Consider the following 56,852-nt stretch of genomic DNA (forward strand, 5'->3'; position numbering starts at 1 on the left):
CCTCGGGTCCGACGGCGTTGATGAGGATGTTCAGCTCGCCGCGCCAGCGTTTCCTGATCTCGTCGAAGGCGCGCTGCACCTGCTCGGCGTCGGTGGTGTCGGCGGTCAACGCCAGTGTGTCGGGGCTGCCGATTTCGCCGAGGGCGTTGGCTGCCTCCTCGAGGACGGCCGGCGTGCGACCGACGACCGCGACCCGGGCACCGTCTTCGGCAAGGCAGCGCGCCGTCGCGAAACCCATCCCCCGCCCACCGCCCACCACCACGGCGGTGGCGTCCTTCAACCCGAGGTCCATATGGCCTTTCGGTATCCGATTGCGTGGAGAACCTTACTATTGGACTTACAGTAGAACAGCGAGAGCGGCTGACGGTACATTCAGGTCCAACCAATCCCGTTCGCTGAGGCTGCGCGCGCGGCTTATTCGATGGAGGTGCCCCACGTGGCAAGGCAGGCGACCGCGGAGAAGCGTCAGCGACGCGAACGCGGATCGATCAATCCCGACGACATCATCAATGGCGCGTTCGAACTCGCCGAGCAGGTGGGTATCGACAACTTGTCGATGCCCCTGCTGGGCAAGCACCTCGGCGTCGGCGTGACGAGCATCTACTGGTATTTCCGCAAGAAGGACGACCTGCTCAACGCGATGACCGACCGCGCGCTGCGCCAGTACGTATTCGCGACCCCATACGTCGAGGCCAAGGATTGGCGCGAGACGCTGGCCAACCACGCGCGCACCATGCGAAAGACGTTCATGGGCAACCCGATTCTGTGCGACCTGATCCTGATTCGGTCGGCGCTGAGTCCCCGGACGGCCAAACTCGGCGTGCAGGAGGTCGAGAAGGCGATCGCCGGTCTGGTGGAGGCGGGTCTGTCGGCCGACGACGCGTTCGACACCTACTCCGCGGTGTCGGTGCACGTTCGCGGATCGGTGGTGCTGCACCGGTTACGCGAAAAGAACCGAGCGGCGACCGAGGGTCCGAGCGACCTCGAGGAGACGTTGACCATCGACGCTGACAGCACGCCACTGTTGGCTCTGGTCACCGAGAAGGGCCATCACATCGGTGCGGCCGATGACAAGAACTTCGAGTTCGGCCTCGAGTGCATCCTCGATCGTGCGGGCCGGTTGATCGAGGAAGCCAAGCCCGCGAGGAAAGCGGCCCGCAAACGCTGACCCGTTTTCGTTTGTGCATCTGACGACGTTTGACGGCGAATATCGTCGTCGGATGCACAATCGAGCGCTGGTGGACTCAGACCTCGATCACGACGGCGCCGCCCTGGCCGCCGCCGGCGCACATGCCCGCGACGCCGATGCCACCGCCGCGCCGCTGCAACTCGTACACCAGCGTGGTGACCATCCGCGCGCCCGACGCAGAGATGGGATGACCAAGGCTGCAACCACTTCCGGAGAAGTTCACCAACTCCTCGTCGATGCCGAACTCACGGCAGGCCGCGATCGGGACCGACGCGAACGCTTCGTTGATCTCCCAGAGTGCGACGTCGGATGCCTTGAGACCGGCGCGATCGAGCACCTTGCCGATCGCCTTCACCGCACCCAACCCGCAGTCGCGCGGCGGCACGCCCGCGGCGGCCCAGGCCTTCACGGTGGCCATCTTGGAAAGGCCCTTCGCGTCGGCGTAGTCGCTGTCCACGAGCGCCACCGCGGCCGCGGCGTCGTTGGTGCCGCTGCTGTTGCCTGCGGTGATCGAGAACCCTTCGATCTCCGGGTGGAGCGGCTTGAGCGCCGCCAGCTTCTCGACGGTGGTGCCGCGGCGCGGATGCTCGTCGACGCTGAACTCGATGACCGAGCCGTCGAACTGCTGCACCTTCAACGGCACGATCTCGTCGACGAACTTGCCCGCGTCGATCGCGGCGATCGCCCGCTGATGCGACCGCGCCGCCCACGCGTCCATCTCCTCGCGGGTGATGCCCACGGCCTGCGCGGTGTTCCAGCCGACAGTGATGGACATGTCACGCGTCGGCGCGTCCGGGGTCTCGACGTGGGTCGGCGTCATCCACTTCTCTTCGAACTTCAGCTCCGGCCCGGGAATGCGCCAGTTCGTCAGGGGCGTCATCGACAGCGACTGCACACCACCGGCGATCAGCACGCGCTCCATGCCCGAGCCGATCTGCGCGGCCGCATTGCCGATCGCGGTGAGGCTGCCCGCGCAGTGCCGGTTGACCGATTGTCCCGGCACGTCCTGCAATCCGATGGCGTCGGCCGCATAGCGCGCGAGATCGCCACCGCCGTAGTTGGATTCGGCGAATATGAGGTCGTCGATGTCCTTCGGGTCGATCCCCGACCGGCGGATCACCTCGGGCAGCACGGTGGTGATCAGCTCTTCGGGCGGAGTGTTGACCAGCGTCCCCTTGAAGGAGCGGCCGATCGCGGTCCTGGCGGCACCGACGATGACGGGTGTGCGCATGTTCTCCACCTCGGATTTCGACGTCAACGACGTTACAAATCTAGCAGATAGTGTAGTGGCCGCCGCTACTCGGGCTCGGGAACGTGAAAATGCTCGTCACGCAGCCGGAACGCCTCCTTGGTGCCGTGCTGCGCGCGAGTCTTGACGAAGTTGAACTCTCCCTCGGAGAACTGCAGGTTCGTCCCGTAGGCGTGGAACAGGTAGCTGGCCACTTCCTCGCCCTGATAGGCCTGGCTCTGCTCGACGAGCCGGAACGCCTCCTTGGCGATCACGACGCCGTCGGCGGGCATCTTGGCCGCCTTCTCGGCCCAGTACCGCGCCCTGACCGTGACCGATTCGGCGTCGCAGGTCTCGGTGAAAACACCGAGATGCTCAACGGCGCCCGCCTCGATGATGTCGCCGGTGAGCAGCAGTCGACGCGCCAGCACCGGACCCAACCGGTGGAAGAACATGTGCAGGCTGCCCAGGGCGGGACCAAGGAACCGGGTGGCCGGCATGCCGATCCTGGTGGTCCGCGCGATCACGGAGATGTCGGTCATCAACGCCATCTCGAACCCGCCGCCCAGGGCGTAGCCGCTGATCTCGCCGACGGTGACTTTCGGGAAGCCCATGAAGTTGTGGTAGAAGCCGAACGACTTGCGGTCCACCGCCAGCCTCCTGCGCTGACTCGGCCGTCTCTTCGCTTGCGCCGACTCCTTCTCGCCGTACCAGCCGTACGCGTTGTTCATGTCCGCGCCGGTGCTGAACACCCCGTCGGCGCCACGCAGCAGCACCACGGTGATGTCGTCGTCGTCGGCGACCTGGTCGAGGTAACGGCCGACGGCGCCTCGCATCGCCGCGTCGTAGGAGTTGCGCTGTGCCGGGTTGTTGAAGGTGATCGTCGCGATCCGCTTCTCGCGGTCGACGTCGAACAGCACGTGGTCATCGGCCGTGGTCGTCATCGGGTGTCCTCACTGAACGTTGGAAATGAGCTTGGCCTCAATGGTTTTGTCTGCGCCGACGGCGAGCGTGTTGCGGCGCGCGGCGGCCAGATGATCGGTGGCCAGTCGCACGGCGCGCGCCTCGTTGCCGTCGCGGATCGCGTCGAGCAGGCGATGGTGATCGCGCAGCGCCGCCCGCATCGTTTTCGCGTTCATCTCGCCACCGGTGCCGGTTTCGTCTCCCCACACCGACGATTCATGGGCTGACCAGATCAGCTCCAACGAGCCGATCAGCAGGATCATCGGCTCGTTGCCGCAGCGCGATACGACGGTCTCGTGAAAGCGTCTGGCATTGGGAACGTACTGCGCAGGATCGTCGAATTGTGCCGTCTGCCTGTCGATCTCCGCTTCGAGATACGGCACGACCTCGGCCATGCGGTCCTCACGGGCCGCGCACATGCCCGCGCAGACCGGCTCCAGGTGCAGAAGGGCACCGCTGACGTCGGCCGGCGTCGCCGACCGCGCCTGCAGCACCATGCTGATCATGTGGGCGGTTCGATCGGCGGACGGCTGGTGTACGACCGCACCGCCCATGTTGCCGCGGCGCACCGAGATCAGCCCGTCGACCTCGAGGATGTGGATGGCCTCGCGCAGTGCGGGCGGGCTGACACCGAATTCGGCGAGCAGCCCGTCCTGCGACGGCAGGACGTCGCCCTCCTTGAGCCGCCCCGACAGGATGTCGTCGCGCAGCCGCGCGGCGATGATCTCGGCCACCCGCGGCTGTCGGATCCGCTGCCCGTTGGTCATCTGGGGCGGCGTTTCCCGTACTCGAATACCGACAGCTTGTCGGGCGACGACGCCGCGGTCTGGAATTCGCCGATGCACAGCACCTCGTCGTCGCGTAGTAGCCGGGCCGTCGAGGTCACCCGGCCGTCGGCCTCCACGCGGGTCACGTCGAACGTCAACTCGGTCAGGATCGGCGTCGGCCTGCGGAACGTGACCGTGAGCGACCGCGTCTTGCCGGTTCGTCCCGTCGCGCAACTCTGGTGCTGGGTCACGCAGTCGAAGAACACCGCGAGAAATCCGCCGTTGACCAGACCCGGCGGACCTTCGAAGAGCACGGGAAAAGTGACGCGTCCTCGAGCCGAATCTTCACCGAGTTCGTCGAAGGTGTACTCCGGAAACGCGGGGTTGTACGCGCCGACGTCGAACGCGTGGTCGAGATAGACGCGCTGAGAGTCGTTGGCCGCCGGGCCGATCCGCGGAGTCAGGTCCCCCGGTCCGATGGCCCCCAGTTCGCGTTCCCATTCTTCGAGCTGTTCGAGCATGGCGTCGACGGTCGGGTGGTAGTGCTCCAATGACAGCAGCAGGCCGCCGATACGGCGGAGTGCGCCCGCGGCCGCGACGGTCTGCGCCAGGGGCCGCTCGCCGAAGCTCGGCGTCTGATCCGCCATGTCTGTCCGCCGTGTCCTCACTATCTGTCCTTGCTAACTTGTACAAGATAGCAATACTGTAGGTCTAACCGTATAGCTGGAGATGGGCGGATTCAACAGTGACCAGTGCGGCCGACGACGGCGTGGTGACGGCATCACGTGCCGGCGCGATCCTGCGGATCACCCTCGATCGGCCTGCCCGCCGTAACTCGCTGAGCCACAGCATGATCGACAGGCTCGTCACCACTTTGACCACGGCCGCCAGCGATGACTCCCTGCGCGCAGTCCACCTCAGCGGTGGCGGATCGGACTTCTGCACCGGCGCAGACTGGGTGGCCACCAACTCCGGCGGGCCGCGCCCCCGCTCCGGCGATCTCGTCCGCCGCATTCCGCACACCGCCAACCGTGTCGTCGAACTGGTGCAGACCATCCAGTTGCCCGTCGTATGCTCCGTGCGCGGATGGGCCGTCGGACTCGGCTGCAATCTCGCTCTGGCCGCCGACTTCACCGTCGCAGCGGACGACTCGTTGTTCTGGGAGCCGTTCGTGGACCGCGGTTTTTCCCCCGACTCCGGCTCGACCTGGTTGTTGCCCCGCCTGGTGGGGCTGGCGCGAGCCAGGCGGATGCTGTTGCTCGGCGAGAAGGTCAGCGGCATCGACGCCGCCGACTGGGGACTGATCCACCGCGCGGTTCCCGAAGCCGAGCTGGCTTCTGCCAGTGACGAGCTCCTCGCGCAGCTGGCGTCCGGTCCCACCGTGGCCATCGGCATGGCCAAGCAGGCCATCGGGTACAGCCAGCACGCCACACTTCCACAGGCCATGAGCCAGGAGCTGTTCAACCTCGAGTTGTCCTGCCGGAGCGCGGATTTCAAAGAAGGTCTGGCGGCCTTCCGCGACAGGCGACCGCCGGAATTCCACGGACGTTGACGATAGGAACCGTAATTGTCCACCGATTTCACCGACATCTCCTACGAGGCCGACGCGCACAAGGCCACGATCACTTTGAACCGGCCCCAGGCGCTCAACGCGCTGAGCCCACACATGATCACCGAGCTGCGGGCCGCCTACGACGAGGCGGAGAGCAACGACGACATCTGGATTCTCATCGTCACCGGCACCGGCCGGGCATTCTGCACGGGCGCTGACGTCGGAGAGATCCCGGAGGACGGCCGGGTGATCTACGAGCGCCCGTACCTTTCCACGTACGACCAGTGGGAGGCGCCGCAGGAAGGCACCCCGCCGTTCCGGCGGATGGCCAAACCGGTCCTCACCGCGGTCAACGGATTGTGTTGCGGCGCAGGCTTGGACTGGCTGACCACCGGTGACATCGCGATCGCCTCCGAACAGGCCACGTTCTTCGACCCGCACGTCAGCATCGGCTTGGTCGCCGGCCGTGAGATGGTCCGGTTGGCCCGGGTGCTTCCCCGCAACATCGCGCTGCGGATGGCCCTGATGGGCAAGCACGAGCGGATGAGTGCCCAGCGCGCCTACGAGCTCGGCATGATCAGCGAAGTCGTTGAGCATGACCGGCTCCTCGAACGGGCCCACGAGATCGCCGACATCGTCAATTCGAATGCGCCGCTGGCTGTTCGGGGCACCCGGTTGGCGATCCACAAGACGCTCGACCTGCCCCTTCACGAAGCGGAGATCCTTGCCGAGACGTTCCGCGAACGGGTGGTGCGGACCGACGACGCCGCCGAGGGCCCCAAGGCGTTCATGGAGAAGCGGCCCCCGAACTGGCAGTGCCGCTGATGTTCCAGACGCTGCTCTTCGACGTCGACGCCACTGACCGCGTCGCAACCATCACGCTGAACCGGCCGGACGCACTGAACGCCTTCAACCGCACGATGTGTGAGGAGATGTCGCATGCGTGGCGACTCGTCAAGGCCGACGACTCCGTCAACGCGGTCGTGCTGCGCGCCGCGGGCGAGCGGGCGTTCAGCGCGGGACTGGACATCAAGGCGTCGTACGGCCAACCCGAGAACGTCTGGAACCACGAGGATCCCGGTGAACACCTGAGCCCGAAGTGGCAGAAGATGTGGAAGCCGGTGGTCTGCGCGGTGCAGGGGATGTGCACGGCGGGCGCGTTCTACTTCCTCAACGAGGCCGACGTGGTGATCTGTTCGCAGGATGCCACGTTCTTCGACTCACACGTGAGCGCCGGGCTGGTCTGCGCACTCGAACCGATCGGGCTGATGCGCCGTGTCGGCCTCGCGCAAGCGCTGCGAATCGCGTTGATGGGCAACGACGAACGTGTCGGTTCGCAGACCGCCCTGCAGATGGGGCTGGTCACGGAGGTGGTGCCCGGCGAACGATTGTGGACCCGCGCGCACGAGATCGCGGCGACCATCGCGGCCAAGCCGCCGTCGGCGACGCAGGGCACGGTGAAGGCGATCTGGGAGTCGCTGGACAAGCCGTACCGCGCGGCGATGGAGCAGAACCTGATCTACACCCGGCTCGGCAATCCTCTCGGACAGGCCGAACTGGCCGCCCGACCGGCGCCCGGTCGATCGGCCCCTGAGATCCGCTGATGACCGAACACCGGCTCAGCCGCCGTATCCGCGACGTCCTTGAGCTGCACCCGCAGGCTGACGCCATCGAGTACGACGGCCAGTGGGTGACGTGGGGTCAGCTGGCCGGCTTCGCCGACCAGATCGCGGCGGCCGGTGTAGGCGGCCATCGCGTCGGTATGTTGTTGCGTAACAACCCGGCTCAAGTGGCGAGCCTGCTCGGGGTTCTGCTCGCGGGTGGGACGGTGGTTGTCATCAACCCGGCGCGCGGCGACGACCGCATCAGGGCCGACATCGACGAGCTGCGCCTGCCGCTGGTCATCGGCGAGCGCGCCGACCTGAGCCGGCTGGTATCCGACGGTACGAACACGCTGGCGATCTCCGTGGTCACCGAGCCGGTCGCGGCGACGGACGTCCTGACGCCGTCGGGCCGCTCCGACGTCGCGGTACGGATGCTGACCAGCGGCACCACCGGGCCGCCGAAGCGGATCGACCTCTCCTACGACATGTTGGCGCACAGCGTGATCGGCGAGGCACCGACACCGACCGAGCTGCGGCGGGGAGTGGCCGTCGTCAACGCGCCTCTGGTGCACATCGGCGGTGTGTTCCGGGTTCTGCAGTGTGTTTGCGAAGGCCGGTCGTTCGCGCTGCTCGACCGCTTCGAGCTGAAGCGGTGGGCCGACGCAGTACGCCGGCACCGACCGCGGGCAGTGTCGCTGGTGCCTGCCGCACTGCGCACCGTGCTGCACTCGGACCTCACGCGCGACGACCTCGCCGGAGTCCGGGTGGTCACCTCCGGGACCGCGCCGCTGTCGGCAGAGGACGCCGACGCGTTCACCGACAAGTTCGGCATTCCGGTGCTGACCTCGTACGCCGCAACGGAGTTCGGCGGCGGCGTGGCCGGCTGGAGCCTGCCGGACTACGAGCGGCACTGGCAGGCCAAGCGCGGCAGCGTCGGCCGGGCCAGCCAGGGCGCACAGCTGCGGGTCGTCGACGAGCACGGCGATCCGGTCGGACCCGACCGGCCGGGTGTGCTGGAGGTCAAGCCGGGCCAGATGGGTGAGCGCGCGGACTGGATGCGCACCACGGATCTCGCCCGCATCGATTCCGACGGCTTCCTGTGGATCCTGGGCCGCGCGGACCAGGCGATCATCCGCGGCGGTTTCAAGATCATGCCCGACGACGTGCGGATCGCCTTGGAGAGCCATCCCGCGGTGCACAGCGCGGCCGTGGTGGGCAGGCCCGACGACCGCCTCGGCGAAACGCCGGTGGCGATGGTCGAGCCGCGTGAGCCGGTCGACGCGGCGACTCTCGTGGAGTATCTGCGCACGCGCCGCCTGGCGGGGTATGAGATTCCCACTCACATCGCGATCGTCGAGCAGATGCCGCGTACACCGTCGGGCAAACCCGACCTGGCCGCGGTCCGACGGTATTTCGGTGCAGTCGAGCATGCTTGAGCACACCGTCGGCGCGGTCTTGCGCGCACAGGTGAGTGCGCGCGGCGATCACCCACTGTTGATCTGTGACGCCGATCGGCTGAGCTACGCTGAGGCAGAACAGCGCTCGGCTCGACTGGCTCGTGGTCTGATCGCGCTCGGGGCAGGCAAGGGCACCCATGTAGGCGTGCTGTACCCGAACGGATCGGCGTTCGTCGTCGCCATGCTTGCCGCCGCGCGCATCGGCGCCGTCGTCATCCCGGTGTCGACGCTGGCTACAGCACCGGAGATCCACGAACAGCTCGCGCACTCCGATGCCGAAATCGTCTTGGCTACCGCGTCTTATCGCTCACACGACTACCGTCAGCGGCTTGCCGGCGCGCCGACGCTGCCGTTGCTGCGTCACCTCCTCATCGACGCCGATCCGACGGAGTTGGCCGACGCCGGACTGCTGGCCGCACTCGAAGACGATGTCGAACCTTCCGACGTATTGGCGATCGTCTACACGTCCGGTTCGACTAGCGCGCCGAAGGGCGTCGTGCATACGCACGCGTCGCTGCTCGACCATCAGGTCGTCCTCAACGAGATTCGCGGGCTGACCGCGCAGGACAAGTTGTTCAGCAACTCGCCGTTCTTCTGGATCGGCGGGTTCGCGTTCTCGGTGCTCGCCACGCTGCTCGCCGGTGCAACGCTGGTGTGCTCCACCGCCGTCGACCCGGGTGAGACGCTCGATCTGCTGGAGGCCGAGAAACCCACGATGACCAACGGATTCGTGGCAGGGATCGCCCAGCTGGCCCGGCACCCGAGCCTGCCGAGCCGCGATCTGTCGACGATGCGGCGGGGCAACCTCTATCCCATCATGGCGCCGGAAGTACGACCGGCCGATGCCGAACTGCGCCACGGCATGCTCGGCATGACCGAGGCAGGCAGCGTCATCCTCGCCGACGCCGACGAATCCGACCAGCCAGAGCAGCGGCGCGGATCGTTCGGCAAACCGGTGCCCGGATTCGAGGTCAGGGTCATCGATCCCGACACCGCAGAGCCCGTTGGCGCCGGTGCCGTCGGCGAACTCTGCGCGCGTGGGCCGTTCATGATGCAGCGCTACTACAAACGCAGTCGCGAAGAGTGTTTCGACGCCGACGGCTGGTTCCACACCGGCGATCTCGTGCGTACGGACGCCGACGGCTTCGTCTACTTCGTCGGCCGCCGTGACGCGATGATCAAGACCGCGGGCGTCAACGTCGCGCCCGCCGAAGTAGAACGGGCGATCGCGAAGGTGACCGGCGGCGCCGTCGCGCATGTGATCGGGCTGCCCGATGCCGAACGCGGCCAGATCGTCGCCGCGGTCATCGCGTTGGAAGACGGCAAGACGTTCGACGACACCAGCTGCCGTGAGCGACTCAAGGCCGAATTGTCGGCCTATAAGGTCCCCCGCCGGTTCGCTGTCGTTTCCCAGGCGCGAATCCCGGTGCGGTCCAGTGGAAAGGTCGACATCTCCCGATTGGCGGAGGTCTTCGATGACTGACACGATCGCCGCGTTGGTGCGCCGGCGCGCCGCTGAGTACGGCGGAAAACCGATGGTGATCGACCCCTCGGCGAGGATCACCTACGCCGAGTTGAATTCGGGCAGTTCGGAGTTGGCGGCGGCGTTCTATGCCGCCGGAGTCGGCAAGGGCAGCCGCGTCGGGTTGACCATGCCGAACTGCGCCGAGTGGGTGCGCATCGCGATCGCCTTGACGCGGATCGGCGCGGTGCTGGTGCCGTTGAGCACGCTGCTGCAGCCACCCGAACTCGTTGCGCAACTTCGCACCGCGTCGGTGCAGTTCCTGGTGGCCGTCGAGGAATTCCGCGGCCATCACTACCTCGATGACGTGGCGACCGAGCGGGACAAACTGCCTGCCCTGCGCCAGGTGTGGCGGGCGGACCGGCTGCCGTGCGGTGGCTCGGCGCCGATTGACGAGATCGCCGCCGCCGTCACACCCAGCGACACGCTGGTGGTCATGTTCACCTCCGGTAGCAGTGGCCCGCCCAAGGGCGTGATCCACTCGCACGGCAATGCTTTGGGCGCGGTGCGCTCGGGCCTGTCCGCACGCTGCATATCCGCCGACACCCGGCTGTATCTGCCGATGCCGTTCTTCTGGGTGGGCGGTTTCGGCAGCGGCATCCTGTCGGCCCTGTTGACAGGCGCCACGCTGGTCACCGAGCCGATTCCCCGGCCGGAGACCACGCTGCGTCTCGTCGAACGCGAGCGGGTCACACTGTTTCGCGGCTGGCCGGACCAGGCCGAGGCGTTGGCGCGGCAGTCCGCTTCTGTCGGAGCGGATCTGTCGTTTCTGCGGCCAGGGAGCCTACCGGCGTTGCTCCCCGCTGAGCTGCGCGGCGAACCGGGCGCGCGCGCGAACCTGTTCGGGATGACCGAGTCGTTCGGCCCGTACTGCGGGTACCCGGCCGACACCGACATGCCGCAGTCGGCCTGGGGCAGCTGCGGAAAGCCGTTCGACGACATGCAGGTTCGCATCGTCGACACCGACACCGGTGAGCCGGTGCCGACCGGAACCATCGGAATGATCCAGATCCGGGGACCGCACGTCATGCGTGGCATCTGCCGGCGCAGCCGGGAGCAGCTGTTCACGCCCGACGGCTACTACCCCACTGGCGATCTCGGGCACCTCGACGACGACGGCTTCATGTTCTACCACGGTCGCTGCGACGACATGTTCAAGGTCAGCGGTGCGACGGTCTATCCCAGCGAGGTGGAGGAGGCTCTGCGTACCGTCGACGGGGTGCACAATGCGATCGTCACGGAGGTGGCTGGCGCCGTCGGTGCCGTGGTCGTATCGGAGCGCCCTGTCGCCGAGTTGCGCACTGAGGCCCGAAACCGGTTGAGCGCGTTCAAGGTCCCGACGGTGTGGCTGCTCGTCGGCTCTGACGACGACATCCCACGCAAGGCGACGGGCAAGGTCGACGTGCGGGCGGTGCGAGAGATGCTGCGCGAGGCTAGCTGACCACGCCCCGCTCGGTGAGGTGGGCGATCAACGGTTTCGCGCCGGCGGCGAGATGTTCGGACATCGCTTGGCGCGCCCCGGCTTCGTCGTGTCGGGCGAGCGCGTCGAGCAGGCGACGGTGGTGGGCATTGGACTTGTCGGGCCACCCGGTGATCACTGGGAACACCGACTCCGGTGCGTACCTGGTGATCTGCGACATCAACTGCGCAAGCTTCGGCGACTCCGCGGCGACGTTGATCGCGCGGTGGAACTCGTGGTTGAGCCGCATGGCCTGCTCGTCGTCGCCGACCGCATAGGCGCGTTCCAGGTCAGACTGGATCTGCTCGAGGTCAGCCAGCTGCTCTTCGGTGATGTTGACGGCGGCCCGCGCGGCGAGTTCACCTCCGATGTGCGCCTGCACGTTCGACACATCGGTGAGATCGCGTCCGGTCACCGGAAGCACGACGAATCCGCGGCGCGGCTGTTGTGCGAGCAGGCCTTCGGCTTTCAGCTCGAACAGCGCCTCGCGCACGGGTGTGACGCTGATGCCCAGTTCCGCGGCGAGCTGGTCGAGTCGCACGTATTCGCCGGCGCCGTAGGTGCCGTCGAAGATGCGCTTGCGCACGAACCGCGCGACGTCCTCGGCCAGTTGGGGTCGAAGCGCGAAATCTGGGGCCGACACGATCAGACCTGATAGTCGGCGAGCAGCCGCTTGCTGATGATGTTCTTCTGGATCTCGCTGGTGCCCTCGCCGATGAGCAGGAACGGTGCGTCGCGCATCAACCGCTCGATCTCGTACTCCTTGGAGTAGCCGTAACCGCCGTGAATCCGGAAGCTCTGTTGCGTGACCTCCGAGCAGAACTCGCTCGCCAGGTACTTCGCCATCCCGGCCGCGACGTCGTTGCGCTCCCCGGAGTCCTTCAGCCGTGCCGCGTTGACCATCATCAGGTGCGCGGCCTCGACTTTCGTTGCCATCTCCGCCAATTGGAAGGCAATGGCCTGGTGTTCGGCGATCGGCCTGCCGAACGTCTGTCGCTGCTGGGCGTAGCGCACCGCCAGCTCGAACGCGCGGATGCCGACACCGCAGGCCCGTGCCGACACGTTGACCCGGCCCACCTCGATTCCGTCCATCATCTGGAAGAAGCCTTGCCCGGGCGCGTCGCCGAGAATGTCGCCGGCCTGCGCCCCATAGCCGTCGAAGATCAACTCGGTCGTGTCGATGCCCTTGTACCCGAGCTTGTCGAGCTTGCCGGGAATGGTCAGACCCGGCGCGACTTCCCCGTAGCCGACGGGCTTTTCGACGAGGAACGCGGTCAGGTTGCGATGCGGCTTTTCGGCGCCCTCGTCGGTGCGCACCAGTACTGCGATCAACGTCGACGTGCCGCCGTTGGTCAGCCACATCTTCTGCCCGTCGATCCGGTAGTTGCCGTCGTCGGTGCGGGTGGCGCGCGTGCGGATCGCCGCGACGTCGGAGCCCAGCTCCGGTTCGGACATCGAGAACGCTCCGCGCGTCTCTCCGGTCGCCATTCGCGGCAGGAACCGCTGCTTCTGGGCGTCGGTGCCGTGCTGGCGCAACATGTAGGCGACGATGAAATGCGTGTTCAGCACACCGGATATGCTCATCCAGCCGCGGGCGAGTTCTTCGACGCACAGCGCGTAGGTCAGCAGCGATTCGCCGAGTCCGCCGTACTCCTCGGGGATCATCAGGCCGAACAGGCCCATTTCCCGCATCTGGTCGACGATGGCCTGCGGGTAGGTGTCGGTCTTCTCGTACTCCGGCGCGTTCGGGATGATTTCCTTCTCGACGAACTGGCGCACTGTCGCAAGGATTTCAGTCTGCACCTCGGTGAGGCCGACGGTCTGGGCGAGCTTCGTCATGCGCCGACCCTTTCGAACACCGCCGCCAGTCCCTGTCCGCCGCCGATACACATGGTCTCCAGCCCGTAACGGGCACCGCGCCTTGTCAATTCACGCGCCAGGGTGGCCAGCATGCGGCCACCCGTCGCGCCCACCGGATGCCCGAGCGAGATGCCCGAGCCGTGAACGTTGGTGCGCTCGCGGTCGGCCACGCCGAAGTTCCATTCCCGCATCACCGCAAGCGCCTGCGCGGCGAACGCCTCGTTCAACTCGATCAGATCCATGTCGCCGAGCGTCAGCCCGGCCTTGGCCAGCGCCACCTCTGTCGCAGGTACCGGACCGATGCCCATCACGTTCGGCGCCACCCCGGCCGAACCCCACGACACCAAGCGAACCAGCGGAGTCAGCCCCAGTTCCTCGGCCTTCTCGCGAGTCGTGACCACGCACATCGACGCGGCGTCGTTCTGGCCGCTCGCGTTGCCCGCGGTCACCGTTGCTTCCGGGTCCTGCTTGCCGAGAACGGGTTTCAGCTTCGCCAGTGACTCGACCGAGGTGTCGGGACGCGGGTGCTCGTCGGTGTCGATCAGCTCCTCGCCCTGGCGGTTGCGCACGGTGACCGGCACGATCTCTTCGGCCAGGATGCCGTCCTTCTGGGCGGCGACGGCACGCTGGTGAGACGTCACCGCGAGCTCGTCCTGTTCCTGTCGCGAAATACCGTATTGGCGACGGAGATTCTCCGCCGTCTCGAGCATGCCGCCGGGCACCGGGTGATGCCTGCCGCCCGCGGTGGTGCGGCCGCGCGCCAGCGAGTCGTGCAACATCACGCCGCCGGACTTGGAACCCCATCGGATGTCGGTCGAGTAGAACGTGACATTGCTCATGCTCTCCGCTCCGCCGGCGACCACAACGTCGTTGTCGCCGTTGGCAACCTGCATGCATGCCTGGATGACGGCCTGCAGCCCCGACCCGCACCGTCGGTCGACCTGCATGCCGGGCACGGTCACCGGCAGGCCCGTGTCCAGCGCCACCACTCGCCCGATCGCCGGTGCCTCGCTGCTGGGATAGCAGTGTCCGAGGATCACGTCTTCGATTGCGGCAGCATCGATCCGAGTCCGGTCGAGCAGGCCTTTGAGCGCGGTGACACCGAGGTCGACGGCGCTCATCGACTTGAACATGCCGCCGTAGCGGCCGATCGGTGTGCGTACCGGTTCACAGACGACGGCCTCGCGCGTCATACGTGCCTCCCGCCCGTGACCTCGAGGACGGTGCCGGTCATGTACGACGACAGATCGCTGGCGAGGAACAGCGCCACCTTCGCCACTTCGTCGGGCTCACCGGCCCGGCCCATCGGCACCTCGGCGAGCTTCTGGTCCCAGATGTGCTGTGGCATAGCCTCTGTCATCGCTGAACGGATCAACCCCGGCTGGATCGCGTTGACCCGCACGCCGAGATGCGCCAGCTCCTTGGCGGCGGCTTTCGTCATTCCGACGATGCCCGCCTTGGCCGCCGAGTAGTTCGTCTGCCCGACGAGGCCGACCTTGCCCGAGATCGACGACATGTTGACAATCGCGCCACGCTTGTTCTCGCGCATGATCGGCGCGGCCGCCTTGAGCCCGTTCCACGTGCCCTTCAGGTGCACGGCGATGACCTGGTCGAACTGCTCCTCGGTCATCTTGCGCAGCGTCGCGTCGCGGGTGATGCCTGCGTTGTTCACCATGATGTCCAGGCCGCCGAACCGCTCGACCGCCGCGGCGACGAGTGCCGAGACGTCGTCGGCCTTGGTCACATCGCATCGCACCGCAAGCGCGACCTCAGGACCTCCGAGCCGGCCGGCCGCTTCTTCCGTCGCATCGAGGGCCAGATCGCCCAGCACCACGCGGGCACCCTCGGCGATGAAACGCTCGGCGATCGCAAACCCAAGGCCCTGCGCACCGCCGGTGACGACGGCCGTCTGTCCGGTCAACAACGACACCTGACTCACTCTCCTCGTGGGTAAGGCCCTCCGAGGGCCCGATCGTCGCACATCATATTTCATATATGATCGCGTCCGGTCCCATAGGCGCCGTTCGCGCCAAGAGAAGAGGAGCGCGACTTGACGACGCCCGAAGTCAGCGACGAGGACTTCCAGGAGATCCTGGCGCAGACTCGCCACTTCGTCCGCAACGCGGTCATCCCGCGCGAGCAGGAGATCCTGACCGGCGACGAGGTGCCGCACGACCTGCGCGACCAGGCCAAGAAGATGGGCCTGTTCGGTTATGCGATCCCCCAGGAGTGGGGCGGCCTGGGGCTGAACCTGTCCCAGGACGTCGAATTGGCGATGGAACTCGGCTACACCTCGCTGGCCCTGCGGTCGATGTTCGGCACGAACAACGGCATCGCGGGCCAGGTTCTCGTCGGGTTCGGCACCGACGAGCAGAAGGCGCGCTGGCTCGAGCCGATGGCCACCGGTGACGTCGTCGCGTCGTTCGCGCTGACCGAGCCCGGCGCCGGCTCCAACCCGGCCGGTCTGCGCACGAAAGCCGTTCGCCAAGAAGCGGATTGGGTGATCAACGGACAGAAGCGGTTCATCACCAACGCGCCGACGGCAGACCTGTTCGTCGTCTTCGCCCGCACCCGCCCGGCGAATGCGGACGGCGCCGGAATCGCGGTGTTCCTGGTGCCTGCCGACACCGCGGGCGTCCAGGTCGGCGTCAAGGACGCGAAAATGGGCCAGGAAGGCGCCTGGACTGCCGACGTCAGCTTCGACGACGTACGCGTGCCGGCCGAGGCGCTCGTCGGCGGCAGCGAGGACATCGGCTACCGCGCCGCGATGATCTCGTTGGCGCGCGGACGGGTGCACATCGCCGCGCTGGCCGTCGGGGCCGCGCAGCGTGCGCTCGACGAGTCCGTGGCTTACGCGGCCACCGCAACCCAGGGCGGTACCCCGATCGGCGAATTCCAGCTGGTGCAGGCGATGCTCGCCGACCAGCAGACCGGCGTACTCGCCGGGCGCGCCCTCGTCCGCGACACCGCGCGGCAGTGGGTCAGCGGTGAAGACCGTCGGGTCGCACCGTCCGCGGCGAAGCTGTTCTGCACCGAAATGGCCGGAGACGTAGCCGATCTCGCCGTCCAGATCCACGGCGGCAGCGGCTACATGCGTGAGGTCCCCGTCGAGCGCATCTATCGCGACGTCCGACTCTTGCGGCTCTACGAGGGCACCAGCGAGATACAACGGCTCATCATCGGGACCAACCTCGTCAAGGCCGCACAGCGGGAGCGCGCATGAGGCTCGCGGGCAAGGTCGCGTTCATCACGGGCGCCGCCCGGGGGCAAGGTCGCGCGCACGCGGTCAAGTTGGCCGGTGAGGGCGCTGACATCATCGCGACCGACATCGCCGGAGAACTGCCCGACTGCGTGCCCTACGACCACGCGACCCCGGAGGATCTCGCCGAGACCGCCAAGCTCGTCGAGGCGACCGGTCGGCGCATCCTGACCTCACAGGTGGACGTTCGGGATGCCGACGGCATGAACCGGGCCGTCGCCGAGGGCGTCGCCGCGCTCGGCCGACTCGACGTGATCGTGGCCAACGCGGGCATCTCTCCTCCGCAGGTGTGGGACGAGATCACCCCGCAGGACTTCCGCGACGTGATGGACGTCAATGTGACGGGCGCATGGGCCACCGTGATGGCGGGCGCACGGCACATCATCGACGGCGGTAGCGGCGGATCCATCATCCTGATCAGCTCCGCCGCCGGAATCAAGTTGCAGCCGTTCATGATTCACTACACGGCCAGCAAACACGCGGTCACCGGCATGGCGCGGGCCTTCGCCGCCGAACTCGGCAAGCACTCGATCCGGGTCAACAGCGTGCACCCCGGGCCGGTGAACACTCCGATGGGCTCCGGTGACATGGTCGCCGCGATCGGCAAGGCGATGGAGACCAACCCTCAGCTGGCTAACATGATGACGCCGTTCCTGCCGACCTGGGTCCTGCAGCCCGAGGACGTCGCCGACGTGGTGTGCTGGCTGGCCAGCGACGAGTCGCGGTACGTCACCGCGACGGGCATCTCCGTCGACCAGGGTTCGACCCAGTACTGATCCGCACACCGCGCGGGCGGAGTCAGCGGATGAAGCGGACGATCGACTCCGCGACGGCGGCGGGCTTTTCCGAGCCGTCGATCTCGACGGTCGTCGTCATCGTCGACTGCACCGCGCCGTCGAGCTGATCGATCTTCGTCAGCTCCGCCCTGGCACGAATCCGGCTGCCCACCTTCACCGGCGTGATGAAGCGAACCTTGTTGTAGCCGTAGTTGATTGCCATCGCGACGTTGCCGACCGTGTACAGCTGATGAGAAAAATGCGGCAGCAGTGACAACGTCAGCAGGCCGTGCGCGATCGTCTGGCCGAACGGCCCGCTCGCGGCCTTCTCCGGATCCACGTGGATCCACTGGTGGTCCTCGGTCGCGTCGGCGAACAGGTTGACGCGGTCCTGGGTGACGTCCAGCCAATCGGTGGGGCCGAGCTGGCTGCCCTCGGCCGCGATGAACTCGTCGAGGTCGTTGAACTTCTTCACTGCTTCTCCTTCGTACCGGCTGCTGCGGTCCTCACAGTGCCACAGCGGCGGCCATGGCAGAACCACCCCCGCCCGATCACTTAGTCAACTAGGTTTACTCTGTAGGGCGTCCAGCAGACAGGGGAATCGACATGGACCTCAAGTGGTCGGCGGCCGACACGGCGTTTCGTGACGACGTCCGCAGCTTCCTCGACGAGAAGTTGACTCCGGACCTGCGCCGCGCCGGCCGCCTCATGACCAGCGTGTACGCCGACCACGACGCGAGCATGGAGTGGCAGCGGATCCTGCACGAGCGGGGCTGGGCAGCGCCGGCCTGGCCGGTCGAGTACGGCGGCTGCGACTGGAGCCTCACGCAGCACTACATCTTCAGCCGCGAATCGACGCTCGCGGGCGCGCCCTCGCTGTCGCCGATGGGCATCCGGATGGTGGCCCACGCGCTGATCAAATTCGGCACCGACGCCCAAAAAGAGTTCTTCCTGCCCCGGATACTGACCGGCGAGGTGTTCTTCTGCCAGGGCTACTCCGAACCGGAGGCGGGCTCGGATCTGGCGGCGTTGTCGATGGCGGCCGTCATCGACGAATCGGCCGGTGACCTCATTTGCACCGGCAGCAAGATCTGGACGACGCACGCGCGTGAAGCCAACTGGATGTTCGCGCTGGTACGCACGTCGAGAACCTCGAAGAAGCAGCAGGGCATCACGTTCGTCCTCTTCGAGATGGACTCCCCCGGAATCGAGATCCGCCCGCTGGTGATGACGTCCGGGGAGGAAGTCCAGAATCAGGTCTTCTTCGACGAGGTGCGCGTGCCCAAGGCCAACGTTCTCGGCGAGATCGACGACGGATGGACCGTCGCCAAGTACCTGCTCGAGTTCGAGCGCGGCGGCGGCGCGTCGTCGCCGGCGCTTCAGGTGATGGCCCAGGAGATCGCCACGGTCGCTGCCGGTGAGCCCGGACCCGACGGCGGCCGGCTGATCGACGACCCGGCGTTCGCCCGCAAGCTGGCCGATGCGCGGATCCGCACCGAGGTTCTCGAAATCCTCGAGTACCGCGTGCTCGCGACGGTCGCGCAAGGCAAGAACCCCGGCGCCGCGTCGTCGATGCTCAAAGTGCTGGCAACCGAGTTGAGCCAGGCGATCACCGAACTGGCCATGGAGGCGGCCGGCCCGCGGGGCCGCGTCTACCAACCGCACGCCACCTGCCCCGGCGGGCCGATCGCCGAGTTCGAGCCGCCGGCGGATGGTTATCTCAGCGGGGAGCCTTGGCAGGCCGTCGCGCCGCTGCGCTACTTCAACGACCGGGCCGGCTCGATCTACGCCGGCAGCAACGAGATTCAGCGCAACATCCTTGCCAAAGCAGCGCTCGGACTCTGATGGGGGCATGAGATGGACTTCAACCTGAGCAAGGAACAGGAACTGCTGCGCGACGGCTTGAGCAAGTTCCTCGCGAGCAGATACGACCTGGAGTCGAGCCGCACGGCGGCCAAGACCGGCGCCGGCTGGCAGCCTGAAATCTGGGCCGGCTTCGCCGAGGAGCTCGGCATCCTCGGCGCCGCGTTGCCCGAGGAGGTCGGTGGAATCGGCGGCGGCCCAGTCGAAGTGATGGTCATCGCCGAAGCCCTCGGCCATGCGTTGGTGGTGGAGCCGTACGTGGACACCGCGGTGGTGGCGGCCGGCCTGCTGTGCCGTGCGGGCGGAGACGTGGCATCGGCACTACTGGAGCGCATCGCCGGCGGAACGGCGATAGTCGCGCTCGCGGCGACCGAGGCAGAATCCGGTCACAACTGGGCGCAGGTGACGACGAGCGCTGAACGCGACGGCGACGAGTGGGTGCTGCGGGGGTCGAAGATCGTCGCCGCCAGCGCGCCACTGGCCACCCACTTGCTGATCACCGCGCGCACCGACAGCGGAATATCGCTGTTCGCAGCGGATCTCGAGGCAGCGGCGGATTCGATCAAGGCGCACCACTACCGGACCATCGACGATCGCCGGGCCTCCGACCTCACCTTCGACGGCTTACGACTTCCGGCCGGCGCTCTGCTCGGCGAGGAGGGCCAAGCGTGGCCGTCATTGGCGCAGGCACGAGATGAGGGCGCTGCCGCGGTGTGCTCGGAAGCGGTCGGATGTATGCGAAAGGTGTTGGCGGACACTGTCGAGTACGCCAAACAGCGCCAGCAGTTCGGGCAGCCGATCGGCAGCTTCCAGGCGCTGCAGCACCGGATGGTCGACATGTACATGGAGCTCGAGCAAGCGGTGTCGGCGGTGTACCTGGCCGTGCTGCACCTCGACGCCGAGGCGGACGAGCGCGCACGAGCGGTGTCGGCGGCGAAGGCAACGATCGGTCGGGCGGCGCGCTTCATCGGGCAACAGGCGGTTCAGTTGCACGGCGGGATGGGCATGACCGAGGAGCTCGCGATCGGTCACTACTTCAAGCGGCTCACCGCGCTTCAGTACGAATTCGGTAGCACCGACCACCACGTCGCGCGCTACGCGGAACTGACCAAGACTTCAAGCCCTGCCGTCGAGCTGTAGATCGACGTAGGCCGTGACGACGTCGGTCAGCGCCCGCAACTCCCGGCCGACGTCGACTGGTTCCTCGACCGCCATCCTGGCGACCATCGCGCCCATCAACGTGGTCCAGATCAGGTTGCCCACAGCGTCGGCGTGCCTGCGGTCCAGTCCCTCGGCGACGAAGCGGCCGAGTTTGGTCAGCGTCGAGAACAAGTCCGCCAGGTGGCGCTGGTCCACGTCCGCGCGGTCCGTCCGGGTGGCGATCAGAATCTCCAGTGCCGCAACAGATGTCGGGCTCAGAAACGCGTCTGCGACAGCGGCGATCACCAGTTCGGTGCGGGCACGGCCCGAATGCTCGGCAAGCTTGCTTTCGACGTCGTGCAGACAGGCGACGAGTTGGCCGAATCCCTCGTCGACGACGGCCATCAGCAGGCCGTCCCGATCGCCGAAGTGATACTGCACAACCCCCCATGTCACGCCGGCGCGCTCGGTGATGTGCTTGGCGCTGGCGGCGGCGAATCCTTCCTCCAGGACGCAGCGGACAGTCTCGTCGATGACCGTCGCGCGGGTCCGGTCCGCGCGTAGCTGCTTGCCGTTCGCCGGCCTGCGCGGCGCGACGCTGGCTGACTGGGCCATGCGCTAAGTCTTGAAGCGTCCGGCGAATCCGCGCAGCGGCAGATCGGCGCTGGTGATGAGTCCGGGCGGAGCCGCGACGACCGACCGGATCGCATGCAGGGCAGGCATTCCCGTGACCGTCATGCCGATGGAGGCGAACGATTCCGGATTGGACAGGTCGACGCCGGGCTTGGGGAAGATCATGTGCTTGTTGTAGATGCAGGGGTCACCCTGGATCTGCGTGATGTAACAGCCCTTGATGTCCCAGTGCGGGTCGGTGTGCGGTGTCATCTGCCACTCGAGATGGGTTTCCACCCTGGCCACCCCGTCGACCATGCCCTGGTACTTGATGTAGTTGCCGCCCAGCGACCCCTTGGGCAGCTGATACCACCCGAGGTCGACATCCTTTGTGCAGGCGCCCAATTCGTAGCTGAACTTGACCTCGTCGAGTTGCAGGTCGAAGCAGTCGGCCATCAAGAGCACACTGTCGGCGAACACCCGGGTGTACTTCTCCAGCTTCGCCGGAATCTCCGGGTCGTCGACGGGCAGCCCGTAGCCCACCTCGATCCAGGTGTCTTTCGAGTGGTGACACGACACGTCGACCGACTCGATCGTCGTGATGTTCTCGATCTCGGCGACATCAGCCGAACACACCACGCCGAGAATCTGATTCAACCCGGGATTCATGCCCGTGCCGTAGAACGTGGCACCGCCGCTGCGGCAGGCCTCGTCGAGAAGTTGCGATACCGGATTACCGGACGGGTGCGGATGGTTGGTGTCGCGGTGCCAGCCGGTGATCCAGTCGGCCGTCGTGACGATGTTGATGCCCGCCTCGAGGACCTGGACGTAGAGGTCCTCGTCGGGGAACACGCCGTGGAAGGTCAGCACGTCCGGTTCGGCGGCGATGATCTCCTCGACCGTGCCGGTGGCGGTCACCCCGACCGGACCGATGCCCACGATGTCGCCGGCATCCCGGCCGACCTTCTCGGGCGTGTAGCAGTGCAACCCGACGAGTTCGAGGTCGGGATGCTCGCCGATCCGCTTGATCATCTCGGTGCCGAGGTTCCCGGTCGCGACCTGGAAGACGCGGATGGGTCGGGTGGACGGTGACGTCATTCGGTCGAGCCTTTCTCGGATATCGTTGCCGGACGGGCGGATTCGAGGTCAGCGGCATTGCCGCCGCGGCCGTCGGGATAGAACTGCGTCGCCCACTTGCGCAGCGCGGTGAACCCCTCGTACTCGGCCGTGGCGAGCGCGGGCGGGTCGGAATAGCGCTGATGGGACCAGATGTGCACGTCCTGGGCGAACTGGCGGATGACTTCGGCGCCGAACTCTTCGGCCTTGGTTTCGGCTCGCCGCGGGTCGGAGGCGTCCTTCGGCCGCCCGATGTACACCATGAAGCGGACGTCGCAGGTGCGGTCGTCGACGGGCGTGATCGCCGAGATCGTCCGATTGTCCACCATGCCCCAGCTTTTCGTGACCGCGATGCCCAGCCCGCCGTTGATGGCCTGGACGCCGCTTCTCACGTCGTCGATCGACTGAGTCTCGGCACCTTCGAAGGTGATCGTGAAGTCCACATACGACCACGGCTCGGCGAAGTCGTGCCGTGTGAAGACGGGAACGATCGGAGTCTTGTGGACGAACTTGAAGTGCGCGAAGTCGACTCCGTTCTCCAGCACGTACTGCGGGTGCATCTCGAGACCCTCGCGATACAGGGTCATCTGGGGGAAGTAGTCGGCCGCGCTGCTGCCGTCGGCGAAGCTGGCGAAGACATCCGGGGCGTCGAAGTACGGTGCGGTTCCGTCGATGTCATGCCAGATGTAGATCGACTCGTTGCGTTCCGCCACGGGGTAGCTTCGGATTCGACGTCCACGGTTGGGGCGGTCCTGGTACGGGATGCACACGTTGCGACCGTCGGCGTTCCACTGCCAGCCGTGGAACGGGCATTCGATGACCTCGCCCTCCACGTGCCCGCCGTAGCCGAGGTGCGCGCCGAGATGTTCGCAGTAGGCATCCATCACGACCGCTTGCCCGGATCCGGTTCGCCAGCCGATCATCTCGCGGTCGAAGTACTTCATCCGCCGGACCTCGCCGGGCTTGATGTCGGCCGACCACGCCACCTGGAACCATCCGGTCGGCTTCATCGACAGGGGTGGCTTGGCCATCGACGTCCTCTCCGGCCGCTCGGTACGGTCGGGGAAATCATAGAGCACTCAATGTAAAAATCGCCAGTGCGATTTTCGCCGCTGCTCGACGTGCCGCCAGAATGTCGTCGTGGCCAATCGAATCCAGTCGCTTCTCGGCGTCGACTTTCCCGTGGTTCAGGCGCCGATGACCTACATCGCGCGGGCCGAGCTCGCTGCGGCGGTGTCGCAGGCCGGCGGTTTGGGCATGATCGAGACGCTCACCGACGAGGGACGCGCCGATTTGCTACGGGTCCGGGACCTCACCGACAAGCCCGTGGCCGCCAACCTGATGATCCAGGGCTGGAAGGCGGACCCGTCGATCGTCGACATCCTGGTCGAGGCCGGCGTGCGTCACGTTTTCACGTCGGCGGGTGATCCCGCCTTGTTCACCGAACGCCTGCATGACGCCGGGATGACGGTCGTGCACGTCGTCGGGTCGCTGCGGGGCGCGCGCAAAGCGTTCGACGCCGGCGTCGACGCGCTCGTGGTCGAGGGTGTGGAGGGCGGCGGGTTCAAGTCGCTGCTCGGCGCCTCGACCATGGTGCTGCTTCCGCTGGTCGCCGAGAACGTCGACCTGCCGATCATCGCGGCGGGCGGAATGTGCGACGCCCGGTCGGCCGCAGCGGCGCTGGTGCTCGGGGCCGAGGGCGTTCAGATGGGCACCCGGATGCTGGCCAGTGTCGAATCCGCCGTCCACGCGAACTTCAAGGACGCGATCGTCACGGCCGACGATGCCGGCACCGTGATGCTCGACGTTCCAGGCAATCCGACCATGAGGGTGTTGCGTACCGGGCTGGCCGCGCGGGTGGCGGCCGACGACCCGGGCGCCCGGTTGCTGGGCAAGGTCACCGAGTTGTACTTCGACGGCGATATGGAGGCCAGCGTGGCCAACACCGGTCAGGTGTCGTCGCGCATCCGCGATCTGCTACCGGTCGCCGAGATCGTGCAGCGCACGTGGACGGAGATCGAGACGGCCTTGGCAGCCGGCCAGTCGAGAATCTAGTCGCGGGCTCAGGCGACGCGTTCGACCTTGGGCGCCGATCGCGACACGTCCGGGCAGACGGCCCGTTTGGTGCGCGGTCCCCGGGCTCGCTGACGCAGAGCGACCATCGACCCGGAGCGGACGACCCCCAACGGGCCGGAACCGGCGAACCGCGTGATGCCGGAGGCCCGCAACGCCAACCCGGCTTTCGCCTGGCGGTAGCCCACCCGGATGCCCGCTGCGGCGACGACGAGCAGGGCGCCGAGGCCGGGCAACGCCACTGCGGCCAGCGCCGTCAGCGACGCCGGTACCAGGACCGCGTCGATGACGTGATCGAAGATCGACTTCGCACTCGTCGGGGTGGCGGTTTTCAGCGGCACGGTGCCCGAGACCGACAGCGGTTGGTTCAGACCGGCGGCGGCGACCTTGCCGAGCGAGGGGTGCGGCGCCATGGTGCCGAAAAGCGAGGTGCTGGGAGCCGAAACCGGCGCCGGCGGCACCTGGACGGCGAGCGGTCCGATCATCGGCGCGTCGGCGGCAGCGTGCACCGTCACGGCGTCCAGCGCCCCACCGCCGCCGATCAGCGGTGCGACCGGACCGGTGGAAGGCCGAACTCCGAGCAGGGCGTAGAGATCACCAGACGCTTGGGTGACCGCCTTGGTCATCGTCGTCAGCATGGCCTCCACCGAAGCGATCGCGTCGCGGACCGGCGTCCGCGACGTCTGCAGCGCGCCGAGCGTTTGCGGCACCGAGCTCAACACGTCGGTGAACGTGGTGACCACATTCGTGACCGGCTGCAACGCCCCGGGCGCGGGTGGCATGCTCTTGGCCGCCGGTGCCGTTGCCGCCGGTGTGGCGACCGGGGTCGTCGATGTAGTGCCCGAGGAGTATGCGGTCGCCGAGGGGGTGGCCGACGGCGTCGCCGCGGGCGTGGCGGCCGCCGGTGTCACCGGAGCCTCGGTGCTGGGCGCCGTCTGCTCGGCGGCGGAGGCGGTTTCCTGGCCGGTGGCGCTCGACTCAACCTCGTCGGACGCAGTGCCTTGCTTGTCGCCGACCCGGGTCGACGGCGTCAGCCGATCACGGGTCCCGCTCAGTCGCGGGACAGACAGCCGTGGGATGGACAGCCTGATTCTCGGACCCTGTGTTGCGCCCGGGCCGGTCTTCGCCTGGGTATTGGTGCTGCTCGAGGTGGTTGCGCTGGATGTGCCGGCACTCTGGGTGCCCCCTGAGGTGCCCTGGCTCGATCCGCCCGTCCCGCCGCCGGCGCTGCCGCCGGAATCGGAGTCCGCAGCCGCGATCGCGCCGGCGCCGAACATCAGTCCGGCAGCTAGCACACAGGCACCCGCGGTCATGCGCAAAGGCGACGTACGAATGATCGTTCTCCGTCCGAAAAGAGAACCCTCGTCGGAGGGTTCAGGAGGGATTGTCGCACAAAAAACGGCTGGGCAATACAGCGATATCGGGGCGCTCCTCGAACAGCTCGCCGGCGAAGTTTGCCAATGTCGGAGCGTCGGCTCTCGCGCACGTCGTTTTAAGCGGACAGTACAAACAGTCCGGCTGCCGCCGCGCGCTGACAGACTGTCCACCAGCCAGTGACGCGTGGTCATCGTTTCGCGTCGATTCCGGCGGGAGGCAAAGCCGGCGGCGGTCTTCGCTTTGGACGAAACCGGCTGTGCTACAAGCATTTGACCACTCGTGGTGAGAGGTTCTGAAAGGAGAACGGGCGTGCCAGATCACGACTATGAGGAGATGAAGCGCGAAGCCGAACAGCACATCAGGTTCGAGAAGGACAGAACGAACCGGATCGCCTACATCACGTTGAACCGTCCCGAGGCCCAGAACTCGACCACCATGGGCATGCGCCAGCTGTATGCGGACATGATCCACAAGTGCAATGTCGACGACGACGTCAAGGTCGTCGTGATCCGCGGTGAGGGCGAGGACTTCGGCAGCGGCGGGGACCTGCCCGAGCAACGCGACATGCTGGAGAACCCCGGCATGCCGCTGCTGCACGAACTCGCGATCAACGACGACGACGTCCGGTACCCCCCGGGCGGCTCGTACCGCTACCTGTCCACGGTGACCGACTTCTACGCCAAGGCCCGCGCCGGAAACCGGCCGCTGCAAGAGCTGCGCAAGATCAGCATCATCGAGGCCAAGGGGTACTGCTACGGCTGGCACTTCTACCAGGCCGGCGACGCCGATCTGGTGATCTCCTCCGACGACGCGCTCTTCGGCCATCCGGCCTTCCGCTATGTCGGCTGGGGGCCACGGCTGTGGTGGTGGGCAGAGACCATGGGGCTGCGAAAGTTCTCCGAGATGCTGTTCACTGGGCGACCCTTCAGCGCGCAGGAGATGTACGACTGCGGCTTCCTCAACAGCGTGGTGCCGAGGGACAATCTCGAAGCCGAGACCGAGAAGTATGCGCTGGCGTGCTCGAAGTCGCGCCCCACCGACACCGTCGCGGTGCAGAAGACCTTTCTCGAGCTCTACAAACAGCACAAGGGCGAGTACTTCGGCAGCCTGCTGACCGGCATGGTCGAAGGGATGTTGCCGCTCATCCAGAACGATCAGCGAAACGACGTCGACCTCACCGAGGGCACCTTCGAGAAGGGGCTCAACAACGTCGTCAAGGACAACGACCTGAACTTCCCGCCGGAATGGCGACTGAGCCGGTCGGGCCGCAACAAGCCCTGATCTGCGAGTGGCGCCGGTGAAGGTCGACGCGGTCCGTGGGGACACCACCGGCCTGTCGTTCCCCACGCATGCGGAAGCCCTCCTGGCATCCGGGACCGGCTTTCTCACCGAGGCGTTCCGCACCTTCGGCGCGCTGGCGCACGACAACGAAGTCGTCGCGATCGACCATTTCGAGGAGGTGTCCGGCGGCAGCACCGGCCGCAAGGCAGTGCTGACCGTCCGATACGCCAGACCGGACGACGGCGTCGCGACCGACCTGTTCGTCAAGTTCTCCCGCGATTTCGACGATGCGGTGCGCGATGCCGGCCGCCAGCAGATGCAGGCCGAGACACGCTTCGCAGCGCTCACCCGCGCGCCGGGATTCCCCATCGCTGTGCCGGTCACGCAGTTCGCCGACTTCCATCGGGAAACGGGCACCGGACTGCTGCTCAGTGAACGAATCGCTTTCGGGCACATGGGTATCGAGCCCCAGTACCACAAGTGCCTCGACTACGAGATGCCCGATCAGGCGGGACACTACCGAGCGTTGCTGACTGCGGTGGCCCGGTTGGCGGGCACGGAACGCTCGGGCCGGTTGCCCGCCGACCTGGTCGCGCAGTTCCCGCTGGACTTGCAGGCCGCGACGGTGGGCCAACGGCCCGTTTTCACCGCCGAACAACTCGACCGTCGACTGGGCCGGCTCGCCGAGTTCGTGCGAGGCCACCCCGGCCTGTTCCCCCAGAACGTCCGATCTGCGCGGTTTCTCTCACGGTTGGGTGCGGAGGCCGGGGAGTTGTTGCGACGGGAAGCCGACGTGTGGCGGCAGCTGGCCGATGACGTCGACTACCTCGCGCTGTGCCACTGGAACGCAAACGTCGACAACGCATGGTTCTGGCGCGGCGACGGCGGAGAGTTGCAGTGTGGGCTGATGGACTGGGGATGTGTCAGCCGGATGAACGTGGCGATGGCGGTCTGGGGCTCGTTGTCCGGTGCTGAAACATGGCTCTGGGACTGCCATCTCGATGAGCTTCTCGAGACGTTCTGCGAGGAGATGGCCGCTCGCGGTGGGCCTGCGCTCGCGGCGGCGACGATCGAACGCGACCTGGTGTTGTACGCGACGCTGATGGGCGCCACGTGGCTGCTCGACGTGCCGGCACTCATTCGCACGCGGCTCCCGGATGCCGGACCGCACACCACGCGAAGCGATCCGCGAATCAAAGGCGACGAAGGCGTGCGGGCGCCGCTGCAGATGCTGACCAACGTGCTGAATGTGTGGGAGACGCGCGGGATGGCGGCGAAACTGGCCGACCTCTAGCCGGGAGGCCGAGTGTCGGGTCGACCGACGGTGCCGCCGCACGATGCGTCGAGCAACCCGACACTCGCCCTTCTCCCCTTGCCCCTTGTCCCCCGGCCCCGCAAAGCCCGAACCGAGAACGAGGACACGCGCGTCAGGCATCGCACTATCGTCACGCTTTGCGGGGCTGTGGGCGGCGCTGGGTGCGGCGCGACGGCTCGATGAGCTAGGCGCGGAGAACGCGGTAGAGGTGACCGTCGTCAGCCGCCAGCCGTATCACGACATCCGGGTCCGCAACTACGAGGCTGACCTGACGGAGTGCCGAATTCCGTTGAGCGAGCTATTGGATCCGGTAGGAATCGGGCACATCGTGGGCCAGGTGACCGGCATCGACGCGTCGACCGCGACCGTGCGCATGGCCGACGGCGCGACTCTTCGCTACGACCGCTTGGTGGTGGCCACCGGGAGCCGCGTGGTGAAACCGGACATCCCGGGCCTGGCGGAGTTCGGGTTCGACGTGGACACCTACGACGCGGCGGTGCGGTTGCAGAACCACATCGGCGGATTGGGGCGCGACGATGCGGCGTCGGCGACGGCTGTCGTCGTCGGGGCAGGACTCACCGGGATCGAGACCGCCAGCGAGTTGCCGGGGATGCTTGCCGACGCGCTCGGCCCCCAGGTGAAGCCGCGCGTTGTCCTCGTGGACCACAATGCACTCGTCGGATCGGACATGGGCGCCTCGGCGCGACCGGTGATCGAGAAAGCATTGGCGGACAACGGGATTGAGGCGGTCACTAGCGCGGCTGTCACGGCGGTCGGCGAGCGGAGCGTCGCACTGTCGACCGGCGACGTCATCAGCGCCGCCACCGTGGTGTGGTGCGCCGGAATGCGGGCAAGCCGGCTGACCGAACAGTTGGGGGTGACGTGTGACCGGTTAGGACGCCTGCCCGTCGACGACTATCTGCGTGTCGAGGGTGTCGAGAAGGTGTTCGCCGCCGGCGACGTGGCATCGGCGCGAATGGACGACGAGCACATGTCGGTGATGTCTTGTCAGCACGGCAGACCGATGGGGCGCTACGCGGGATACAACGTGATCAGCGATCTGGTGGGCGAACCCATGCTGGCGCTCCGAATCCCCTGGTATGTCACGGTTCTGGACCTGGGTCCGGCGGGTGCGGTCTACACCGAAGGTTGGGACCGCCGTGTTGTCGCCACCGGTGCGGCCGCCAAGGCGACGAAGCGGACGATCAACGGTAGGCGGATCTACCCGCCCCGCACCGGGGACCGCGCCGCGCTGCTCGCCGCGGCGGCCCCGGAGCTGCAATCGGCGCCGGCGCACGAGCAATAGCTACTTTCCGGTGCGCTCGCGGTGTTTGCACCCGGGCCAGCAGCAGGGACGTCGCTTACCCTCTTCGAGTTCCTCTTGAGTCCGGCGGATGCGGCGCTCGCGGGTCTTGTCCTGCTTGGCGTCCTCCACCCAGCAGATGAACTCGTTGCGGGCCAGCGGCGTGATGTCGTTCCAGGCGGCCAACGCGGTGTCGTTGGAGACCAGAGCGTTGCGTAGATCGGTCGGCAGCTTGTGCACCACACCACCGGGCACTCGCGGGCTACTCATAGCCCAACGATAAACGATCCCGCGGCGTCAACCGGCGCGCTCCGGTCAGGGCAGGGCACGAAGATTCGACGGTTCTTTCTTTGCGCCCTTCAGCGCAACGAGTGTCGCGTCGGAGGGCATCGCCGTCAGCAGCGCAACGAACGCGTCGAGAAGAGAACTGACGTGTACCGCGTAGGACATGACCGGTACGCCGAACACAAGAGCACGGTGCCGATCGGCGCACGCATGCACGCACAGGGCAGAAACCTGATGAATCCGATTGTCGCGCAACGGTTGCGGGACATGATCGATGAGAGCCCCGACCTTGTCCACATACGTCTGATGTGACTCTTGATGCGTTTCGGGCAATGCCGCCAGCGGACTCACCGTGGAGTCGTAGCGCAGGAGCTGTTCGAGAAAGGGCAGATAGAAGCAGGTTTCGTCTTCGGCGAGTTCGATCAGCGGAAGTTGATGCGCTTCGACCACTGCCCTTAAGTCATCGCGCGGTCTGCTCGCTTCGAGGAGTCGCCGGCGCCGCGTCAATTGTTCGAGCCGGTTGAGCAGGATCGCGTGCACGAGTCCGTCTTTGGAACCGAAGTGATACTGCACCGCCGACTTGTTGGCCATGCCTGCCTCGTAGCCGATCTGGCGTAGCCCGACGCCGTCGAGTCCGTGTTGGGCGAAGAGCCGTTCGGCGGTCAGCACGAGCTGCTGTTTCGCTGACGGACGCACTGAAGCGGGCGCGGGGTCGGACATGCCGCCAGAATTTCACACTGGACGGATTAAGTCCATCGCCTTACTATTCAGTCGTTCGCCTTCAAGCAGGAAGAGTGATGCCGATGGCTGCCGACGATCCGTCTCTCGATGTGATGGTCAGTGACCCGGTTGTGGGCCCGGTGTGGGACCGGCCGGGCTTGAGCCGGAGAGACCGTCGATTCGTCACGCTGACCTGTGTCTGCGCTCTCGACGACGTCGATCGCATGAACGAGCACATGTACGCCGCGCTGGCCAGCGGCGACATCGGCTACGAGGAACTTCTCGAGTTCGTACTCCAGTTCGCGGTGTATTGCGGTTGGCCGCGAGCTTCGGAAGCCGAGGGCGCAGCACGAAGTCAGTTCGCGCGGTTGGCCGCCGAACGGGGCGAAGACGTCGCTGCGCGCCCTGATCTCCCTCTGGACTCGCTTGGGCCGACCGACCACGAAGTTCGTCTCTCGGAAGGCGAGAAGTGCTTCGTCGACGTGAACCTGCTGCCCGCTCCCCCGCGAGACTCGCCTTACTTTCACGCCGGCATTTTGGCCTTCGTCTTCGGCCACCTGTGGCAACGTCCGAACCTCGGCCGGCGCGAGCGTCGCCTCATCACCGTGGCCGCCGTCGGTGTGGCCGGTGCGCTCGGCCCGATCTATTCCCACGTCGGGTCGGCGTTGGAGTCAGGCGACATCAGTCGCACCGAGATGAACGAAGTCATCCAGCAATTCACCGCTTACAGCGGTGTGTCCAAGGGCCGTGTCCTGCAGAAGGCCGCCGACGAATCGTGGCAGCGGATCTCCGCTGACAGCGCGGAAGGAAGATAGCAGTGTCGAAATCGCTTGACGGCAAGGTCGCCTTCATCACCGGGGTCGCCCGTGGTCAGGGCAGAAGCCACGCGGTGCGGTTGGCCCGAGAGGGCGCCGACATCATCGGGATAGACATCTGCGCCGATATCCCGGCGAACCACTATCCGATGGCGTCGAGCGCCGAGCTCGACGAAACGATCGATCTGGTCGAACGAGCGGGCGGCAAGATGCTCGGGACCGTCGCCGACGTGCGCGACTTCCATCAGGTCAAGGCGGCGGTCGATGCGGGAGTCGATCAGTTCGGGCGCCTGGACATCGTGCTCGGCAACGCGGGCATCTCGCCCGTGGCGTTCCGCGAGCTGACCATCGAAGAGGAACTCGAACAGTGGCGCGCCGCAATCGGAGTCAATCTCGACGGTGCGTATCACGCTGCGTTCGCAGCGATCCCGCATCTGATCGCGGGCAACCGCGGCGGCGTCATCATTTTCACCAGTTCCACCGCGGGGCTGAAGGGTTTCGGCGGCATTCAGGGTGGCGGTCTCGGTTACGCAGCATCCAAGCACGGGATTGTCGGCTTGATGCGGACCCTGGCTAATGCATTGGCACCCATGAGCATCCGGGTGAACACCGTGCATCCGACCGCGGTGAACACCATGATGGCCGTCAACCCGGCGATGACGGCGTTCCTCGAGAACTACCCTGGCGGCGGTCCACACCTGCAGAACCCGATGCCCGTGGAAATGCTCGAGCCTGAGGACATCAGTGCGGCAATTGCCTATCTGGCGTCCGATGACGCGAAATATGTTACGGGCGTGACCTTTCCGGTTGACGCGGGCTTCTGCAACAAGCTATGAGCAACAACGAGAGCGTCGGCAGAGCAGCCGGCAAGCGTGTGCTGATCACCGGCGCGGCACGCGGCATGGGCCGCAGTCATGCTGTACGACTGGCCAAAGAGGGCGCCGACCTGGTGCTGGTGGACATCTGCGAACCCATCTGTGGCCTCGACTACCCACTGGCCACTGAAGCTGATCTGGACGAAACGGCCCGTCTCGTTCGAGAGCGTGGCCGCACCGCGATCACCCGCGTCGCCGACGTGCGTGACGAGCAGGTGTTGAAGTCGGCGGTCGACAGCGCGGCGGCGGAGTTGGGCGGACTCGATGCGGCCGTCGCCAATGCCGGGGTCCTGACCGTGGGCACGTGGGATGTGACCACCGCCGAGCAGTGGCGTCTGGTCCTCGATGTCAACCTGATCGGCGCATGGAACACGTGCGCGGCGACGATCCCATATCTGCTCGAGCAGGGCGGCGGGAGTCTGGTGAACATCAGCTCGTCGGCCGGGATCAAAGGCACTCCCCTGCATGTGCCATACACCGCATCCAAACACGGCATCGTCGGAATGATGCTGGCTCTCGCCAATGAGCTTGCCTCCGAGAACATCCGGGTCAACACAGTTCACCCGACGGGCGTGGCGACCGGGATGGCGCCGCCGACGTTGCACGAACACGTCGCGGCCAGAGCGGATCTTGTCCCGATATTCCTGAACGCGTTGCCCGCGCCGCTGATCGAAGCCGTCGACGTGAGCAATGCGGTTCTGTATCTCGTTTCGGATGAATCCAGATACGTCACCGGACTCGAGTTCAAGGTCGACGCCGGCGTGACCATCAGGTAGGCGCCGCACCGCGACGGCGTCCCTGCCGCTACGGCGCAGACTTCGGCCCTGAATGGCGGTGTGAACAGGGCGTTGTGTGGCATCCTTTGCGAGTGGCCGCGGGGGCGCCGCCTACAGGCGTCGTGACCTTCCTGTTCACCGACGTGGAGGGCTCAACCCGTCGGTGGGAAGCCAACGCCGATGAGATGCGAGCGGCGCTGGCCGCCCACGATCACGTGTTGCGCAACGCGATCGCGGTGCATGAGGGCTGGCTGTTCAAGCACACCGGTGATGGTGTGTGCGCTGCCTTCGCCTCACCCCGATCCGCGGTGGATGCGGCGGTGAGCGCGCAGCGGGAGCTGAAGCTGCCGGTGCGGATGGGCATCGCAACCGGCGAAGCCGAACCGCGCGACGGGGACTACTTCGGTGCGGTGCTCAACCGGGCCGCGCGGGTGATGGCCGCCGGCCATGGCGGTCAGATTTTGGTGGCCGACTCGACAGCTGGTCTGCTCAGTGGAGTCGACCTCGTCGATCTCGGGCGACGGCGGTTACGTGACGTGGCGGTGCCCGTCGGGATGTTCCAGGTGCGAGCTGCGGGCTTGGACACGGAATTTCCTCCGTTACGGGCGCTCGACACAACGCGCGGAAATCTGCGGCCTGTCACCACCAGCTTGCTCGGGCGTGACTCCGATGTCGACGAGATCGCACTGGCTGTCAAGGCGCATCGGTTGGTGACGCTGACCGGTGTGGGTGGTGTCGGCAAGACCCGTCTGGCGGTGGAAGTCGCAGCGCGGCTGACCGATGAATTTCCTGATGGCCTCTGGCTTTTCGAATTGGCAGCGGTAACCGATCCGGCGGCTGTGCCCGATGCGGTGGCAGCGGTGCTCGGCGTCACCCAGCAACCGGGCAAGACCGTCGCTGAGTCAGTGGCGGCTGCGTTGGAGGGCCGGGTCCGGCTGTTGGTGATCGACAACTGCGAGCATGTCCTCGACGCAGCCGCCGACCTGATCGAAGCCGTGCTCGCGCACTCGGCGACAGTACGAATCCTCGCCACCAGCCGCGAGGGACTCGGCCTCCCGGGAGAGAGTATTCGGCCGGTGCGGTCTTTGGACACAACGGGAATCGATTCCGCAGCAGTGAGTTTGTTCCTTCAACGTGCGAAGGACATCGGGCCGGGCTCATGGATGGCTGACGGCGATGAAGCCACCGCAGTCATCGAGATCTGTCAGCGCCTGGATGGAATCCCGTTGGCCATCGAACTGGCCGCTTCTCGGATGTCGTCGATGACCGCCAGCGAGATGCGTGATCGGCTCGATCACCGGTTCCGGCTACTGGTCGGCTCGCGGCGCGGGTTGGAACGCCACCACACGCTGCGCCACGCCGTGGCATGGTCCTATGACCTGCTCGCCGACGCCGAAAAGACTGTTCTGGAACGCTGTTCGGTCTTCGCCGGCGGGTTCGACCTCCAGAGCGCCTGCGCCGTAGCCGGATCGGACGACCGCGACGAGTACGCGATCCTCGAAGTACTCGACGCGCTGGTGCGCAAATCGCTGATGCTCGCCGTGCGGTCGGGCGGGCGGACCCGGTACGCGATGCTGGAAACGATCCGTCAGTTCGCCGAGGAACAACTCGTCACATCCGGCGCGGGAGAAGCGGTCCGGATAGCACACGCCCGCTACTACGCCGGCCGCGAAACCGACGTCATGGACCTGTGGGACAGCCCGCGCCAAAGCGAGGCATACGACTGGTTCACAGTCGAAATGGCCAACCTGCGCACCGCGTTCCGGTGGGCCGCCGATCATGGCGACCTGGACGCCGCCGCCGCCATCGCTGCGTATGCGGGACTTTTTGGTCCGTTTTTGGAGAACTATGAACCGATAGCTTGGGCCGAGGAGCTGATTGAGCCCGCCCATGCAGTCGGCCATCCGCGCCTTGCTGCCATTTGCGTGGGGGCGTCGCTGTGCGTTCTCGTAGGACGTTTCGAAGAGGCTGTGCATTACAGCGAGATCGGTCAGGGAGTGATCGCCGCTGCCCCCGACAAGGTGGCGACCATTGCTGCGCCATTTCTCGCCAGCGCCTACTTATTCGTAGGCCAGCCCGAACGATATGTCGGGCTGTGCCGCGACTTGCTGGCGCGCGGCGGAGACGCCGATACATTGGTCTGGGCCAATCTGGTGTTCGCCTTGGCCGCCGCTGGTTGGACCGACGAGGCGAGGGTGACCGCCGATGGCCTCACCGACGCCGCCGAAGCGCTCGGCAATCCGTGGGTGATTGCGTATTCCCATTTCGCGTGGGGGTTTGCTTTCCGCGACATTGATTCGGCTCGCGCGCTCGAGGCATTTCGCCGCGGTGTGGACGTCTCGCGGGGCAGTGGCAACCGATTCCTCGAGACGCAGTTCGCGTACTGGATGTGCGGACTCGAGGCCGAGCACGGGGAACCAGTAGCGACGTTGGATTCCCTCGCCGTAGCCATCCGCAAGAACCACGAGTCGGGCAACATCGGCATGTTGCATAATCCGCTGGCTACCTTGGCCATTGCGCTCGACCGGCTCGGCCGGCACGAACCGGCGGCCACTATCGCCGGATTCGCTGCGGTAAATCCCATGGTCGCGGTGTCTCTTCCGGAACTGGCAGCACTGACAACACAGTTACGCGAGCTCCTCGGTGACCAGACTTACGAATCGCTCGCGCACCGAGGCGAGGCAATGAGCGTCGCCGCCATGGCGGCATACGCCTTCGACCAAATCGACCATGCCAGAACAGCATTGACCGCTGTCCCGGAATAGCCACACACAGCATGACCGCTCATGCGCTCAGATCGCCCGGCGATTTCGCCGGTGAGCAGCAGCGATTCGTTCAGATGGCAGCCGACCGGCCGTTAGCATCGACCCCTATGGGGAGGAACATCCTGGCGCTCACCGCGACCATCGCAGCAGGGATCATGCTGGCTGGATGCGGAGATGGCCGCGACACTGCTGCGTCGAGCACGACGGCAACGACCAGCGTCTCTCCCGCCGAAGCGATCGCAAAGTGGGGAAGCGATCATTTCTCGTCCAGCCTGGACGACATCGGCAAAGACTTCACCTGGATCGGCGGAGCGATGCAAGGCCTCGACTTCACCGACGCACGCGCAGCCTGCCGCGATCTGGACACCAACGTGAACAAGCTCGAAGCGAAACTGCCCACGCCGGACCGCGTTCTCACCGGCCATGTTTCTGTGGTCGTCGAGAATCTCCGCGAGTTCTCGCAGCGGTGCCAGGGCCTCAACCCGCAAACCACCGAGGCGCAACTCCAAGAGATGAGTTCGTATCGAAAGCAGGCCGAAACGGCGATGAACGAAGCGGTGCAGATGGTCAAGAGGGCGCAGCAAGCCTCTTAACGGGAAAAGGTCGACCTGCGGTCAAAAAGTGGAGCTAAGGGGATTCGAACCCCTGACCCCCACACTGCCAGGGTAAAATAAGGTGTGCTGGAACGTATTCGGACGTCTAGAGCGTGCCGATTCGTCCACGTCAGCGGGTCAGTTTCGTGCTCATGTGTCTACCGCGTGTTTGCGAGTGATCAAGAGTATTAGGACACTGCTAGGACACGCCGAACAGGTGTTCGCGTTGAAGTCGTGACCCTACGCCGTGTTCTTCCGTCCGCTGCGCAATCTCGAACACCCACCGGGATGCCGTAGTAACCAATTCCGTGACTTCACACCTCGACTATCGCGTCACCGGGTGGCCGGTCGTCGCTGTGGCTCTGATGTTGAAGTGGTTAAACCGGCTTTCGCGTGGGGGCGTGGAGGGAAGGTCGCTCGGTGTGTGATAGCGCTGCGGTACTCGTTTACTCGGCCGGGGATGGTGCTGAGCACCGCGACTGTTCGTCCGTCCTTCCCGTATGCAGCGACGAACTCCTTGGCGCGCAGGCTTCCCTCGATGACCTCTACGGTGTCGTATCCCGTTGGCACGCCGACCAGTTGGAGCTTCACGTCGTATTGGTCGGACCAGAAATACGGCACTGCGTCATACTCTTGGGCGTCAGCGGATCCGGCCAACAGATTGCGCGCCGCTGTGACGCCTTGGCGGGAGGCTTGGTCCCAGTGCTCGATCCGTAGATGCTGCTGATAGAGCGGGTGCCACCAGCGCGCAACATCGCCTGCGGCGACGACGTCGGTCACGGCTTCTGCGGCACCGGTCGCGTCGCACACCACACCCTTGTCCAGCTTGATTCCGGAGCCTTGTAGCCAATCGGTGGCTGGCTCAACCCCGAGGCCGAAGAGGACCAGATCGGCCTTCACCTTTGAACCGTCGCTGAGTTGAACGGACTTGACATGACCGTTGCCGGCGAAACCGTCGACTTTGACGCCGACTCGCACGTCGACGCCGCGTTGGCGATGCAGATCGGTCCAGCAGCTTCCCATCTCCTCGCCCAATGCGGAGTGCAGTAAGGCACTGGCCCGAGACAACAGAGTCACCTTGTGGCCCAACGAGCGCAGGCTTGCGGCGACTTCGGTGCCGATGAACCCGCCGCCGATCACCACGACGCGAGTGCGTCTGCCGAGCTTGGAGCGGATGGCCAAGCAGTCGTCGACGGTGCGAAGCGGCATAACGCCGCCGGGCACTTTGCCACCGGCCCATTGGCGTACATCGGCGCCGCTGGCGATGACGAGCCCGTCGAACTTCAGCGCACTGACTTGGTTGCCGTCGCGGACGTGAACGGTGCGTGACGCCATGTCCAGCCCGACGGCATTAGCGCCTCGCAGTATTCTTGCGTCAAACTCATTTTGCGGCGCCATGTCTATGCCCGCCCGGTGCACTTCGCCGGTTAACAGCTTTTTCGATAAGGCCGGACGGTGGTAGGGCGCATGCCGTTCGGCGCCGACGATCGTCAGCTCACCGTCAAAACCTTCTGATCGGAGCGTTTGCGCGGCCATCGTTCCCGCCACTCCGCCCCCGACGACGACAATCTGCTTTAGCTGATGATCTGACGGCATGGTGCGGTCAGTCCTTCACAGTGATTGCGCCGGTGGGACACGAGACTTCCGCACCGACCAGCTTGTCGCGCAGCTCGTCTCCGGGCTGTTCCTGAAGAAGGTGCAGGCCGTCCTCGCGCACATCGAACACTTCGCGGCAAATGCTCATGCAGACGCCGTTGCCGTCGCAGGTATCGAAATCCACCAGAACCTTCATCGACACTCCTCTTTGGTTGACCGCTTACGGGTGGGCGCCTTAGCTGTGGGCGGCTTGCATCGCCGCTGACCGTTCGTGTGCTTCGGCGCGCTCGCGGGCGTCTCGGGCCGCCGGAGAGTACGAGAGGTAGTCCAGTGCCATTTGGGTATCCGCCTCGGGTCCGGGATGGTGGCTGGGGCGCATATACCGGAGAGGCACTGTTACCAGCAGGTGCCATGGCCCCGGCAGCAGATCCTTGCGGGCAGCTCGCCGCCAGTCGCGCCAACGCCACTTAGCGTCGATCGACTTGTCGTTGGCCATCAGATAGCGGGCGCCCCGAATCCACCAGAAGATGAACAGTGGTGCGGTCATCAGCATCGAAAACGCTCTGATCCAATAACTTCCACACACGTTCTGGTAGACGTCGAACACCAGAGAGCGGTGCTCGACCTCTTCGGCGCCGTGCCAGCGCAGCAGATCGAGCATGACAGGGTCGGCGCCCGCGTTTTCCAGCCCCTTGTTCTGCAGCACCCACTGCCCCAGGACCGCAGTGAAATGTTCAAGGGAAGCCACATCGGCCAGGCGCCGATAGAGCCACCACCGCTTCAGCGGCGCCGGAAATATCTTCGGCGGATCACCCAGCGACACCGACAGCCATTTCCCGAGCCGATCGGTGTATTCAGTGGTGTCGATGCCTTGCTCGGCCAACCGGTCCAAGACCACCTGATGCGCCCAGGCGTGCCAGGATTCCTGCTGGATGAACGGCTTGATGGCCGCCTCCAGCTCCGGGTCGTCGACCAGTGATGACGCTTCGAGAATGGCTTTGATGAAGTGGCGCTCGCCCTCGGGAAGCAGCAGATGTAGCACGTTGACCATGTGTGTCGAGAACGGGTCGCCCGGCACCCAATGCACTGGCAGGTTCGACCAATCGAAGCGGACCTGGCGGCGAAACGCGGGGTGTCCGTCGTGATGCAATTCCACTTCAGGCATGGATCACTCCTTGCTTGCACTTCGTGGCCCTTCTGGGTCCTCGTTCAGTGAGTCGCAGTCGCCCGTTCTGGTCAGCTTGTCGCGAGCGGGCGCCGCATGCACTATTAGTAGACAGACCCATCTGTCTCTAAACCACCGACTCGCCAGGGCACAGGAGAGCTTCGAATGACGACCAATGACGCGCCCAGCGCCCGCGAGCGGATCATCGGCACCAGCTACGAACTGTTCACCCACCGCGGGATCTGCGACGTCGGCGTCGACGAAGTCGTGGCTAAGGCGGGCGTCGCGAAGGCGACCCTGTATCGGCACTTTTCGTCCAAAGAGGACCTTGTGCTCGCGTTCATGGACCGCCGCGCCCAGGTGTGGACCAATGAAGTGATCGACCGGCAACCCCGCGAGCGCGCCGAGGACCCGAAGGAACAACTCCTCGCGTTGTTCGACGTATTGGATGAGTGGTTCCACCGCCGCTCGGACTACGAAGCCTGTTCCTTCGTAAAGGTCCTGTTCGAGGTGGGCGCTGAAGGCCGCATCGGTCAGGCATGCGTCGGCCACCTCGACAAAATCCGAGACATCCTTCGCGACCGTGCCGAGCAGGCCGGCTTACGCGATGCCAAGGACCTGGCATGGAGCCTCAACATCCTGGTGAAGGGAAGCATCGTCTGCGCTGCCGAAGGCGACGTTGACTCGGCCCGGCGAGCTAAACCTGTCGCGGCTTGGCTGATCGAGCAGCACACTCTCGACAAACCCCCAACAGGTGCTTAGTGCGGCAGGAATAGCGCCTGATTATGCGTATTGCCATTAGCGGAGCAGGCGTTGCGGGCGCTGCGCTCGCACACTGGCTGCACAGAACGGGCCATACGTCGACGCTCATCGAGCAGGCGCCGGGCTTCCGCACCGGCGGGTACATGATCGACTTCTGGGGTGTCGGCTACCGCGTGGCCAAACGCATGGGCATCGAGGAACGGATCCGAGCCGCCGGTTATGACGTGCAGTACGTCCGGACTGTCGGGTACGACGGTGACACTCAAGCAGAGCTAGACGTCGACGTCTTTCGCCGCATGATCGGCGACAACATGATCAGCCTCCCGCGGGGGGATCTCGCGGCCGCCATCTACGCCGACATCGAGGGAACGGTCGAAACGATCTTCGGGGATAGCATCGACAGCATCGAGGAGCACTCGGAGTGCCTCCGGGTCACCTTCGAGAAGACGGCTCCGCGTGAGTTCGATCTTGTCGTCGGCGCGGACGGGCTCCATTCCAATGTGCGCAGTCTCGTCTTCGGCCCCGAAGAGAATTTCGAGCACTACCTTGGCTGCAAAGTGGCGGCGTGCGTAGTGGATAGCTACCGACCCCGCGACGATCTCGTCTATGTGACTTACGGCATTCCGGGCGGCCAGGTGGGGAGGTTCACCCTTCGTGACGATCGCACGATGTTCTTGTTCGTGTTCCGCGGCGAGCATGACAGCGGCGGATTTTCACCAAAAGATCAGCTCCGCAACACGTTCGGCGACGCAGGTTGGGAATGCTCCCGTATCTTGACAGCGATCGACGACATCGACGATCTTTACTTCGATGTGGTCAGCCAAATCCGCATGGACTGCTGGTCGCACGGCCGAGTGGCGCTGATCGGCGACGCGGCGGGGTGCATATCGTTGCTCGGGGGCGAGGGCACCGGATTGGCGATCACAGCGGCCTACATCATGGCGGGCGAAATTGAACGCGCCGGCAACGACTATCGCCGCGCCTTCGAATCCTATGAAACGCTCTTGCGTCCGTTCATCAACGATAAGCAAGCCGGTGCCGAGAAAATGATCGGCTTCTTCGCTACACGAACTCGTTTTGGTCTGTGGTTGCGAAACGTGGCCCTTCGCACTATGAACTTCCGACCGCTCGCCGCGCTGTTCGCGGGCAGGATGCGCGACAACATCGAGCTACCCGATTACGAAATCTAGCCTTTCAAGGACACCTGATTACTATCTTGGCGGGAGCTAATTCTCGGCGACACGACGGCGCTGACCCGGCGCAGTGGTCGGGTCGCCCGGCTAGCCGCTCGCCAACCTCGAATCGTCACCTGCGCCGCGCTGCACCTCCGAGCGGTGGTGCCCACTCCCAGCCAGGCACCTTGGTAAGTCGCTCATATCTATCAGGAGCGAGTATGCCTTTCTTGTGTCTCTGGCGCTGCTGGCTTACCCAGGCTCCCAGCCGATAGCCGTCATCGCTGATGTAAGTCTGAGGGGGGCTGGCGTGTCCGTTCTCTTTTTCGTACTCCAACAGTCGACGAAAAGCCTCCTCCCATAGGGCGTCGCGGGGCGTCCACTTCCACCCCGGAAGCTTTTCCAGGCGATCTCTTTGTTCCGAACTGAGGAACCCTTTGGCGAAAATCTGTCTCTGCAAGTTGACCCACGTACCTAGGCGATAACCATCTTCATCCTCAAAAGTCTGAGGTGGGCATGCATGCCCGTTCTTCCTGACGTACTTCTGCAGTCTGCGGAAGCTGTCTTCCCATCTCGAATCTCGCGGCCTCCAGTCCCATCCAGGCAGCTTCTCAAGCCGTATCCGTTGGTCACGACTGAGTGTGCCTTTGGCTTGGTTCTGCCGTTGCGATTGAACCCACATTCCTAGTCGATAGCCGTCATCATCAGCGAAGGACTGGGGCGGGGACGCGTGCCCGTTCTCGTTGACGTATCCCTGAAGCCGACGAAGCCCTTCCTCCCACCGGGCGGCGCGAACAGACACCGCCCACCCCGGAAGGTGTTCCAGTTTTTGACGCCGCTCGTCGCTGAGTGACTTCCAGTTCGTGCGCTGCACCGTTACCCACTGGCCAAGTTTGAAGCCGTCAGAGATGCAATCGCTCGGGACCAGTGCGGTGCCATTATCGCTCACGTACCTCAGAAGGTGGCTGAATCCTTCCTCCCACAACGCAATACGCGTGTTTCCCGTCCAGCCGGTAAGTGCAAGAAGACGTTTCCGCCGCTCCTCACTCAAGGACGACCAGTTCTGCCGCTGGGTGTTGACCCATACTCCAAGCTTGTAGCCATTGAACACGCACTTGCTCGGTAAGCGGGCGGTCCCATTGATGTTGACGTACTCCTGCAGGTGTTGAAAACCTTCCTCCCATCTGACGGAGCGAGCATCCATCGCCCAACCAGGAAGTCCTTGGAGTCGTTCCTGACGCTCAGCGCTCAGCGTTTTCCATCTGGTCTTTTGGTTGCTGACCCATTGACCAAGAGCAAACCCTTTGTAGACGACGTTTTGTCGGAGAAGAGCAGTTCCATATTCCGCTACGTAGTCTTGAAGGTGCCCGAATCCTTCCTCCCACCAGACCCCGCGTGCGTCGAGAGTCCAGCCCGGCAGACGTTCGAGCCGCGAGCGTTGTTCCTCGGTGAGGCGTTCCCAACGGTCGCGCTGCTTACTGACCCAACGACCTAACGGGATACCTTCGACCACAAGGGCTTGCGGCACCGCAGCATCGCCATTTTCGGCTGCGTACTCCTCCAGTAGACGACACGCCCTCTCCCACTTTTCCGGCAGAAGGTCGACCATCCACCCTTGAATTTGGCGGAGGCGAATGCGTCTCTCCTCGTTTAGCTTCTCCCAGTTGGCCCGCTGCGTTCTGGCCCATATCCCCAACTTGAATCCATCGACCTCGTAATCGCTCGGAGGGTTCGCGTCACCCGTCTCGGCTGCGTACTGCTGGAGCAACCGATAACCCTTCTCCCACCTCGTGCTCTTCGCGTCGTGGGTCCAGCCGGGAAGTTCTTCCAACCGCTGCCGCTGTTCGTCTGAGAGCTTCGCCCACTTGGTCCGTTGCTTTCCGACCCACTTACCGAGCCTGTATCCGTCTTCAGCGACCCACTCGTCGTGGACCAGGGCGTCCCCAAACTCGGCGACATACTGCTGGAGATGGGCGAACCCTTCCTCCCACTGAGTCTCACGGACATCGTTTGTCCACCCAGGAAGGGCACTGAGTCTGTTCCGTCGGTCCTCGGAGAGCGTCTCCCACTTGTTCCGCTGAACAACGACCCACTGCCCAAGGCGGTGACCGTCGTATAGCTCCATCAGCCGAACCCGAGCGGTCCCATGCTCTGCGACGTACTTCTCTAGCAGCCCGTACCAGAACTCCCACGGCGCAGTCGTCTCTTCGACTAGACGCACGTCGAACGCTCTTGCAAACTCAGTACTGACCTTCACAGGCAGGTCGAGGTGAAGCTTGCTGGGCAGCTTCACACCGGCACCGTTCTTGCCCAGGTTCCGCCGTAGGTCGTCGAGCTGCTCACCGAGTTCACGATCGTGGGCGCGGAGCGCCTTAATGACATCCCAGACTGGTTTGAAAGCCGAGATGTCCAAGGCCACTTTGGGGTCGGCGTCGGTGTCGATGAAGACTGGGATGACGATGGTCCCGACGTTCTTGTCGTGGGACTTGCGGATCGCCCGCCCGACCGCCTGGATGATGTCCACCTCGCTTCGGCGCGGGTCTATGAACGCGACACCGTCAAGCGTCGGAACGTCCACACCTTCGGCGAGGCAGCGTGCGTTTGACAGCAGCCCACGCTCACCGTCGTTAAGTCGGCTCAGGTGTTGGAGCAAGACGTGGCGCTCACCGGCGGACATTTCACCGGACGCGTGGCGTGACCACAGAGCGCCCTTCGGGCGCTGCCGGGCAGGCATCCAGTCCAGTACGCACGGCATCTCAGCCGCGAAGTCGCGGGCGCGGGCGACGCGTGAGTGGAATGAGATAGTGCGGTGCAGGTCATAGCGCCGCATTGCTTTTGCCAGCCCGATCTGTCCGGCCAGAGTTCGGGCGTCTGTAACAGTCTTACCGTCGCGGGTGACCAGTGTGCCCGTCTCTGCCCACTCCTTATAGGTCGCGTCGTCCACACCAACGACCACTACCTGGTAATCGGTGAGCAGGTCGCGCTTGATCGCCTCGCTGAACGTGAGGCGATGCAACACGCTGCCGAATTGGGATGGGTCGTCCATTGAGGCCACTTCAAGGTCGGCGTCCTGAGCCGCCTTCAGCACCCGCCCGGTGAAGTAGCGCGGGGTCGCCGTCATGAACAGTCGCCGCCGCGCCTTGATCGCCGTCTCATCGAGCACCGTCCCGAAATCGGAAGACGCGGGACCGGCCACCCTATGTGCCTCGTCCGCGATCACCAAGTCAAACGCAGGCATGCGCCCTAGGTCGAAGGCGGCGGCGATCTGGGGAGACGACTGGTAGGTCGAGAACACCACACGCGGTCCCGACCGACGCCGCATGAATGCAGCGATCTCAGAAGGATCGGTGGTGACGGGCACACCCAGCTCGCTCGTATGGCCTACCGCTGCATCCTCGTCGGAACCTCCCACCGTCTCGTCAGAGCAAACGGGCAGCGCCCCGAAAGGAACCCTGGCGTTGACCCGCCAAACCTGCATCGTCTGCTTCAGCAAGGACAGCGACGGAAGTAGTACCAGGGTCCGCTCGCAGGCAAGCTTCTCCTTGATGAACAGAGAGGTGAGGGTTTTCCCTGTCCCGCACGCCATAACAAGCTGACCGCGATCCGACTTCGTGAACCCCTTCACGACATCACGGATCGCCTCACGCTGATGATCTCTCGGATTGGCGGGCTTTCGTGGACGGGGCGGGCGCAAGTCCAACGGATCAGTGGGCCAGTCGACCTCAGAGGTGAGCAGATCGCTCAACCCGACGAAGGCAACCTGCTTCTCTTGGTCGTTGATCGTTCGCCGTGCAACGTGGTGCAGCTTGTCGGTCGTGGCGATTAGCAGCCGATAATAAAACACCGCCCGCGACGACTCCGCCAGAAACTTGTCCACGTCCGCCTTGGTTACAGCACTGGCAGGGTCGTATGCCTTGGCCTGAATCGCCCACAGCCGCCCGTCCTGGTCTTCAGCGACCAGGTCGATCCCCGCGTCTCCGCCCCAACGACCGACCCACTCGTCCCAGAGCCACACATGGCGGAGAGCGTTCTTATACGTCGGATCGTTGGTGAGAAACCACTTGCAGATGCGTTCGAACTGCCGACCCCGAACACGAGCGTCAGGATTAAGATTGGCGACGAGTTCGTCGAAGTCCCCCATGCCGGTGATTCTAAGGAGCGCCCCCGACTGTTCCGGGATCGTCGGCAGACCACCGTTCATCCGCTGGGGGCACCATGGAATGCGGGAGCGTCACTGGTACCGGGGCAGCCATGCAGCCACGGTCGGTGCCAACCAATCCGGGTAGTTAGCCCTCCGCACCGCAGCCCTGGCAGCATTCGTGGCCTGCGATTCGAAGAGACACACCGCACATTCGGTCATGACCACGGCGGCGGCGAAGCCTTCGGCCACAACCTTCAGCGTCGCCTCGTCGTCGCGGATGTAGTCAGTCATCCACTTGAAGCCATGCACGAAGCTGGAACCTATGGAGTAGAAGCGATCAGCGCCGAGTTCCATCCCGAGCGGGAGTTCGTCTGCGGCGTGCGCCGGGGGGTTTGCATCGATCCACTTGGCCGACCAACTGACGATGTCCGACGAGTTACTGGGTGGCCTTGTGCGTTCGCTCTTCGGTAGCGCTGAGATCAGAACTTGACGCTCGTCGTACTCATCGCGATGCCGCTGGAAGTTTTGGAAGTCCGCGGGAAGCCCATCACTCTGCCGCTTAGCCAACACCCGAGCTTCGATTCTTAGGAAGCTCTGTTGCGGCTGGCGCTCGCTTTGAATGAAACCACGGCATCTTGCTCGTCGCTCTGTCCGGACTGTGGGCGCGAGCAGCCACACGGTCTTGGCAGCCGCTTCAATGGCGCAACGACATAGTGAGCCCAGCGACACAATGTTGGTTCTTCCTTCCTGCAGTGGCGCCGAATGGGCTTGCGCAGCACCTACTAGGTTTTCGGCTGCCGTCATCACCGGGTACCGCGCAGTCGAGGTGACCGGGTTTTTGCCCAAGTCCGGCGTGAAATCGAGGTCGTCGAACGCGAGGCTGCTGCCTCGGTCGGGCATGAATGGCCGGGGGTCTGGTGGAGCGCTGCTGCCGTCTGGTCGCACCTGGTGCAATAGCGCCCACTCTCCGAGCCGCCAAGCACGCACTGCTCGCTCCGTGATGCTCATCATGAGCTGTGTTTTCCGAAGCCCCGCCATCGGATCTGTCGCCATCTGTCGCACGGTAACCGTGCGGAGTGACACCAGCATCAGGAGAAACGCCGGCAACTCGGCAACTTAACGAGAGTATTGGGACAACGCCCCGTCGCCCGACAAGAGCGGGCAACTCACCGCCTACCGCCTCCACCCGGTTAGCGGGTCATACCGATCGTTAATCCGAAAAGTCCACGGATTAAACCTTCGCGGCGGCGGGACCTGCTGCGGTGTCACCTCGGACTCGGCCTGCGGCTCGACCTCGGCCACCACCTGCGGTTCGGCTTCGACCACAGTCAGCGGTCTCGGTGCGGCGAACGGCTGCGGCACCGCGACCATGGATGCGACTGGCACAGGGTCTGGCTCGCCGATGTTCGACCATTCCTCGTCGTCATTCTCATCGCCGGGCAGTGCCGCTGACTTGCGAGCGTCGAGCACAGCATGCCCGGCACCGTCGGGCAGCGAGCGCAACAAGTCATCGGTCGCGTCCATCGACGCGATCGACTCGATCAGCCGCGCCGCTTCCTCGGCGAACTCGACGGCGCTGACCTGCGGGCCGACCGCGACGCGGGTCGGCGCGTCGAGGCCGTAGAGCTTGGCCAGACTATCGAGCGTGCGCAGCACGATCCTGGCCGCGTCGGTGTCGCCGGTCGTGGCGGCGAGCCAGAAGCTCGACAGCACGCCCTCAAGCCTCGCGCCATGCACCGCCCGCAGTTCGTCAATCGACTCGGCTTCACGGCGAGCGAGCAGCCGCGACACCGCGTGCCGAGCGCCGCTTTCGTCGCTGTAGTCGAGCGCGGCGGCGATCTGGGCATAGGTGTTCCCTTGAACGCGCAGCTCGACCGCCTTGAGCGCACGTTGCCGCTCGTCGGCGTCGGGCTTGTTCCGCGACGGGTTGCTCATGGTGACGGTTCCTCTCGGGTCAGGTGTTCGGACGGGCCAGATCGGACGAGGGTTTGTCAGAGCACCGGGAACGTACGCACACGGACCGCCGACCCGGCAGCCGCAACGATCCGCTCGTCGTCGGCGTCGCCGAGCGCGACGTAATTGCGGCCTCGGACCTTGCACAGCCACACGCGGCCAGTGAGCCACAGCGCGACCAGCCGGTCGCCCTTACGGTCGTGGCAGCGGGGCACCCGCCGCCTGATCGCAGCCCAAGGGTGTACGTCGTCGCGGCCCGCTTCGGCGAGCGCGGCCAGGATCGCGGCGTCGACCTGTTCGTCCGTCGGTTCGGTGGTCTTGCTGTCTGGACTCATCTCGGTATCCCTCGGTTGGGTTGGTCGGCGCGGTTCGCCGACCGTTGGGCTGTGTGTCAGTTGACGCCGCCGAGCGCCTCGGCTCGGCGGGGGCATCGGGTCATCTGGTCATCGGCACACCGCCTCTCCCGGCCACCGCGCCCAGCTTTGAGTGCGGTGCGCGTCGACCGTTCCGACCTCGTCATATCTGCAGGTAGTGCAGTGCGTCATATATACGCACTGACGCACTACTGCGTTAGTGCGTTGTGACGCACTGCAACGCACTAACGCAGTGAGCATCTATCGGCCCTCCGAATCGTCAAGATCGGGCGAAACATCGGGAGGTGGTGCGAACGGGTCGACACCGCCCGGCGACAATATGTGTGAGCGGCGGGCGCCGACTGTGACCGTCAGCAACCCGTCCTTGATCGCCTTTGCGATCGTGCGGCGGGCGTCTTGCTGAGTGAGGCCGTGTTCCTCACACAGCCGCGACTCGGCAGCGCGTTTCGACAACTGGCCCGGCTCGGCACTGACCATCGCCAGCAGAGCGGGCATGGATGCCAGGGCTGCGGAGTCCCTGCGGTTGCCGCCGCTATAGGTCAGGTGCCGGGTGGCAGCGTCGAAGTTCAGCAGACCCTCGGGCAGCGCGACGTCGCGGCCCAGCGCCGAGAAGTACCGACGACGGTTGCCGTCGTCGTCGGTCTCGTCGCCGTCGCGCACGATCTTCCACAGCGCGTCAGGCCAGTCGAGCAGTCTTGAATCGCCGCGAGCGCGTTCGTTCTGGTGTCCCATGTGCGTGATGACCATGCCCTCACCGGCCCCGATCTCGGCCAGCAGCGCGTCGAACGCCACCAGCACCCGCCCGGCGTCTTTGTCCTCGGATAAGCCGAGCGAGTCGATAACGGGACGCAGGCAGTCGAGGATCACCACGTCGGCCCCCGCGAGGCGCTGCGCCCATTCGGAGCGTATGGCGGGGTCGAGAATGTCGAATGTCGAGACCGCGCCGCGCAGCGCCAGCACCGACACCGCCTCGGTGTTGCGAATGCCCTGATCACGCAGCCAACGTCTCAGGGTGCGTGAGTCCAACTCGGTGTCAAGCAGAGCGACGCGGCTGACCGGGGTTACCGCGAACTCGCTGAGGAACTGGTCGCCGTCGACCAGCGACCGGATCACGTTGCCGACGAGCGTCGACTTTCCCGACTTGAACTGCGCGGCAAGCAGCACACGGCCAGCGGTCGGCCATACGTCGTCCATGCGGTACGTCGGCCCGTCGTCCGGCTCGGCTAGCAGGTCGGTGAGGCTGAGCGGTTCCGGCGCGGCGACAGTGGCCTCGCGGTCGGCGGCGATCTTGCGGGCGAGCGTTCTCGCCTGCGCCCGCCGATCCTCGCGGATCGCCGCCGCCTTGAGCGTCAGAACCTCGATCTCGTCTGTTGACAGTTCTCGCAGCGCCTTCATCTCGGTGTCGGAGGCGCCAGCACTCACTGCTTTGTCACCGGGGAAAAACAACATGGGCGTCGTCTTCATCGGATCGCCCATGGCGTTCCTGCGAGCGATGTCGTCGGCGAGCTTCCTCGCCCACTGCTCGGGCCGACCGTCGAGCACAGTGACCGGATACCGCCAAGCGGCCCACCGCTTCAATCGCTTCTCGTTGACGGCCTGCGCCTCGCGCTCGGCGGCAAACTTCGCAGCGAGGTCGGGGTTGTCGTAGGGGTTGTAGCCGGGTTCGCCCGGCATACGCCCCTTGGGGTCTGGTCGCTTGTGGCCGTTGGCCAACGCTCGGGTCGGTCGCCCGACCGTGGCGGCGTTATTCTTGTGCTGTTGGCTCACCCGGCCTCATCTCGGTAACTCGCCCCACTCGGTCTCGTCAACCGGCGGGGCGCACGCGTATCTAGGTCAATAGCGTTGCGCCAGTTGGTCTTATCCGTCACCGCCGAGCATCTTGAGCAGCGCCAGGGCGGGCACCCGCACGCGCTTCGCGCCGAGCTTGATCGTCGGCAGCCGCCCCTCACGCGCCATTGCGTAGCCGTAGGCACGGCTCACGCCGAGGTAGCGTGCGGCCTGCTCGATGCTGAGAGTCGGTGGCCCGCTGCGCAATTCGTCCAGAGTGGGAATTGCCTTAGCGGCTGTGGTCATCGTCATGGTTTCTATTTTGCCCCCTAGTGACGTTTCGTCTAGGGTGGAAAACTATGAGCGGGACCAAGCGCAATTACTCACCGCGCCGGGCGGGCGAGGTGGTCGGGGTCGAGGTGGACGCCGACGCCGAGCGTCCGGTGACGATCACCTGCCACGATCACGCGCACACCTATGAAATTGCGTGGCGCGACACCGCCGACGGGCCGGTCATCACCGATCTGCGCGTGACCTCGGTCGACGGCGTGCCGATCACGTCGGACGCACTGCGCCGCGTGAACACCGCCCGGTTGGCCCGAACGGCCGCGATGCACGACACCGCCGAGGCCGCCGACGCCGCTCGCGAGCTGCGTCAGACCCTTGACGCGGCGACCGGCACCACCGACGGCCACGAATGGATCGAGCAATTCCGGTTCACCGACGGCGTTATCGACGCGATGATCCGGCACGCGCCGCCGGGAGTCGCACCGCCCACGTCCGGCGGCAGACGCGTCGGTCGGCCCCGGCTGGCACGGCAGTTTCTGGCGCAAGTGGCGGCGTGGGTGCGCGAGGAAGCGCCCAAGGGTGGCAACGTCTACGAGCGGGTTGCCGACCGCGCAGCAAGCGCCCTCGGGCGCGACGTATCCACCGAGACAGTCAAGGGGTGGGTTCGGCGGTGCAAGAAGGCCGAGCCGCCGCTACTCGGATGCGACGAACTGCGCAAGCCCCGCAAGCCCACCACCTACCGACAGGAGATCGACCGATGAGCACGGACGCCGCCCCCGACACCCAGCCCGCCGGACAGCCCAAGCGGCGCGGCGACCGCACCGACAGTTCGATCAAGCGGCTGCCGAACGGCCAGGGGTGGCGTGCCCGGCCCACGCTCGGAACCGACCCGGTGACCGGCAAGCAGGTCCGGCCCACCAAGGTGTTCCGCACCAAGGGCGAGGCCGCGCAGTGGGTCACCGAACAGCGTCAGCAGTGGGCATCGGCGACATGGGCACCCAAGTCGAGCCAGACGTTCGATGAGGTCGCCGACCACTGGCTCAAGCTGCGCGAGGCCGACCCGTCGATCGGGCCGAACACCGTTCGCGCCGACCGCGAGTCGCTGGCCTACGCCCGCCGGGCGTTCGGCGCGGTGGCGGTGCAGAAGCTCACCCCCGCCGCCCTGGCCGACTGGTCGGCGACGCTGACCGGCAAGGGCGGCAAGGCACTGGCCCCGGCCACCAAGCGCCGCGCCATTGTTCGGCTCAAGTCGGTCATGGCTCACGCGAAGCGGATGCGCTGGCTGACCTACGACCCGTCAGCCGAGCTTGAGTCGCCCGAGCAGAAGTCGGTCACCGCCACCGACGCGGGCGACATCTGGACACCTGCGCAGATGGGCAAGTTCCTCGATCACGTCGCCGCCCACCGCCTCGCCGGATGTTTCGCGCTGACGCTGCTCGGGCTGCGCCGCGAGGAAGTCGGCGGGCTGCGCTGGTGCGACGTCGACCTTGACGCCGGGGCGCTGCGCATCCGGCAGGCTCGGGTCGACGTCAACGGGCGCGACATGATCGTGGGAACCAAGACCGACCGCAGCGCCCGCGATCTTCCGCTGCCGCCCCGCGAGTTGTCCATGCTCAAGGCCATGCGCACCGCCCATCTGCGCGAGCGCCTCGCTGTGGGCCGACCGCTGGCCGACACTGACCTGCTGCTGTCGCGGGCCGATGGGACGCCGCTGCCGGTGCGCGACTACAGCCGCGAGTTCGCCGCGCAGCGCAAGGCTGCCGGATTCAAGGCGATACCGCTGGGCAAGCTGCGGCACAGCAATATCTCGCGGATGCGTGCGGCGGGGATCGCCGCCGACGTGGTCGCCGCGTGGCACGGCCACACCGAGCGCATGACGCAGGCGGTGTACGGGCGTGTGACCGACGACCGCCTGACCGCCGCGTCGGCGGTGTTCTCGGCAGCGGTAGGACAGAGTTAGGACAAACCGCCCGCTCAGCGGCCTCGTCGGCAAACAAAAAACTCGCCCTAAATCACTAATCAGGGCGGGTTTTCTATGGGTGGAGCTAAGGGGACTCGAACCCCTGACCCCCACACTGCCAGTGTGGTGCGCTACCAACTGCGCCATAGCCCCTTGAGTTGTGCCCATCGAAGTTACACCACCCGCGCGAAGCGCTCAAAATCGCTGGTTACGGGACTTCTCCGCCGGCTTCTGGGCCCAGCGCGCGGGCGGGCGTGTGCACCTCGGCGGGCCGGCCCCGTGTCTCCGGCGCGAACATCCATCCCGCCGCCGCGAACAGCAGAATGCCGCCGCTGACCACGAACGCCCAGCGGAACGACGCCTGCTCGGCGATCTGACCGACCACCAGCGAGCCGATGATCGATCCCAGATCGGCCATCATCTGGAATGTCGCGACCGCGGTCCCGCCGCGCGCCTTGTTTCCGACGATGTCGGCCACGGCGGCCTGCTGCGGCGAGACGAATATGCCGGTCGCCGCGCCCGTGACGTACGCCGCGACCAGGAATATCGGCCAAGACGTCGTGAAACCCACCAGGATCGTCGACACCGAGGACACGGTAAGCCCGACGATCAACAGCTTGCGTCGGCCGATCCGGTCCGAAAGATAACCACTGGGAATGACCACCGAGACGTTGCCGACGGCGAACGTCGCCAGCGCCAAGCCCGCAGCCCCCGCGCCGCGGCCGAGCCCCTCGACCACGAACAGCGGCACCAGCGCGATGCGCAGCCCGAACGCCGCCCAACCGGTGCTGAAGTTGGAGAACAGTGCGGCACGGTACGCGCGGTGTCGCAATACCTGCCGTACGGAGACCGCCGCGACCTCGGCCGTCTCCTCCGGCGCCGCGATCGTGCTGCCGCGCAGACTGACGAACACCACGCCCGCAGCGACCAGCAGCGCCGCTCCGTAGATCACGAACGGCGCCGCCAAACCGAACCCGGCAGTGAGACTGCCCAGCACCGGTCCGCCGACCGAACCGACGAGAAACCCCGTAGAGAACAGCCCGGAGACCCGTCCTCGTGCGTCCGGCGGGGAGATCCGGATCATCAGGCCCAGCGACGACACCGTGAACATCGCCGAACCCAGGCCACCCAGCGAGCGAAACACCAACAGCTGCCAGTATGTCTGCGCGAACGCGCACGCCCCGGTCGATACCGCGACGATGATCAGCCCGCTGATGTACACCCGGCGCTCCCCCAGGCGCTGCACGAGCAGTCCCGCAGGCGGCGCCGCGATCAACCGCATCAACGCGAACGCGGTGATGACGAACGTCGCGGCGCTGATGCTGACCCCGAAGTGACGGGCATACTGCGGCAACACCGGCGCCACCACGCCGTAGCCGAGCGCGACGACCACGTTCGCCCCGACCAGCAGCCAGACCTCTCGCGGCAGCGTCGGCTTGGTCGCCGGCGAGCAGTCGCTCTCAGAGGTCACCCGATGACCTTATTGACCACCTCGCGCGCCGCTTCCTGGACCTCGGCGAGATGCTCGGGCCCCTTGAACGACTCGGCGTAGATCTTGTACACGTCCTCGGTACCCGACGGCCGAGCCGCGAACCACGCATTCTCCGTCGTCACCTTGAGCCCGCCCAGCGGCGCGCCGTTGCCCGGTGCCGTCGTCAGCTTCGCGGTGATCGGCTCGCCCGCAAGCTCGGTGGCGCTCACCTGCTCGGCCGACAGCTTCGCCAGCCGCGCCTTCTGCTCGCGGTCGGCCGGCGCATCGATGCGCGCGTACGTCGGCGCGCCGTACTTCTCGGCCAGCGCCGCGTAACGCTGCGACGGGGTCTGGCCCGTCACCGCGAGGATCTCCGAAGCCAGCAGCGCGAGGATGATGCCGTCCTTGTCGGTGGTCCACACCGATCCGTCCTGGCGTAAGAACGATGCGCCCGCGCTCTCCTCACCACCGAAACCTATTGTCCCGCTGAGCAATCCGTCGACAAACCACTTGAACCCGACCGGCACCTCGACGAGTTCGCGCCCCAGCCCGGCGACCACCCGGTCGATGATCGACGAGCTGACCGCTGTCTTGCCGACCGCGGTCGACGCGGGCCACGACGGCCGGTGCGAGTAGAGGTAGTCGATTGCCACCGCCAGATAATGATTGGGATTGAGCAGGCCCCCGTCGGGCGTGACGATGCCGTGCCGGTCGGAGTCGGCGTCGTTCCCCGTGGCGATCTGGTAGTCGTCGCGATTGGCGATGAGCGAGGCCATCGCGTTCGGTGAGCTGCAGTCCATCCGGATCTTGCCGTCGGTGTCCAGCGTCATGAACCGCCATGTCGCGTCGACGTGAGGATTGACCACCGTCAGGTCCAGGTCGAACCGCTCCGCGATGGCGCCCCAGTAATCGACGCTCGCGCCGCCGAGCGGATCGGCGCCGATACGGATCTTCTGCGCGCTGATCGCATGCACCTCAACGACATTCGCCAGATCTTCGACGTAGGCGTCCATATAGTCGTGTCGCCGCGTGAACTCCGCCGCCCCGGCCAGCGACACTCTGCGCACGCCTCTCAGTTCGTCGCGCAGCAGTTCGTTGGCGCGTCTCGCGATCGCGCCGGTGGCGTCGGTGTCGGCCGGGCCACCGTTGGGTGGGTTGTACTTGAAACCCCCGTCGCGCGGCGGGTTATGCGACGGTGTGACAACGATGCCGTCGGCCAGATCGCCGGTGCGGCCCCGGTTGTACGTCAGGATGGCGTGGCTGACCGCGGGAGTGGGCGTGTACCGGTCCGCCGAATCAACCATCGCCACAACATCATTGGCGGCCAGGACCTCCAGTGCCGAGGTCCACGCCGGTTCCGACAGCGCGTGGGTGTCGCGGCCGATGAACAGTGGGCCGGTGGTGCCTTGCGCGGCGCGGTACTCGACGATCGCCTGGGTCGTCGCGAGGATGTGCGCCTCGTTGAACGCAGCGTCCAGACTCGACCCTCGGTGTCCCGACGTGCCGAACACAACCTGCTGATCGACGTTGTCGGGATCGGGTTGCCTCGTGTAGTAAGCCGTCACGACTTGCGCGACGTCGATGAGGTCCTCGGGTTGTGCCGGTTGACCGGCACGGGGATTGGCCGCCATGCACCCGATTGTCCTCCACGCCCAGATGCCGCGTGCTCTGGGCGATCCCCGACCATACTGACCGTTGTGTTTGCTTACGACCGCCGGGAATTGGCCGCGGTGTTCGCCGGCGGTGCGATCGGCACGCTCGCGCGTGCCGGTTTGGAGACGCTGCTCGCCCCTGAGCCCGGTCAGTGGCCGTGGCCGACGTTCGCCGTCAACGCGATCGGCGCGTTCCTGCTGGGTTACTTCACGACGCGACTTCTGGAGCGGCTGCCGATCTCGAGCTACCGCCGACCACTGCTCGGCACCGGCTTGTGCGGCGGCTTGACCACGTTCTCCACCATGCAGGTCGAGATCGTGCGAATGGTTGAGGACGGCCACTACGGTCTGGCGCTCGGCTACCTGACCGCAAGCCTCGTCACCGGCCTCGTCGCGGTCTCCGCCGCCACCGCGATGGTGCGGCGCGCGGGGCTCGCCCGATGAGCGTCGCGGTGTGGGCGGGTGTCCTGGCACTCGGCGGTGTCGGCGCGGTACTGCGCTTCCTCATCGACCGCGCGGTATCTCAGCTGACCAGCGGAGTCTTTCCGTACGGAACCCTGGTGGTCAATGTCAGCGGCGCGCTGGTGCTGGGCCTCCTGTCGGGGCTCACGCTGCCTCCACACCTCGCACTGCTCTTCGGCACCGCGCTGATCGGGTCCTACACGACGTTCTCGACGTGGATGCTGGAAACCCAGCGCATCAGCGAAGAGCGGTTGATGGTCCCCGCCGCCGCGAACATCGTCGTCAGCACGGCGCTCGGGATCGCCGCAGCAGTCGTCGGCCTCTGGTGCGGGAGCCACCTGTGAGCGCCGACTACCTCAAACTCACGGCGTACTTCGGCGAGCGCACCCGCATCGGTGACCAATTCCTCGCCGATGCGCTGCTCGACCTCTATGGCGACGCGCGCCTGGCGACCAGCGTCGTGCTGCGGGGGATCGCCAGTTTTGGTCCTCGGCATGTGGAGCGCACCGACCTGACACTGAGCATGTCCGAGGACCCGCCGATCGCCATCGCCGCCGTCGACCTGGCCGACAAGGTCGCCGGGCTCGCCGACCAGGTGGTCGCGATGACGCAGCGCGGCCTGGTCACCATCGAGCGAGCCTGGCTGCGTGACGGCGCCGCGACGTCGACGTCCTCGGTTCCCGACGCCACCAAGCTGACGGTCTACGTCGGACGACAGGACCGCATCGAAGGCCGGCCCGCGCACCGGGCGATATGCGAGCGGCTGCACACTCTCGGATTCGCCGGCGCCGCAGTGTTTCTCGGCGTCGACGGCACCCGGCATGGACAGCGCGGACGCGCCCGCTTTTTCAGCCGGAACGTCGACGTGCCCGAAATGATCATCGCGGTGGGCACCGCCGCTCAGGCCGAACTCGCGATCGAGGAGCTCGAGCGACTCCCGGGCGATCCCCTGTACACCGTCGAGCGGGTCGAGATCTGCAAGCGCAAAGGACAGTTGCTTACACGGCCGGCCGCACTTCCGGAGACCGATGCCCGCGGCCGCCCGATGTGGCAGAAGTTGATGGTCCACACCTCGACGGCCACCCTGCACGACGGGGTTCCTGTGCACCGCGCATTGGTGCGCCGGCTCCGCGAGGCGGACGCGGTGAGTGGAGCCACAGTGCTGCGGGGCATCTGGGGCCTTAGTGGCGGCCAGCGACCGCACGGCGACCGGGTGTTCCAGCTGAGTCGCCAGGTGCCCGTGACCACGATCGTCATCGACACACCGCCGAGGATCGCGGCCGCCTTCGACATCGTCGACGAGCTGACCGCCGGAGACGGCCTGGTCACCAGCGAGATGGTGCCGGCGTTGATCTCCATCGACGGCGGGGTCCGGCGAGGCGACACTCGACTGGCGGGCTATCCGTGACCGCAACGATCGCGGAGACCGCGCAGACGATCAGTCTTCGTCTCTGGTGCGTGGAAGTGCGTAGAGCGCCATCCGCCGGTTCGACATGTCGTGCTCCCCGAGGAACACGCAGCCGGCGTACTCGCACACGGCGCGG

55 protein-coding genes and 1 tRNA gene (1 of these 56 running past the window's edge) are annotated in these 56,852 nt (G+C 65.8%); 27 read left to right on the forward strand and 29 right to left on the reverse strand.

What is annotated here, in order from left to right:
• The coding region (locus A5663_RS15325) for an SDR family NAD(P)-dependent oxidoreductase (RefSeq protein WP_156744498.1) at positions 1–292 on the reverse strand (292 nt) is incomplete at its 3' end.
• Positions 293–421: 129 nt separating this feature from the next.
• Here A5663_RS15325 and A5663_RS15330 point away from each other — a divergent pair.
• Positions 422–1,168, forward strand: coding sequence for a TetR/AcrR family transcriptional regulator (locus A5663_RS15330; protein WP_369816641.1), 747 nt, complete (start codon positions 422–424; stop codon positions 1,166–1,168).
• Positions 1,169–1,244: 76 nt separating this feature from the next.
• Here the strand turns inward: A5663_RS15330 and A5663_RS15335 are convergent, their stop codons facing one another.
• The 4 genes from A5663_RS15335 to A5663_RS15350 form a co-directional block, all read right to left on the reverse strand.
• Positions 1,245–2,420 carry a thiolase family protein gene (locus A5663_RS15335; RefSeq protein WP_068150810.1) on the reverse strand — a complete coding sequence of 392 codons (1,176 nt, stop codon included), beginning with the start codon at positions 2,418–2,420 and terminating at the stop codon, positions 1,245–1,247.
• A 65-nt stretch (positions 2,421–2,485) separates the two neighbouring features.
• The gene (locus A5663_RS15340; RefSeq protein WP_068150643.1) at positions 2,486–3,361 is read right to left on the reverse strand and encodes an enoyl-CoA hydratase/isomerase family protein; all 876 of its coding nucleotides are present in this window, start codon (positions 3,359–3,361) and stop codon (positions 2,486–2,488) included.
• A 9-nt stretch (positions 3,362–3,370) separates the two neighbouring features.
• Positions 3,371–4,147 (reverse strand): FadR/GntR family transcriptional regulator, encoded by a 777-nt coding sequence (locus A5663_RS15345; RefSeq protein WP_068150648.1) that lies wholly within the window; start codon positions 4,145–4,147, stop codon positions 3,371–3,373.
• A complete protein-coding gene (locus tag A5663_RS15350; RefSeq protein WP_068150651.1) occupies positions 4,144–4,794 on the reverse strand; it encodes a PaaI family thioesterase in 651 nt (216 codons plus the stop codon). Before A5663_RS15350 ends, A5663_RS15345 begins: the two co-directional genes overlap by 4 nt.
• 98 nt (positions 4,795–4,892) lie before the next feature.
• Here A5663_RS15350 and A5663_RS15355 point away from each other — a divergent pair, with 98 nt between their 5' ends.
• The 6 genes from A5663_RS15355 to A5663_RS15380 are packed head-to-tail and all read left to right on the forward strand — an operon-like array spanning position 4,893 to position 11,723.
• Positions 4,893–5,699: an enoyl-CoA hydratase/isomerase family protein gene (locus A5663_RS15355; protein ID WP_068150655.1), complete on the forward strand. Its 807-nt coding sequence runs from the start codon at positions 4,893–4,895 to the stop codon at positions 5,697–5,699.
• 15 nt (positions 5,700–5,714) lie between these two features.
• A complete protein-coding gene (locus A5663_RS15360; protein ID WP_068150658.1) occupies positions 5,715–6,524 on the forward strand; it encodes an enoyl-CoA hydratase/isomerase family protein in 810 nt (269 codons plus the stop codon).
• Positions 6,509–7,303, forward strand: a complete 795-nt coding sequence (locus A5663_RS15365) for an enoyl-CoA hydratase/isomerase family protein (protein ID WP_369816642.1) — start codon at positions 6,509–6,511, stop codon at positions 7,301–7,303. Before A5663_RS15360 ends, A5663_RS15365 begins: the two co-directional genes overlap by 16 nt.
• The gene (locus A5663_RS15370) at positions 7,303–8,739 is read left to right on the forward strand and encodes a class I adenylate-forming enzyme family protein (RefSeq protein WP_068150661.1); all 1,437 of its coding nucleotides are present in this window, start codon (positions 7,303–7,305) and stop codon (positions 8,737–8,739) included. Before A5663_RS15365 ends, A5663_RS15370 begins: the two co-directional genes overlap by 1 nt.
• Positions 8,732–10,243, forward strand: coding sequence for a class I adenylate-forming enzyme family protein (locus tag A5663_RS15375; RefSeq protein ID WP_068150665.1), 1,512 nt, complete (start codon positions 8,732–8,734; stop codon positions 10,241–10,243). The genes A5663_RS15370 and A5663_RS15375 overlap by 8 nt, the downstream gene beginning before the upstream one ends.
• On the forward strand, positions 10,236–11,723 hold the full coding sequence (locus A5663_RS15380) for a class I adenylate-forming enzyme family protein (RefSeq protein WP_068150668.1): 1,488 nt from the start codon (positions 10,236–10,238) through the stop codon (positions 11,721–11,723). The genes A5663_RS15375 and A5663_RS15380 overlap by 8 nt, the downstream gene beginning before the upstream one ends.
• Here A5663_RS15380 and A5663_RS15385 read toward each other — a convergent pair.
• From A5663_RS15385 to fabG, 4 genes are read right to left on the reverse strand one after another with little or no spacing between them, the layout of a single operon-like run.
• Entirely contained in the window at positions 11,716–12,384 is a 669-nt protein-coding gene (locus A5663_RS15385) for a GntR family transcriptional regulator (RefSeq protein WP_068150671.1), read from the reverse strand. The genes A5663_RS15380 and A5663_RS15385 overlap by 8 nt on opposite strands.
• A 2-nt stretch (positions 12,385–12,386) precedes the next feature.
• Positions 12,387–13,580, reverse strand: coding sequence for an acyl-CoA dehydrogenase family protein (locus tag A5663_RS15390; RefSeq protein ID WP_068150673.1), 1,194 nt, complete (start codon positions 13,578–13,580; stop codon positions 12,387–12,389).
• The gene (locus tag A5663_RS15395) at positions 13,577–14,794 is read right to left on the reverse strand and encodes an acetyl-CoA C-acetyltransferase (protein ID WP_068150675.1); all 1,218 of its coding nucleotides are present in this window, start codon (positions 14,792–14,794) and stop codon (positions 13,577–13,579) included. The genes A5663_RS15390 and A5663_RS15395 overlap by 4 nt, the downstream gene beginning before the upstream one ends.
• Positions 14,791–15,531, reverse strand: a complete 741-nt coding sequence (fabG, locus tag A5663_RS15400; protein WP_231976799.1) for a 3-oxoacyl-ACP reductase FabG — start codon at positions 15,529–15,531, stop codon at positions 14,791–14,793. Before fabG ends, A5663_RS15395 begins: the two co-directional genes overlap by 4 nt.
• Positions 15,532–15,651: 120 nt before the next feature.
• On the opposite strand from fabG, the gene A5663_RS15405 reads away from it, so the two are divergent.
• A complete protein-coding gene (locus A5663_RS15405; protein WP_068150680.1) occupies positions 15,652–16,824 on the forward strand; it encodes an acyl-CoA dehydrogenase family protein in 1,173 nt (390 codons plus the stop codon).
• Positions 16,821–17,636 (forward strand): mycofactocin-coupled SDR family oxidoreductase, encoded by an 816-nt coding sequence (locus A5663_RS15410; protein ID WP_068150681.1) that lies wholly within the window; start codon positions 16,821–16,823, stop codon positions 17,634–17,636. Before A5663_RS15405 ends, A5663_RS15410 begins: the two co-directional genes overlap by 4 nt.
• A gap of 22 nt (positions 17,637–17,658) precedes the next feature.
• On the opposite strand, the gene A5663_RS15415 is transcribed toward A5663_RS15410, so the two are convergent.
• A complete protein-coding gene (locus tag A5663_RS15415) occupies positions 17,659–18,111 on the reverse strand; it encodes a MaoC family dehydratase (RefSeq protein ID WP_068150817.1) in 453 nt (150 codons plus the stop codon).
• Between the two features lie 131 nt (positions 18,112–18,242).
• Here A5663_RS15415 and A5663_RS15420 point away from each other — a divergent pair, with 131 nt between their 5' ends.
• On the forward strand, positions 18,243–19,481 hold the full coding sequence (locus tag A5663_RS15420) for an acyl-CoA dehydrogenase family protein (RefSeq protein ID WP_068150684.1): 1,239 nt from the start codon (positions 18,243–18,245) through the stop codon (positions 19,479–19,481).
• 12 nt (positions 19,482–19,493) lie between these two features.
• Positions 19,494–20,639: an acyl-CoA dehydrogenase family protein gene (locus A5663_RS15425; RefSeq protein WP_068150688.1), complete on the forward strand. Its 1,146-nt coding sequence runs from the start codon at positions 19,494–19,496 to the stop codon at positions 20,637–20,639.
• Here A5663_RS15425 and A5663_RS15430 read toward each other — a convergent pair.
• The 3 genes from A5663_RS15430 to A5663_RS15440 are packed head-to-tail and all read right to left on the reverse strand — an operon-like array spanning position 20,616 to position 23,398.
• Complete coding sequence (locus A5663_RS15430) at positions 20,616–21,254, reverse strand: TetR/AcrR family transcriptional regulator (RefSeq protein ID WP_068150690.1); 639 nt, start codon at positions 21,252–21,254, stop codon at positions 20,616–20,618. The two genes, A5663_RS15425 and A5663_RS15430, sit on opposite strands and share 24 nt — an antisense overlap.
• A 3-nt stretch (positions 21,255–21,257) precedes the next feature.
• Positions 21,258–22,349, reverse strand: a complete 1,092-nt coding sequence (locus A5663_RS15435) for a dihydrodipicolinate reductase (protein ID WP_068150693.1) — start codon at positions 22,347–22,349, stop codon at positions 21,258–21,260.
• Positions 22,346–23,398 (reverse strand): Rieske 2Fe-2S domain-containing protein, encoded by a 1,053-nt coding sequence (locus tag A5663_RS15440; RefSeq protein ID WP_068150696.1) that lies wholly within the window; start codon positions 23,396–23,398, stop codon positions 22,346–22,348. The genes A5663_RS15435 and A5663_RS15440 overlap by 4 nt, the downstream gene beginning before the upstream one ends.
• Before the next feature lie 109 nt (positions 23,399–23,507).
• Here A5663_RS15440 and A5663_RS15445 point away from each other — a divergent pair, with 109 nt between their 5' ends.
• On the forward strand, positions 23,508–24,422 hold the full coding sequence (locus A5663_RS15445; protein WP_068150699.1) for a nitronate monooxygenase family protein: 915 nt from the start codon (positions 23,508–23,510) through the stop codon (positions 24,420–24,422).
• An 8-nt stretch (positions 24,423–24,430) separates the two neighbouring features.
• Here the strand turns inward: A5663_RS15445 and A5663_RS15450 are convergent, their stop codons facing one another.
• Entirely contained in the window at positions 24,431–25,753 is a 1,323-nt protein-coding gene (locus A5663_RS15450; RefSeq protein ID WP_068150704.1) for a hypothetical protein, read from the reverse strand.
• A gap of 373 nt (positions 25,754–26,126) precedes the next feature.
• Between A5663_RS15450 and A5663_RS15455 the strand changes: the two genes are divergently transcribed.
• The 3 genes from A5663_RS15455 (at position 26,127) to A5663_RS15465 (ending at position 29,719) form a co-directional block, all read left to right on the forward strand.
• Complete coding sequence (locus tag A5663_RS15455) at positions 26,127–27,098, forward strand: enoyl-CoA hydratase/isomerase family protein (RefSeq protein WP_068150706.1); 972 nt, start codon at positions 26,127–26,129, stop codon at positions 27,096–27,098.
• A 16-nt stretch (positions 27,099–27,114) separates the two neighbouring features.
• Positions 27,115–28,392: a hypothetical protein gene (locus A5663_RS15460; protein ID WP_369816643.1), complete on the forward strand. Its 1,278-nt coding sequence runs from the start codon at positions 27,115–27,117 to the stop codon at positions 28,390–28,392.
• Between the two features lie 139 nt (positions 28,393–28,531).
• On the forward strand, positions 28,532–29,719 hold the full coding sequence (locus tag A5663_RS15465; RefSeq protein WP_068150824.1) for an NAD(P)/FAD-dependent oxidoreductase: 1,188 nt from the start codon (positions 28,532–28,534) through the stop codon (positions 29,717–29,719).
• Here A5663_RS15465 and A5663_RS15470 read toward each other — a convergent pair whose 3' ends face one another.
• The gene (locus A5663_RS15470) at positions 29,720–29,986 is read right to left on the reverse strand and encodes a YdeI/OmpD-associated family protein (protein WP_068150707.1); all 267 of its coding nucleotides are present in this window, start codon (positions 29,984–29,986) and stop codon (positions 29,720–29,722) included.
• 45 nt (positions 29,987–30,031) lie between these two features.
• Positions 30,032–30,670: a TetR/AcrR family transcriptional regulator gene (locus tag A5663_RS15475; protein ID WP_231976800.1), complete on the reverse strand. Its 639-nt coding sequence runs from the start codon at positions 30,668–30,670 to the stop codon at positions 30,032–30,034.
• 134 nt (positions 30,671–30,804) lie between these two features.
• On the opposite strand from A5663_RS15475, the gene A5663_RS15480 reads away from it, so the two are divergent.
• The 5 genes from A5663_RS15480 (at position 30,805) to A5663_RS15500 (ending at position 36,545) form a co-directional block, all read left to right on the forward strand.
• Entirely contained in the window at positions 30,805–31,536 is a 732-nt protein-coding gene (locus A5663_RS15480) for a carboxymuconolactone decarboxylase family protein (RefSeq protein WP_068150827.1), read from the forward strand.
• A 2-nt stretch (positions 31,537–31,538) separates the two neighbouring features.
• Positions 31,539–32,372, forward strand: coding sequence for a mycofactocin-coupled SDR family oxidoreductase (locus A5663_RS15485; RefSeq protein ID WP_068150713.1), 834 nt, complete (start codon positions 31,539–31,541; stop codon positions 32,370–32,372).
• On the forward strand, positions 32,369–33,187 hold the full coding sequence (locus A5663_RS15490) for a mycofactocin-coupled SDR family oxidoreductase (RefSeq protein WP_068150716.1): 819 nt from the start codon (positions 32,369–32,371) through the stop codon (positions 33,185–33,187). Before A5663_RS15485 ends, A5663_RS15490 begins: the two co-directional genes overlap by 4 nt.
• 122 nt (positions 33,188–33,309) lie before the next feature.
• Positions 33,310–35,952, forward strand: a complete 2,643-nt coding sequence (locus A5663_RS15495) for an adenylate/guanylate cyclase domain-containing protein (protein ID WP_082974174.1) — start codon at positions 33,310–33,312, stop codon at positions 35,950–35,952.
• Between the two features lie 11 nt (positions 35,953–35,963).
• Positions 35,964–36,545: a hypothetical protein gene (locus A5663_RS15500; RefSeq protein WP_156744499.1), complete on the forward strand. Its 582-nt coding sequence runs from the start codon at positions 35,964–35,966 to the stop codon at positions 36,543–36,545.
• 333 nt (positions 36,546–36,878) lie between these two features.
• Here the strand turns inward: A5663_RS15500 and A5663_RS15505 are convergent, their stop codons facing one another.
• Genes A5663_RS15505 through A5663_RS15515 form a run of 3 tightly spaced genes read right to left on the reverse strand, consistent with a single transcriptional unit; the run spans position 36,879 to position 39,306 of the window.
• Positions 36,879–38,141, reverse strand: a complete 1,263-nt coding sequence (locus A5663_RS15505) for an NAD(P)/FAD-dependent oxidoreductase (RefSeq protein WP_068150727.1) — start codon at positions 38,139–38,141, stop codon at positions 36,879–36,881.
• A gap of 7 nt (positions 38,142–38,148) precedes the next feature.
• Positions 38,149–38,337, reverse strand: a complete 189-nt coding sequence (locus A5663_RS15510) for a ferredoxin (protein ID WP_068150730.1) — start codon at positions 38,335–38,337, stop codon at positions 38,149–38,151.
• A gap of 39 nt (positions 38,338–38,376) precedes the next feature.
• Positions 38,377–39,306, reverse strand: coding sequence for a metal-dependent hydrolase (locus tag A5663_RS15515; protein WP_068150733.1), 930 nt, complete (start codon positions 39,304–39,306; stop codon positions 38,377–38,379).
• A 165-nt stretch (positions 39,307–39,471) separates the two neighbouring features.
• On the opposite strand from A5663_RS15515, the gene A5663_RS15520 reads away from it, so the two are divergent.
• A complete protein-coding gene (locus A5663_RS15520; protein ID WP_068150734.1) occupies positions 39,472–40,068 on the forward strand; it encodes a TetR/AcrR family transcriptional regulator in 597 nt (198 codons plus the stop codon).
• 23 nt (positions 40,069–40,091) lie between these two features.
• Positions 40,092–41,258 (forward strand): FAD-binding domain, encoded by a 1,167-nt coding sequence (locus tag A5663_RS15525; protein WP_068150740.1) that lies wholly within the window; start codon positions 40,092–40,094, stop codon positions 41,256–41,258.
• Between the two features lie 115 nt (positions 41,259–41,373).
• Here the strand turns inward: A5663_RS15525 and A5663_RS15530 are convergent, their stop codons facing one another.
• The 6 genes from A5663_RS15530 to A5663_RS15555 form a co-directional block, all read right to left on the reverse strand.
• Positions 41,374–45,381, reverse strand: coding sequence for a DEAD/DEAH box helicase (locus A5663_RS15530; protein WP_068150829.1), 4,008 nt, complete (start codon positions 45,379–45,381; stop codon positions 41,374–41,376).
• 90 nt (positions 45,382–45,471) lie between these two features.
• Complete coding sequence (locus A5663_RS23095; protein WP_156744500.1) at positions 45,472–46,434, reverse strand: hypothetical protein; 963 nt, start codon at positions 46,432–46,434, stop codon at positions 45,472–45,474.
• Between the two features lie 120 nt (positions 46,435–46,554).
• Positions 46,555–47,316, reverse strand: coding sequence for a hypothetical protein (locus A5663_RS15540; RefSeq protein WP_068150749.1), 762 nt, complete (start codon positions 47,314–47,316; stop codon positions 46,555–46,557).
• A gap of 56 nt (positions 47,317–47,372) precedes the next feature.
• Positions 47,373–47,669, reverse strand: a complete 297-nt coding sequence (locus A5663_RS15545; RefSeq protein ID WP_068150754.1) for a hypothetical protein — start codon at positions 47,667–47,669, stop codon at positions 47,373–47,375.
• A gap of 279 nt (positions 47,670–47,948) precedes the next feature.
• Positions 47,949–49,382 carry an AAA family ATPase gene (locus tag A5663_RS15550; RefSeq protein ID WP_068150757.1) on the reverse strand — a complete coding sequence of 478 codons (1,434 nt, stop codon included), beginning with the start codon at positions 49,380–49,382 and terminating at the stop codon, positions 47,949–47,951.
• Positions 49,383–49,565: 183 nt separating this feature from the next.
• Positions 49,566–49,787 carry a helix-turn-helix domain-containing protein gene (locus A5663_RS15555; RefSeq protein ID WP_068150759.1) on the reverse strand — a complete coding sequence of 74 codons (222 nt, stop codon included), beginning with the start codon at positions 49,785–49,787 and terminating at the stop codon, positions 49,566–49,568.
• 47 nt (positions 49,788–49,834) lie between these two features.
• On the opposite strand from A5663_RS15555, the gene A5663_RS15560 reads away from it, so the two are divergent.
• Both A5663_RS15560 and A5663_RS15565 read left to right on the forward strand, forming a co-directional pair.
• Positions 49,835–50,524, forward strand: a complete 690-nt coding sequence (locus tag A5663_RS15560) for a hypothetical protein (protein WP_068150762.1) — start codon at positions 49,835–49,837, stop codon at positions 50,522–50,524.
• Positions 50,521–51,723: a site-specific integrase gene (locus A5663_RS15565; protein ID WP_068150764.1), complete on the forward strand. Its 1,203-nt coding sequence runs from the start codon at positions 50,521–50,523 to the stop codon at positions 51,721–51,723. The genes A5663_RS15560 and A5663_RS15565 overlap by 4 nt, the downstream gene beginning before the upstream one ends.
• 80 nt (positions 51,724–51,803) lie before the next feature.
• Here A5663_RS15565 and A5663_RS15570 read toward each other — a convergent pair.
• The 3 genes from A5663_RS15570 to pgm all read right to left on the reverse strand — a co-directional run bounded on the left by A5663_RS15570 (position 51,804) and on the right by pgm (position 54,825).
• Positions 51,804–51,876: transfer RNA gene (locus A5663_RS15570), tRNA-Ala, on the reverse strand.
• Positions 51,877–51,931: 55 nt separating this feature from the next.
• Complete coding sequence (locus A5663_RS15575) at positions 51,932–53,194, reverse strand: MFS transporter (RefSeq protein WP_068150767.1); 1,263 nt, start codon at positions 53,192–53,194, stop codon at positions 51,932–51,934.
• Positions 53,191–54,825: a phosphoglucomutase (alpha-D-glucose-1,6-bisphosphate-dependent) gene (gene pgm, locus A5663_RS15580; RefSeq protein ID WP_068150769.1), complete on the reverse strand. Its 1,635-nt coding sequence runs from the start codon at positions 54,823–54,825 to the stop codon at positions 53,191–53,193. The genes A5663_RS15575 and pgm overlap by 4 nt, the downstream gene beginning before the upstream one ends.
• Before the next feature lie 66 nt (positions 54,826–54,891).
• Here pgm and crcB (A5663_RS15585) point away from each other — a divergent pair, with 66 nt between their 5' ends.
• Genes crcB (A5663_RS15585) through A5663_RS15595 form a run of 3 tightly spaced genes read left to right on the forward strand, consistent with a single transcriptional unit; the run spans position 54,892 to position 56,716 of the window.
• Complete coding sequence (crcB, locus tag A5663_RS15585) at positions 54,892–55,290, forward strand: fluoride efflux transporter CrcB (RefSeq protein ID WP_068150774.1); 399 nt, start codon at positions 54,892–54,894, stop codon at positions 55,288–55,290.
• Positions 55,287–55,652: a fluoride efflux transporter CrcB gene (crcB, locus tag A5663_RS15590; RefSeq protein ID WP_068150776.1), complete on the forward strand. Its 366-nt coding sequence runs from the start codon at positions 55,287–55,289 to the stop codon at positions 55,650–55,652. The genes crcB (A5663_RS15585) and crcB (A5663_RS15590) overlap by 4 nt, the downstream gene beginning before the upstream one ends.
• The gene (locus tag A5663_RS15595) at positions 55,649–56,716 is read left to right on the forward strand and encodes a DUF190 domain-containing protein (protein WP_068150778.1); all 1,068 of its coding nucleotides are present in this window, start codon (positions 55,649–55,651) and stop codon (positions 56,714–56,716) included. Before crcB (A5663_RS15590) ends, A5663_RS15595 begins: the two co-directional genes overlap by 4 nt.
• Positions 56,717–56,746: 30 nt before the next feature.
• Here A5663_RS15595 and A5663_RS15600 read toward each other — a convergent pair whose 3' ends face one another.
• A protein-coding gene (locus A5663_RS15600) for a GNAT family N-acetyltransferase (RefSeq protein ID WP_068150780.1) crosses the window boundary here: on the reverse strand, positions 56,747–56,852 show its 3' end. 515 nt of this gene lie beyond the right edge of the window; 106 of the gene's 621 nt are visible here — the last part of the coding sequence; the start codon falls outside the window, past its right edge; its stop codon occupies positions 56,747–56,749.

The organism is Mycobacterium sp. E740, assembly GCF_001672895.1.
In the GTDB taxonomy this organism is placed as follows: Bacteria; Actinomycetota; Actinomycetes; order Mycobacteriales; family Mycobacteriaceae; genus Mycobacterium.

Coding starts and splice junctions, on each gene's coding strand:
- A5663_RS15330 (WP_369816641.1), top strand. CDS start 422: ATGGAGGTGCCCCACGTGGCAAGGCAGGCGACCGCGGAGAAGCGTCAG.
- A5663_RS15335 (WP_068150810.1), bottom strand. CDS start 2,420: ATGCGCACACCCGTCATCGTCGGTGCCGCCAGGACCGCGATCGGCCGC.
- A5663_RS15340 (WP_068150643.1), bottom strand. CDS start 3,361: ATGACGACCACGGCCGATGACCACGTGCTGTTCGACGTCGACCGCGAG.
- A5663_RS15345 (WP_068150648.1), bottom strand. CDS start 4,147: ATGACCAACGGGCAGCGGATCCGACAGCCGCGGGTGGCCGAGATCATC.
- A5663_RS15350 (WP_068150651.1), bottom strand. CDS start 4,794: ATGGCGGATCAGACGCCGAGCTTCGGCGAGCGGCCCCTGGCGCAGACC.
- A5663_RS15370 (WP_068150661.1), top strand. CDS start 7,303: ATGACCGAACACCGGCTCAGCCGCCGTATCCGCGACGTCCTTGAGCTG.
- A5663_RS15375 (WP_068150665.1), top strand. CDS start 8,732: ATGCTTGAGCACACCGTCGGCGCGGTCTTGCGCGCACAGGTGAGTGCG.
- A5663_RS15380 (WP_068150668.1), top strand. CDS start 10,236: ATGACTGACACGATCGCCGCGTTGGTGCGCCGGCGCGCCGCTGAGTAC.
- A5663_RS15390 (WP_068150673.1), bottom strand. CDS start 13,580: ATGACGAAGCTCGCCCAGACCGTCGGCCTCACCGAGGTGCAGACTGAA.
- A5663_RS15395 (WP_068150675.1), bottom strand. CDS start 14,794: ATGACGCGCGAGGCCGTCGTCTGTGAACCGGTACGCACACCGATCGGC.
- A5663_RS15410 (WP_068150681.1), top strand. CDS start 16,821: ATGAGGCTCGCGGGCAAGGTCGCGTTCATCACGGGCGCCGCCCGGGGG.
- A5663_RS15420 (WP_068150684.1), top strand. CDS start 18,243: ATGGACCTCAAGTGGTCGGCGGCCGACACGGCGTTTCGTGACGACGTC.
- A5663_RS15425 (WP_068150688.1), top strand. CDS start 19,494: ATGGACTTCAACCTGAGCAAGGAACAGGAACTGCTGCGCGACGGCTTG.
- A5663_RS15430 (WP_068150690.1), bottom strand. CDS start 21,254: ATGGCCCAGTCAGCCAGCGTCGCGCCGCGCAGGCCGGCGAACGGCAAG.
- A5663_RS15435 (WP_068150693.1), bottom strand. CDS start 22,349: ATGACGTCACCGTCCACCCGACCCATCCGCGTCTTCCAGGTCGCGACC.
- A5663_RS15440 (WP_068150696.1), bottom strand. CDS start 23,398: ATGGCCAAGCCACCCCTGTCGATGAAGCCGACCGGATGGTTCCAGGTG.
- A5663_RS15450 (WP_068150704.1), bottom strand. CDS start 25,753: ATGACCGCGGGTGCCTGTGTGCTAGCTGCCGGACTGATGTTCGGCGCC.
- A5663_RS15470 (WP_068150707.1), bottom strand. CDS start 29,986: ATGAGTAGCCCGCGAGTGCCCGGTGGTGTGGTGCACAAGCTGCCGACC.
- A5663_RS15480 (WP_068150827.1), top strand. CDS start 30,805: ATGGCTGCCGACGATCCGTCTCTCGATGTGATGGTCAGTGACCCGGTT.
- A5663_RS15490 (WP_068150716.1), top strand. CDS start 32,369: ATGAGCAACAACGAGAGCGTCGGCAGAGCAGCCGGCAAGCGTGTGCTG.
- A5663_RS15500 (WP_156744499.1), top strand. CDS start 35,964: ATGACCGCTCATGCGCTCAGATCGCCCGGCGATTTCGCCGGTGAGCAG.
- A5663_RS15505 (WP_068150727.1), bottom strand. CDS start 38,141: ATGCCGTCAGATCATCAGCTAAAGCAGATTGTCGTCGTCGGGGGCGGA.
- A5663_RS15510 (WP_068150730.1), bottom strand. CDS start 38,337: ATGAAGGTTCTGGTGGATTTCGATACCTGCGACGGCAACGGCGTCTGC.
- A5663_RS15515 (WP_068150733.1), bottom strand. CDS start 39,306: ATGCCTGAAGTGGAATTGCATCACGACGGACACCCCGCGTTTCGCCGC.
- A5663_RS15520 (WP_068150734.1), top strand. CDS start 39,472: ATGACGACCAATGACGCGCCCAGCGCCCGCGAGCGGATCATCGGCACC.
- A5663_RS15525 (WP_068150740.1), top strand. CDS start 40,092: ATGCGTATTGCCATTAGCGGAGCAGGCGTTGCGGGCGCTGCGCTCGCA.
- A5663_RS15530 (WP_068150829.1), bottom strand. CDS start 45,381: ATGGGGGACTTCGACGAACTCGTCGCCAATCTTAATCCTGACGCTCGT.
- A5663_RS23095 (WP_156744500.1), bottom strand. CDS start 46,434: ATGGCGACAGATCCGATGGCGGGGCTTCGGAAAACACAGCTCATGATG.
- A5663_RS15540 (WP_068150749.1), bottom strand. CDS start 47,316: ATGAGCAACCCGTCGCGGAACAAGCCCGACGCCGACGAGCGGCAACGT.
- A5663_RS15545 (WP_068150754.1), bottom strand. CDS start 47,669: ATGAGTCCAGACAGCAAGACCACCGAACCGACGGACGAACAGGTCGAC.
- A5663_RS15550 (WP_068150757.1), bottom strand. CDS start 49,382: ATGCCGGGCGAACCCGGCTACAACCCCTACGACAACCCCGACCTCGCT.
- A5663_RS15555 (WP_068150759.1), bottom strand. CDS start 49,787: ATGACGATGACCACAGCCGCTAAGGCAATTCCCACTCTGGACGAATTG.
- A5663_RS15560 (WP_068150762.1), top strand. CDS start 49,835: ATGAGCGGGACCAAGCGCAATTACTCACCGCGCCGGGCGGGCGAGGTG.
- A5663_RS15565 (WP_068150764.1), top strand. CDS start 50,521: ATGAGCACGGACGCCGCCCCCGACACCCAGCCCGCCGGACAGCCCAAG.
- pgm (WP_068150769.1), bottom strand. CDS start 54,825: ATGGCGGCCAATCCCCGTGCCGGTCAACCGGCACAACCCGAGGACCTC.
- crcB (WP_068150776.1), top strand. CDS start 55,287: ATGAGCGTCGCGGTGTGGGCGGGTGTCCTGGCACTCGGCGGTGTCGGC.